The 46,427-nt window shown below is 58.0% G+C and carries 38 protein-coding genes and 5 pseudogenes; 16 read left to right on the forward strand and 27 right to left on the reverse strand.

What is annotated here, in order from left to right:
- Window positions 1-319: 319 nt before the first annotated feature.
- From BLT09_RS26465 to BLT09_RS26505, 8 genes are all read right to left on the reverse strand, one after another.
- Complete coding sequence (locus tag BLT09_RS26465; RefSeq protein ID WP_091598638.1) at window positions 320-2,824, reverse strand: GcvT family protein; 2,505 nt, start codon at window positions 2,822-2,824, stop codon at window positions 320-322.
- Between the two features lie 563 nt (window positions 2,825-3,387).
- Window positions 3,388-5,148, reverse strand: coding sequence for a CocE/NonD family hydrolase (locus tag BLT09_RS26470; protein WP_091598641.1), 1,761 nt, complete (start codon window positions 5,146-5,148; stop codon window positions 3,388-3,390).
- Window positions 5,149-5,446: 298 nt separating this feature from the next.
- Window positions 5,447-6,448, reverse strand: coding sequence for an ABC transporter ATP-binding protein (locus tag BLT09_RS26475; RefSeq protein ID WP_091598644.1), 1,002 nt, complete (start codon window positions 6,446-6,448; stop codon window positions 5,447-5,449).
- Window positions 6,441-7,448 (reverse strand): ABC transporter ATP-binding protein, encoded by a 1,008-nt coding sequence (locus tag BLT09_RS26480; protein ID WP_091598648.1) that lies wholly within the window; start codon window positions 7,446-7,448, stop codon window positions 6,441-6,443. Before BLT09_RS26480 ends, BLT09_RS26475 begins: the two co-directional genes overlap by 8 nt.
- Window positions 7,445-8,377, reverse strand: a complete 933-nt coding sequence (locus tag BLT09_RS26485) for an ABC transporter permease (RefSeq protein ID WP_091598652.1) — start codon at window positions 8,375-8,377, stop codon at window positions 7,445-7,447. Before BLT09_RS26485 ends, BLT09_RS26480 begins: the two co-directional genes overlap by 4 nt.
- A complete protein-coding gene (locus tag BLT09_RS26490) occupies window positions 8,374-9,348 on the reverse strand; it encodes an ABC transporter permease (protein ID WP_091598655.1) in 975 nt (324 codons plus the stop codon). Before BLT09_RS26490 ends, BLT09_RS26485 begins: the two co-directional genes overlap by 4 nt.
- A gap of 27 nt (window positions 9,349-9,375) precedes the next feature.
- On the reverse strand, window positions 9,376-11,037 hold the full coding sequence (locus tag BLT09_RS26495) for an ABC transporter substrate-binding protein (protein WP_091598658.1): 1,662 nt from the start codon (window positions 11,035-11,037) through the stop codon (window positions 9,376-9,378).
- Window positions 11,038-11,877: 840 nt separating this feature from the next.
- Entirely contained in the window at window positions 11,878-13,041 is a 1,164-nt protein-coding gene (locus BLT09_RS26505; protein ID WP_091598661.1) for a M20 aminoacylase family protein, read from the reverse strand.
- 263 nt (window positions 13,042-13,304) lie between these two features.
- Between BLT09_RS26505 and BLT09_RS35925 the strand changes: the two genes are divergently transcribed.
- The 3 genes from BLT09_RS35925 to BLT09_RS26520 all read left to right on the forward strand — a co-directional run bounded on the left by BLT09_RS35925 (window position 13,305) and on the right by BLT09_RS26520 (window position 16,002).
- Window positions 13,305-13,622: a M20/M25/M40 family metallo-hydrolase gene (locus BLT09_RS35925; protein WP_091598664.1), complete on the forward strand. Its 318-nt coding sequence runs from the start codon at window positions 13,305-13,307 to the stop codon at window positions 13,620-13,622.
- Window positions 13,623-14,483: 861 nt separating this feature from the next.
- On the forward strand, window positions 14,484-15,287 hold the full coding sequence (gene ehuB, locus BLT09_RS26515) for an ectoine/hydroxyectoine ABC transporter substrate-binding protein EhuB (protein ID WP_236473031.1): 804 nt from the start codon (window positions 14,484-14,486) through the stop codon (window positions 15,285-15,287).
- A 364-nt stretch (window positions 15,288-15,651) separates the two neighbouring features.
- Window positions 15,652-16,002, forward strand: coding sequence for a hypothetical protein (locus tag BLT09_RS26520; protein ID WP_091598670.1), 351 nt, complete (start codon window positions 15,652-15,654; stop codon window positions 16,000-16,002).
- 108 nt (window positions 16,003-16,110) lie between these two features.
- Here the strand turns inward: BLT09_RS26520 and BLT09_RS35930 are convergent, their stop codons facing one another.
- From BLT09_RS35930 to BLT09_RS26550, 7 genes and pseudogenes are all read right to left on the reverse strand, one after another.
- A complete protein-coding gene (locus BLT09_RS35930) occupies window positions 16,111-16,944 on the reverse strand; it encodes a N,N-dimethylformamidase beta subunit family domain-containing protein (RefSeq protein ID WP_353830006.1) in 834 nt (277 codons plus the stop codon).
- A complete protein-coding gene (locus BLT09_RS26525) occupies window positions 16,865-17,563 on the reverse strand; it encodes a N,N-dimethylformamidase beta subunit family domain-containing protein (RefSeq protein ID WP_342028474.1) in 699 nt (232 codons plus the stop codon). The genes BLT09_RS35930 and BLT09_RS26525 overlap by 80 nt, the downstream gene beginning before the upstream one ends.
- 1,026 nt (window positions 17,564-18,589) lie before the next feature.
- Window positions 18,590-18,973: a glycine cleavage T C-terminal barrel domain-containing protein gene (locus BLT09_RS26535; RefSeq protein WP_091598679.1), complete on the reverse strand. Its 384-nt coding sequence runs from the start codon at window positions 18,971-18,973 to the stop codon at window positions 18,590-18,592.
- Window positions 18,945-19,503 (reverse strand): annotated as a pseudogene (locus BLT09_RS36020) (ABC transporter permease); the annotation flags it as partial. The gene BLT09_RS26535 and the pseudogene BLT09_RS36020, both read right to left, overlap by 29 nt.
- On the reverse strand, window positions 19,458-19,766 hold the full coding sequence (locus tag BLT09_RS35940; RefSeq protein WP_366929442.1) for an ABC transporter permease subunit: 309 nt from the start codon (window positions 19,764-19,766) through the stop codon (window positions 19,458-19,460). The pseudogene BLT09_RS36020 and the gene BLT09_RS35940, both read right to left, overlap by 46 nt.
- 11 nt (window positions 19,767-19,777) lie before the next feature.
- Window positions 19,778-20,101 carry an ABC transporter permease subunit gene (locus tag BLT09_RS35945; protein WP_268931341.1) on the reverse strand — a complete coding sequence of 108 codons (324 nt, stop codon included), beginning with the start codon at window positions 20,099-20,101 and terminating at the stop codon, window positions 19,778-19,780.
- 373 nt (window positions 20,102-20,474) lie between these two features.
- Window positions 20,475-22,139: an ABC transporter substrate-binding protein gene (locus BLT09_RS26550; RefSeq protein WP_091598682.1), complete on the reverse strand. Its 1,665-nt coding sequence runs from the start codon at window positions 22,137-22,139 to the stop codon at window positions 20,475-20,477.
- A 306-nt stretch (window positions 22,140-22,445) separates the two neighbouring features.
- On the opposite strand from BLT09_RS26550, the pseudogene BLT09_RS35200 reads away from it, so the two are divergent.
- Window positions 22,446-23,249: pseudogene (locus BLT09_RS35200) on the forward strand (transposase); the annotation flags it as partial.
- A 99-nt stretch (window positions 23,250-23,348) separates the two neighbouring features.
- Window positions 23,349-23,533, forward strand: a pseudogene (locus BLT09_RS35205) (IS21 family transposase); the annotation flags it as partial.
- A 292-nt stretch (window positions 23,534-23,825) separates the two neighbouring features.
- Here the strand turns inward: BLT09_RS35205 and ehuB (BLT09_RS26555) are convergent.
- Complete coding sequence (ehuB, locus tag BLT09_RS26555; protein ID WP_329608753.1) at window positions 23,826-24,728, reverse strand: ectoine/hydroxyectoine ABC transporter substrate-binding protein EhuB; 903 nt, start codon at window positions 24,726-24,728, stop codon at window positions 23,826-23,828.
- 216 nt (window positions 24,729-24,944) lie between these two features.
- Between ehuB (BLT09_RS26555) and BLT09_RS35950 the strand changes: the two genes are divergently transcribed.
- From BLT09_RS35950 to BLT09_RS26605, 11 genes are all read left to right on the forward strand, one after another.
- Complete coding sequence (locus BLT09_RS35950) at window positions 24,945-25,208, forward strand: hypothetical protein (protein WP_425284492.1); 264 nt, start codon at window positions 24,945-24,947, stop codon at window positions 25,206-25,208.
- Between the two features lie 399 nt (window positions 25,209-25,607).
- The gene (locus BLT09_RS26565; RefSeq protein ID WP_413468384.1) at window positions 25,608-25,925 is read left to right on the forward strand and encodes an ATP-binding protein; all 318 of its coding nucleotides are present in this window, start codon (window positions 25,608-25,610) and stop codon (window positions 25,923-25,925) included.
- 42 nt (window positions 25,926-25,967) lie between these two features.
- Entirely contained in the window at window positions 25,968-26,522 is a 555-nt protein-coding gene (locus BLT09_RS35575; protein WP_268931336.1) for a DUF3363 domain-containing protein, read from the forward strand.
- Window positions 26,523-26,613: 91 nt separating this feature from the next.
- Window positions 26,614-26,874, forward strand: coding sequence for a DUF3363 domain-containing protein (locus tag BLT09_RS35580; RefSeq protein ID WP_280141224.1), 261 nt, complete (start codon window positions 26,614-26,616; stop codon window positions 26,872-26,874).
- A 527-nt stretch (window positions 26,875-27,401) separates the two neighbouring features.
- Window positions 27,402-28,571: an amidohydrolase gene (locus BLT09_RS26575; RefSeq protein WP_091598685.1), complete on the forward strand. Its 1,170-nt coding sequence runs from the start codon at window positions 27,402-27,404 to the stop codon at window positions 28,569-28,571.
- Window positions 28,572-28,754: 183 nt separating this feature from the next.
- Complete coding sequence (locus BLT09_RS26580; RefSeq protein ID WP_091598688.1) at window positions 28,755-29,216, forward strand: nuclear transport factor 2 family protein; 462 nt, start codon at window positions 28,755-28,757, stop codon at window positions 29,214-29,216.
- 458 nt (window positions 29,217-29,674) lie between these two features.
- Entirely contained in the window at window positions 29,675-30,607 is a 933-nt protein-coding gene (locus BLT09_RS26585) for a thiamine pyrophosphate-dependent dehydrogenase E1 component subunit alpha (protein ID WP_244529141.1), read from the forward strand.
- 124 nt (window positions 30,608-30,731) lie between these two features.
- Window positions 30,732-31,613, forward strand: coding sequence for an alpha-ketoacid dehydrogenase subunit beta (locus BLT09_RS26590; RefSeq protein WP_244529132.1), 882 nt, complete (start codon window positions 30,732-30,734; stop codon window positions 31,611-31,613).
- Between the two features lie 35 nt (window positions 31,614-31,648).
- Entirely contained in the window at window positions 31,649-31,885 is a 237-nt protein-coding gene (locus BLT09_RS26595; RefSeq protein ID WP_091598694.1) for a biotin/lipoyl-containing protein, read from the forward strand.
- A complete protein-coding gene (locus BLT09_RS26600; RefSeq protein WP_091598696.1) occupies window positions 31,885-32,580 on the forward strand; it encodes a 2-oxo acid dehydrogenase subunit E2 in 696 nt (231 codons plus the stop codon). The genes BLT09_RS26595 and BLT09_RS26600 overlap by 1 nt, the downstream gene beginning before the upstream one ends.
- 113 nt (window positions 32,581-32,693) lie before the next feature.
- Entirely contained in the window at window positions 32,694-33,539 is an 846-nt protein-coding gene (locus tag BLT09_RS26605; protein ID WP_091598730.1) for an aldo/keto reductase, read from the forward strand.
- A 373-nt stretch (window positions 33,540-33,912) separates the two neighbouring features.
- Here BLT09_RS26605 and ehuA read toward each other — a convergent pair whose 3' ends face one another.
- The 11 genes and pseudogenes from ehuA to BLT09_RS26660 all read right to left on the reverse strand — a co-directional run.
- Window positions 33,913-34,689, reverse strand: coding sequence for an ectoine/hydroxyectoine ABC transporter ATP-binding protein EhuA (ehuA, locus tag BLT09_RS26610; RefSeq protein ID WP_280141226.1), 777 nt, complete (start codon window positions 34,687-34,689; stop codon window positions 33,913-33,915).
- A 107-nt stretch (window positions 34,690-34,796) separates the two neighbouring features.
- Window positions 34,797-35,465, reverse strand: a complete 669-nt coding sequence (gene ehuD, locus BLT09_RS26615; RefSeq protein WP_091598702.1) for an ectoine/hydroxyectoine ABC transporter permease subunit EhuD — start codon at window positions 35,463-35,465, stop codon at window positions 34,797-34,799.
- Window positions 35,462-36,133, reverse strand: coding sequence for an ectoine/hydroxyectoine ABC transporter permease subunit EhuC (ehuC, locus tag BLT09_RS26620; protein WP_091598705.1), 672 nt, complete (start codon window positions 36,131-36,133; stop codon window positions 35,462-35,464). The genes ehuD and ehuC overlap by 4 nt, the downstream gene beginning before the upstream one ends.
- Before the next feature lie 79 nt (window positions 36,134-36,212).
- Window positions 36,213-37,097 (reverse strand): transporter substrate-binding domain-containing protein, encoded by an 885-nt coding sequence (locus tag BLT09_RS26625; RefSeq protein WP_236473027.1) that lies wholly within the window; start codon window positions 37,095-37,097, stop codon window positions 36,213-36,215.
- 964 nt (window positions 37,098-38,061) lie between these two features.
- The gene (locus BLT09_RS26630; RefSeq protein WP_091598711.1) at window positions 38,062-38,853 is read right to left on the reverse strand and encodes an SDR family oxidoreductase; all 792 of its coding nucleotides are present in this window, start codon (window positions 38,851-38,853) and stop codon (window positions 38,062-38,064) included.
- A 65-nt stretch (window positions 38,854-38,918) separates the two neighbouring features.
- On the reverse strand, window positions 38,919-39,107 hold the full coding sequence (locus BLT09_RS26635) for a hypothetical protein (protein WP_091598714.1): 189 nt from the start codon (window positions 39,105-39,107) through the stop codon (window positions 38,919-38,921).
- A gap of 28 nt (window positions 39,108-39,135) precedes the next feature.
- Window positions 39,136-40,821, reverse strand: coding sequence for a GMC family oxidoreductase (locus BLT09_RS26640; RefSeq protein ID WP_091598717.1), 1,686 nt, complete (start codon window positions 40,819-40,821; stop codon window positions 39,136-39,138).
- A 423-nt stretch (window positions 40,822-41,244) separates the two neighbouring features.
- Window positions 41,245-42,786, reverse strand: coding sequence for an aldehyde dehydrogenase family protein (locus tag BLT09_RS26645; protein WP_091598720.1), 1,542 nt, complete (start codon window positions 42,784-42,786; stop codon window positions 41,245-41,247).
- Between the two features lie 173 nt (window positions 42,787-42,959).
- On the reverse strand, window positions 42,960-44,258 hold the full coding sequence (gene ectB / locus BLT09_RS26650; protein WP_091598723.1) for a diaminobutyrate--2-oxoglutarate transaminase: 1,299 nt from the start codon (window positions 44,256-44,258) through the stop codon (window positions 42,960-42,962).
- Window positions 44,259-44,706: 448 nt separating this feature from the next.
- Window positions 44,707-45,592, reverse strand: a pseudogene (gene purU / locus BLT09_RS26655) (formyltetrahydrofolate deformylase).
- 38 nt (window positions 45,593-45,630) lie between these two features.
- A pseudogene (locus tag BLT09_RS26660) lies at window positions 45,631-46,427 on the reverse strand (electron transfer flavoprotein subunit alpha/FixB family protein); the annotation flags it as partial.

The raw sequence follows: 46,427 nt of genomic DNA on the forward strand, positions 1-46,427 counted from the left end.
CTAGGAGCACGGTGAGGAGTTTATCGTCCCTTGGGGTAGGGCTTCGCGCCCTTGAAACCGGGCAGGAGGAGTGGTGGATATAGATGCATCTCCCTGCCAACCTGCCACTGAACCGTCTGACAAGATTCTGCTTGCAGCGCTCCAGAACAGTAAGATCGCGTTCCGTGCGCTCAATCAGCTCGACAAGTTCCGATTCCTGCTGCGCCCTGCTGTGCCGGCTCACAGGAAGGTGAAAGAACGGGACGCATGATCGCGAAAGGACCATAGACTGATCAGATGACATTTCAGATCAGTCCGCACGTCTGTTGGAGATGTCCAGCTACGAAAGGCAAGCCTTGAGGAGCTCAGGCGCAACCAGCTCCTCCACGCCGCGCCACTCGCCCTTCACGCGGCTGCGTCCGGCGTCATAGAATGGCCGCAGAGAAGCTATGGCGGAATAGCGCTCCCCAGCGATCTCGAGTTCGAATGACCCTCCGGACAGCCAATCAGCCGTCACCCCGGCTTCTGAGGTGAGATATCCCATGCCGATGCCACAGCCGACAGTGTGACCAAATCCAGCCGAGCGCAAGTATCCGACAAGGCTGCCGTTACGCCAGACAGGCTCGGTCCCGAACATCAACGATTTGGCATCTGGGGCAGCGAGCTGGACCAGCCGCCGGCGCAAAGGTTTGCCGCGCTGGGCTTCCAGTGCAGCGCGTCCGATGAAATCCTCGCGCTTATCCCAGGCAACCGTGAACCCCAGTCCCGATTCCAACGGGGTGTCCCCATCACCAACATCTGCACCCCAGTCACGGTAGCCCGCTTCCAGGCGCAGCGTGTTTAGAGCGACATATCCGGCGTGGCTCAGGCCGAGATCGGCGCCGGCGGCCACCAAGGCGTCGTAGACCCCTAGTGTTTGTTCGGTCGGGATGTGAAGTTCCCAGCCCAACTCGCCGACAAAGGTCATCCGGAATGCGAGCGCGAGGCAATACCCGACCTCGATCTCACGAGCCGTTGCGAAGGGAAATGCCTCGTTAGAAAAATCCGCCGGACTGACGCGTTCCAGTAACTCACGCGATCGTGGACCCATCACGGAGAGGGTCGTATATCCGGATGAGACGTCGGCAACCGAGACGTGGCCGGCTCCCTTGGCATGCAAGCGCAGCCAGGCGAGATCACGGGTGCGTTGGACGGCCGCTGTCACGACAAGAAATTCCTCGTCACTGATGCGTGCGATAGTGACGTCGGACTCCATACCGCCTCGCTCGTTCAGCCACGGCGTATAGACAACACGGCCGACCGCTACGTTCACGTCATTCGTGGACAAGCACTGTAGCAGCGCAAGGGCATCCGAACCCTGCACCAGAAGGTGCGCGAAGGAGGTTTGGTCGAACAGAGTGACGCCGGAGCGGGTGGCTGTATGCTCCGCGCCACTTCGCTCGAACCACTCGTCCCGGCCATACGTTGCATGGCTTTCATTCGGCGATCCAGGCGCACCAAACCATTGAACGCGTTCCCAACCAGCACTTTCACCGAAATTAGCGCCGACGGCGGACAGGCGGTCGTGCAGGGGGGACACGCGGACCTTGCGTGCCGTCCTCGGCGACTTATGCGGCAAATGAAGCGACCAGAGGTTGCCGACCGCCTCCACCGTGCGGTCGTACAGATACCGCCTGTTCCGCTGGAAGGGCATTGACCGCCGGACGTCCATTTCCCAGCAGTCTCCCGCTGCCAAGCCTGTCGACATCCACTCTGCCATCACCTTGCCCGCACCACCCGAGGACTCGATGCCGCAGGAATTGAATCCAGAGGCGACATACAGACCTTGAATTTCAGGCGATGGCCCGAGGTGGAACCGGTTATCAGGCGTGAAGCTCTCAGGGCCGTTGAAATTCAGTTGGAGGCCGACATTTGCCAGGATGGGCATGCGCCCGATGGCCGCAGAGAGATACGGTTCGATGTGATCGAAATCTTCGGGCAACGAATCGAAACTGAAATCGTGGGGTATGCCGTTCATGCCCCAAGGTTTGCCATTGGCCTCGAAGAAACCCACGAGCAGTTTCCCGGCGTCGGCCTTTGCATAGACGCGCGCGTCCATATCGCGGATCGTCGGCAGGTCGTGGGGCAGGTCGGGAATCGCCTCGGTGACAACATAGAAATGCTCGGCAGCCTGCAACGGCACCGACCAGTTGAGTTCAGCAGCTACATTCCGCGTCCACAGGCCGGTGCTGATGACCGCCTGTTCAGCACGGACCGTTCCCTGACTGGTTTCCACGCCGACGAAGCGGCCCTTCTCGACGAGGATGCGCGTGACCGGGGTTCGCTCAAGGATCGTTGCTCCACCCTGGCGCGCCCCAACTGCGAAGGCACGGGCCGTATCGATAGCGTTGGTCATCCCGTCGGAAGCGATCCATGCAGCCCCAAGGACATCACTGACATCGAGCAATGGGACTCGGCGCTGGGCTTCCGCAGCGCTTATCATCTCCACGTCCAGGCCAAACGAGCGGCCCATCGAAGACCCGCGCTTGAGCTCTTCAAGCCGGTCCTGGGTCGCGGCGACGGTGATGGAGCCGGTTTGCCGAAAGCCAGTGGCTTGACCTGTCAGATTTTCGAGGTCCCTGAACAGATCCGCAGAGTATTGAGCGAGCTTGGCCATGGTTTCATTGGCGCGGAGTTGTGTGACGAGGCCTGCAGCATGCCAGGTGGTGCCGCATGTCAGTTGGTCGCGCTCCAGAAGCAGAACGTCGCGGTGGCCGAGACGTGTCAGGTGATAGGCTATCGAGAGGCCGATAATGCCGCCTCCGATGACGACGTATTCGACATGCGATGGTAGTTTGCTGGCCATTTGAAACCTCGTTCTAGCCTGGTCGCGGAAGCGCGGAACAAGGCGCGTGTAGCAAGGGACACTACCGTTGGATGTGCTTCTATTTCGTGCGATCTCAGGCTTGGGTAGCAGGATTTCTGCGTCCTCCGCCTTCTAATGCAGCGTTACTTCCGTAAAACGCATAGTGGCCGTCGTCTTAAACACTCACTGAGCCTAGGCAATGCATTCATCGCCGGCGAAATAGGCTCTGTAAGGCCCGAAATTCTGCTTCGGCTGTGGCTCCACTGTAATGTTGGAGAAGATAGCCACAGCCGAGATCACCGTAGATGAGGTAGGACATCGCATTGACGCGCAATCTTGCCTCGCAGACGTCCTCACTCGCCTGCCTCGTCAATCTGGCCAACCGCCGCCTCGACGAGCTCATGCCCTACCCGGGGCGCCACACGACGCGAGGAAAGCAGCGCGCCGCCTGCCGTTTCCGATCGCATGGCCGGGCTGACATCACCCGCCCCCCGATCGCAAGCGCCATTGCCGCAGGAACACTGGCGAAGCGATCAAAGCGGCAGGGGACCGACGACCGGAATTTATTGAATCGGCAGTCCGCCAGGGACAAACTCGTCGTCCTTGCGATAGGGCTGACCTCGAAGAGCGTCGTATGCCGGAGCGGGAGCTTGAGCCACCGCCCCCGGAATGACGGGTAGAAGTATTCTGGAACTATACTGAGCTGAGTGATAGACTCTGTTGATAGACGCTGCTCCGGCAGGAATGGTGCCGAGGACGCTATGCGGAATGGGATTGGTCGCGCCGATAGTTAGTTCGAGACTATGCCCTTGCCTGACGACGTGAGCGATGGGCGAAATGAACGACATTCGGAGCTCGTAAATTTCGCCCGGGACAAGTTTCTCAGGTTTCCGAAACGAATGCACCACCTCGTCAACATAGGTTCGCTCGTTGTCGATCGCGCGGAGGGAAGCCCGCAACAAACCTGATTGAACGAAGAGCACTCCGTCCGGAGCGACATCTTTCAAGGTAAGTTCGACGTCGGCGTCGTCGCCGTTATCGATGCTGAGATACAGCACGACTTCCGGATTTCCAAGCAACACCATATCCGAGGTAACTGGCGCTGTTCGGTAGTTAAGGACGCCGCGGGAATAAGGTCGAACCTGGAATTGCTGATTGTCTCCGTAAAGCTCTGTCCCCGTTGGGTATAGATAGGCGCGGGATCCCTCATTGGAGTTGGCGCCCGGCTTCTCGGGAGAGATCTGTGCGTCCGCCGTTAGGTAGAAGGTGCGGCGCTCGACTTTCGGGTCTGGCCACGTGTTGTGATGCGTCACCCAGCCCTCCACCGATTTCTTCGGATCTCCCTCGGGCTGCTGAACTTCCCAATAGACAGTGATGGGCGGCTCGCTATCTATTCCGTTCTTAACACCTTTCACCCAGCGATCGAGGAACTTCATTCGCTCCTTGTCTACAAGGCTATAGCCACGGGGCCCAGGTCCATTGATCCCATGATCACCGTTCATCAGAACAAGCTTTTTGTTCTTCACATTCTGCATGAAATGGGTAAACATTCGCACGTTAGCCATAGCGGCGCCACCGTAGGCCTCTTGCCAAGCTCCAATGATCATGCTGGGAACAGTGACTCTATCGATGAGTTCCTTGCTGACCAAAGTCTCAGAATCCCAAAATTCGTCCTTCAGTGGGTGGTTCCTCCACGCATCAAAAAAGGAGGTCTTGATGACTTGCCTGTCGCTCCCACGAATGTTGGCGCACTCGGTATCTCCCTGGTTGATGCGCCACTCCGCACCGCGCGGGCCGGTCACAAACTCACTATCAATCGCCCATGCTCCCTCTAATAGCGGGAGCATACCGCCAGGGTAACCTAAAAACTCATACCCGTCGCCAAAACCGCTCGCCACGATTGCCCGCAAATGTGGAGGCCGCTCGGCTGCGACCCAGAACTGCGGCTGCCCCGCCGATGAATTGCCGACCATTCCGATATTGCCATCGCTCCAGGGCTGCCTGGCGATCCATTCGACGACTTCGGCGCCATAAGGTCCGCCTTTAATCATTCGCTGTTCATGCCAAAAGTCGATGACACCTTCTGAGCATCCGGTTCCTGGAAGATTGGCGCCCACGAAAGCGTAGCCGGCATCAAGGAATTCCTTCGCGATTTCGAAAGGGGTCGAGTTCGCTATATATGGATCATAGAGAAAAACGGTCGGATACCGGCCCGATTTCTTCGGACAATATGAGATGTAAGCGATGCGCGTTTCATCCTTCATCGTCACGTAGGCGATATTGCGAAACACATCCGCCTCAGTGAAATCTTCTGCACTTTTCATGCTGAACTCCGTGTCACGAAAAAGTCTTTCGACTTTTGGACCGAGGCGGCGGGCATGCGCTGATGTGGCCAGCCCCCTCACAAATTAGAATGTTGAGATACGCTCGATGTAGTACTGCCGCTGCGCCACGAGAGTGGCTAACCCGGTGGCATGTTGATTTCAGCTTCCCTTTGTCAAAAGAGGTTACGGCGTAACGCTTTCGATGTTTGTCTTCGATCCATGTGCCTTCCGGCCGATACACCAACTTCGTCATCTTCCGGATAGTTTGCGACAGGCGCCCCAGCCTCGAACGCGCCTTCTACTTCGCCAGCCAGCAGGCGGACATGTGCTGCGGTCCAACTTCGATGGGTGGTGGTTCCTCTTGCCGGCAGCGGTCGAAGGCCAGAGGGCAACGCGGATGGAACCGACAGCCGTTCGGCACGCGCGCGGCGCTTGGAACCTCACCTTGCAGGGCCGGCAACTCGGCGCGACCTGCATTGGCGCCAATCTGCGGGGTAGCGTTACGCAAGGCGACGGTATACGGATGACGGGGGTTGAATGTGATCTCGTCGGCGCTACCGATCTCGACCAATTTGCCAAGATATAAGACCGCAATTCTGTCGGCGATCAACCAGGCAAGCGGCAAGTCATGGGTGATGAACAATAGCGCCACATTGTGCTTGTCGCGCAGGTCAACCAAGACCTGAAGAATCTGTGCGCGTATCGAGACATCGAGCATCGAGACAGGTTCGTCGGCGACGATGAGCTCCGGCTTCACGGCAAGTGCTCCGGCAATCACCACCCGCTGGCGTTGCCCTCCAGACAGCTCATGTGGGAACCGGGAGAAGAAATCATCCGGGGGATTGAGCCCGGCGGACGCAAGCGCTTCGCTCACACGGTCGGTGAGCTGTGTCCGGTTGTCGACCAGCCGTAGTGACCGCAGCGGCTCCGCCACGATATCGAACACGGTATGTCGCGGATTGAGCGCCTGATAGGCGTCCTGAAAGATCATTTGCACGCGATGCCTGTAAGGGCGCAAAGCCGACAAGTCTTGAACGAACGTCATGTCGCGGCCTTCGAACAACAGCTTGCCGCCTGTTGGCTGAGCAAGCTTGGTAATGAGGCGGCCCACCGTCGTCTTGCCGCTTCCCGATTCCCCGACCAGGGCGACGATCTCGCCCCGTCCGACGTTGAGGTCGATCCTGTCTACCGCGCGCACGGCGCCGGCAGGTCGGCCCAGGACACGGTCGAACAGCCCGCCCTGGATAGGAAAATGGACCTGCAGGCTCTCAAGACGCAGGATATCGGCGGCGTCAAGCATGAGCTGCGACCTTGTCGTGTTGCGAGGAACGGTGAAGGTGACAGGCGACGCGCCCCTGCCCGAACTTATCGAGGCTGGGGAGCTCGGTCGCGCAAATCCCCATAGCCGAGGGGCAACGCGGATGAAAGGCGCAGCCCGACGGTCGGTTCACCAAATTGGGGGGATCACCCGGTATCGGCCGGATGATCTTTTTGCCGCTCGCGGGGTTCGGGATCGATTCGATCAGCAGGCGGGTGTAGGGATGTTTCGGTTGGGCGAAGATCTCGGCGACAGTGCCATCCTCGACGATTCGGCCGGAATACATGATCATGACGCGATCACAACATTCAGCCACCACAGAAAGATCGTGGGTGATCAAAATGAGGGCAATGTTAAGTCGCGATCGCAACTCACCCAACAATTTAAGGATCTGAGCCTGTGTGATAACGTCCAGCGCCGTCGTGGGCTCATCGCCGATGATGAGTGAGGGACGACACGCGAGCGCCATGGCGATCATAACCCTTTGTCGCATTCCGCCTGACAATTCGTGAGGATAAGCGGCGCCGCGATCCGCCGGAATGCCGACGAGTTCGAGCAGCTCCTTTGCCCGCGCGTTCGCCTCGCCACGCGACATGCCGAGCTTCAGCATGCACGGCTCGGCGATCTGCTTGACGATGCGGTGAACAGGATTAAGCGCATTCATTGCGCCCTGGAAGACGACGGACGTTTCGCTCCAGCGATGTGGCCGCATCGCCGCATCATGGTCGATCGGCAGTCGGTTGCCCCGATAACGCACCTCGCCGCTGCTGATCCGCGCGTTGGGTGATAGCAGACCCGCGATTGCCATGGCGGTCGTGGTCTTGCCGCTGCCCGATTCTCCGACGAGGCCAACGGCCTCTCCGGCTCGGAGCTCGAAGCTTATTCTGTCGATCGCACGCGATGAAACGCCCTTGAGCCCGTAGTCGACAGAAAGCCCGTCGACTTCCAGAAGCGACCCCTTGTGTTGGGAGGAGTCTATCATGGGATCACGCGCCGCCGTGGATTGAACGTGTCGTCGAGAGCATTGCCAATCAGGACGAAGCTGAGCGAAACCGTGAGGACGCACACTCCGGGGGCGCCGAGATACCACCAGGCTCCAGCGCTGGCCGCACCGGCGCGCTGGGCCAGCGAAAGCAAAGTACCCCATGAAGGCTGCAACGGATCGCCAAGACCGAGGAACGAGAGCGACGTCTCGACATAGATTGCGCCGGCGACGACCAGAGCCCCGTTCGCTGCGATTTGCGGCACGAGATTAGGCAGGATGTGCCGCACCATGATGCTGAAATTGCTGCTGCCTGCAACGCGCGCGCGGTCAACAAATGTTCGCTCCTTAAGCGACAGTGTCTGGCTGCGAACAACACGGGCGACGAACGCCCAGCTTGTCATGCCGATAACGACAAGGATCACGAAAAGAGAAGGACGGAAGCCGAGGATTTCTCTGCCCCGCCCCATCACCTCGAGAACTACGGGTGTGATGACCAGCGCAAGCACGAAGGAGGGCATGACAAAAAAGAAGTCCGTCAAGCGCATCAGCCAGACGTCAACCCAGCGACCAAAGTAGCCCGCGGTCATTCCGACCGTGGTGCCGACGACGAGGCTGATCACGGTCGCCAGTAGCGCTATCGTAAGTGAGATCCGGGCACCATGGACGACCAGATTGAGGACGTCCCGTCCCACTTCATCGGTCCCCAGCAGATGCTGGCCTGAAGGTGGCGCGAGGAAATCGCCGGTTGCATTGATCGCAGTCTGAAGCGGTCCCACCAGGATATTGGGCATCGCTGCCGTAACAAGAAAGAATACCAGACACAACAGGCCAAGCTGAGCTCCGCCGTAGCCAAGAAACTGACCTAGAAAGGTTTTGATAGCACGCGCCCTCGTACGCCCAGAATACCGAATTGTACTTTTGCTCATTGTCGGACCCTCGGATCAAGCAGGCCGTAGGCTAGATCGGCTATGAGGTTTGCCATAACAATCGAGACGCCGAGCAACAGGAATATGCCTTGAAGGACCGGGTAGTCCCGTGCGTTGAGCGCCTCCACGGTCAGACCGCCGATGCCCGGCCAGGCGAACACAGCTTCGACGGTGATGGCACCCGCCACCACGTAGCCAAGATTGAGGGTGATCAAGGTTACGACCGGCAGCATTGCGTTGCGAAAAGCATGACGCATCAGCATCTGACCGCCGGTCAGTCCCTTGGCCCGTGCGGTCACCATGTAGTCCTCGGTGACGACGTCGCTCATCGCAGCACGAGCGACCACGACGTATTGGCCGATTAGTCCAAGGGCCACGGCGGTGACCGGGAGCGCGAGATGCCGCAGATAATCAAGCGCCAAGTCAAGGGAACCGACGTTAGCGCCTGGTGAATATGCCCCGTAGCCCGGAAGCCAGCCCAATGCCGTACTGAAGATCACCACCAGGAGCATGCCGAGCCAGAAAGATGGGGTAGAATAGAGCGCCAGAGAGACCCCCGTGGCGGCATGGTCGACGGCTCCTCCTCTACGCCAACCAGCATATACGCCAAGCATAACCCCGCATAGGATGGCGATAAATTGGGCTAGACCGACCAGGACAATGGTGGCCGGCAAGCGTTCTAAAATCAGGTCAGCGACATGCCTACCCCTGAACTTGAAGCTGTAGCCAAGATCGCCCTGGAGAGTCGCCGACAAGTAGTCGAGCGCCTGGTCAGGGAACAGCGGCCGGTCGAGGCCCCAGTTCTGACGCTGCGCCTCGATCTGCTCGTCGGTCACGCTGGTGCGCGCCCCGCCGAGCAGAAGCGATGCAGGGTCGCCGGGAATGACTCTGAACAAGCCAAAGTTCAGGATTGCAACCATCACAAGCGTGATGACCGCCCTGAGGAGAATCCGCCCGATCCGCCGGCTCATTTGGCCTCGCTTTCCATCAAGACCATCTCAAACCGACTTCAGGCGATCGAATGGGTAGTAGCTCCACCCCGAAATCTCTGTGCCCCAGCCCTCGAAACAATCCTTGCGATGGGCATCGAGCATGAGCGGGTAACTTAGGATTATGTAAGGGGCTTCAGCGTAAATCAGGCGCACCGCCCGGTCGACCAGCTCTTGGCTCTTCTTGAGGTCGACGGTGATCTCGACCTCAGACAGAAGTTGATCGAACTTCTCGTTGCTCCAGTATGACGTGTTGCTGGAATCGGCACTTTTGCCCAAAACGAGCAGGTCGTGAGCCGAGGGAGACCGCCAACCTGCGGCAACGAGCAGGTCCCAACCCCCACCGCCCTTCGCCGGCGCCTTTGTACGTGCACTAAGGGCGCCGGAGTCGAGCTGTGTTACGGATACAGGGATTCCAATTTGTCCCAACCAGCCAGCGATAAGCTGCACTACCGCGATCGGTATCTCGAGGGTGCCCGAAGACGTTCCAGTAATTAACTCGAGCTGGAGCTTGTTTCCTTCCTTGTCTTCCCGGATGCCGTCACCGTCGACATCCCGATAACCGGCGGAATCGAGGCGGCGGGCCGCCTCCTCTAGATCAAAGTGGCGCCTGATGTTACTCAGGTCCGAGTAGTAATCGGCCGCGGCCGGCATCACCAACCCCGCGCCAGCGTCGGCGTGACCTTGGTAGGCCCGCTCGACGATAGCCTTCTGATCGATCGCGTAGCTGATCGCATCACGAAACGCCGGATCTTGAAGGGCCTCGGTACTGCCTGCACCGTCCCCCGAGGCGGTGTTGAAGGCCAAATAGTCTCGCTGCTCAATGCGGTTTTGACCGACCTCGATGGCAGAATCCTTCGACAGATCCGCCCACTGGGAAGCTGTGAGGCTGATGCCATAGTCGAGATTGCCGCTCTTCAGACCTTGCGCGATGGGATCGGCCGTATTGAAGAAATTGAAGACCATCCCGGCCGTCTTTGGCTGTCCGGTGCGGAAGTGCGGGTTCGGCGAGAGGCGGACAAACTGGCCCTGCTGAAAGTCCTGGATGATAAGCGGCCCGGTTCCCACCAACGGCGGGTCGTTTCGGAAGGTGCTGCGCGCATCGGCGTAGGAGACATCCTTCCAGATGTGCTCGGGAACCATCATTACACCGTTGTCGATTGGCCAACGCGTGGGGGACTTGGTCACGATTTGCAACGTATCGTCGTCGAGCGCCGTGATGGACTCGACGTTTTGCATGCCCTCAGTGCTGTTCCAGCCGGCGTTCAGTTCGTTGGGCGTGCCGATGGACTTGCGCACATAATTATAGGTGAACGCGGCATCCTTGGCCGTGGCGGGCTGGCCATCCGACCACTTCATTCCAGGCCAGATTTTGAAAGTCCACGTGACGTTATCGTCAGCGACCGACCACTCCTTGGCAAATCCCCTCCGATCAGCATGGCGCTGAGCGTCCACACAGACCAGAAAGTCATAGGTGTAAACTAGCGGCCACCAATTGCTGTAGGAGGCGAACGGATTCAACGTATCGGGGGAGACGTTTGCGCCCATGCGCACGATGTGACCATCGCACGACAACGCGGCGAACGCCCTTGAGCTCAGAACGCAAGGCACGGCCGATCCCAAAAGCATCGCTTTCACGACTGCACGTCGCCTGAATGGCCAGTCATCCATTTTTGTTCCCCACCCTTTTCTTGTCACCGCCCCGCTCTCGCGGGGCGGTTCGCCGTGAGTGTACCTATGTGCCTGGGCGGTTTGCGCGAATTATCTCGCATTATGGCAGCAAATCTGCGTTTTTGTCCGCTTGTACGCACGAAAGCAACGTTGCTGGTGGCGAGTGGAAGATCCCTCGCTCATAGGGTGTCGCAACGCAAAAGCCAAGCTGGGCGGCCAAGGATGTTCTTGTAGTAGCAGACCAGCTTAATGTTGGTCTCGGCGGCTTCGGATCCGGATAGCCGGAAATACATACGACGCCTGTTCTCGCCAAATTACTCGACCACCGCCTCCGCCAGGATCGCTAACCTTTTTTGTGCTCTGGCTTGCAAGCGGGCGAACGGCAGTTCATGGCTTGTCTCGCAATCGCATCGGCAATTTCCGTGCAGCCGTATCCCACGTCGACTCGGTAAAGGGCGCCGTATCCATCAAGGCTTTTGCGAGGCTCGGTGTCCCGGATATATACGCCGTCCGCACTTGCCACGATCCGGTTTGGGGTCCCACCCCGGCTTGGCCAAGTACATCGCTACATGGAGTTCCGACTCTTCTCTTGAATGCGCGGTACCCGGATTGCTCAGTCCTATTTGTTTCTCTCTCGAATGCCTCGGGACCGGCGGTGCGACGGTCAGCTGTTGATTGCAAAATTTAACGGCAAAGCTGCGCTGGCTCCCCAACTGTTCGATTGTATGCGTTCGCATGACGGAGTATTGTCATGTATGGCGATGGCGCGCCCGATAAGCTAGGTGACCCTACGGACTTATCTGGTGCGCGCGCGGGCAGCGCTTAAATACTATGCTGGCGCTAACGGGCCAAGCCGCCTTCCACCAAGTTGACCCAGTAGCCGATCCCGTAAGGGATTGCATTGTCGTCGAAGTCATAGGTTGGATTGTGCAGGCCCGAAGTAGGTCCGTTGCCGAGGAACAAGAACGCGCCCGGTCGCGCCTGCAGCATGTAGGCGAAGTCCTCGGAAACCATCACCGGCTTGATCTGATCGTTGACGGCCTCTCGCCCAACAAGGCTCCGTGCGGCAGCGGCTGCCAGCTCGGTTGCCTCCGTCTGGTTGAATGTGAGCGGTTCAAGGCGCCTATGTCGGTATTCCACCTTGGCCCCGAAAGCAGCAGCAACATTCTTCGCGCAGACCTCGATCTGTTTTTCTGCAAAATCGCGCAATGCGGGTGATAGGCTCCTCACCGTGCCTCCTAGCGTGACGCTGTCGGGGATGATGTGATAGGATTCACTTCCGTTGAATTTGGGTACGGACACTACTAACGCTTCGGTCGGATCGCAGTTTCGTGACACCAAGGTCTGGAGCGCAATGATGATCTGTGCTCCGACGACCACCGGATCAATCGTAAAATGAGGCGTTGCAGCGTGTCCGCCCCGGCCTGTGACGATGATGTCGAACTCGTCGAGGGCCGCCATAATTGATCCGTCACGAATACCGAACTTGCCAACGTCAATACCCGGCATGTTGTGCATGCCGAAGACTTGGGCGATATTGAACCTATCCATCAATCCTTCTTGAACCATTCGTCCTGCGCCCTGCCCGTCTTCCTCGGCGGGCTGGAAAATGAGCGCCACCGAACCCTTGAAATTCCGGGTGGCGGAGAGATGCTTAGCGGCACCCAGCAGCATGGCGGTATGGCCGTCATGGCCGCATGCGTGCATTTTTCCTTCGACCTGCGACGTCCAGGGCTTACCGGTGGCCTCGACGATCGGCAGGGCATCCATATCGGCCCGTAGTCCGATGGTGGGGCCCTCTCCGCCGACGCCTTGGATCACCGCGACAACACCGGTCTCGGCTATGCCCGTCTCGATATGATTAATCCCAAAGGAAGCGAGCTTCTCGGCGACGAACTTCGCGGTGTTGTGCACGTTATATCCGAGTTCCGGATTCTGGTGGAGGTGACGGCGCCAAGCGATAGCCTCATCATGAATATCGCGGAAATCATCGACCCTGCGCATTCTTGTCTCCTGCACCAAAAAAGAGCAGACCCTCGCCTTGGGCCTGCCAGCTTGACCAGATCTGCGCAGCCAGGGCTCCGGCATCCTAGACTCGCGGATCCGCGTCGCGTGTTCTATCACTGAGAAGCTTCCAAGGTTGAACCTCTACAGTCAAATGCAGTGTGTGTATTGACCCCATCTCGCTTCGAGATGAGCCCCCCAGATCTGCGCGTTGCGATGGATGACAGACCTCGGCATGATCAGAGGTCGGCAGGCGCACCTCGATGCGCCCAAGGCCAGGTCGCCATGAACGGTTAGTGGTGCGTTCGTTGCTCCCTGTTTTAGAGGATCCAGTTCCTCCGAGTGCGGAGGGCACGAAAATCGCCGCAGTTGCGGTAAGGCATGTGCGGAAGTCGCAGGAATGCGCAGGCCCTTTGGGGTTCCGTATGGCACGGATGCAAGCCAGCTTTCGTTGGCAAAAATTCCCTTCGTTATTCTTGGGTGGGAGTACCGATCAGGCACATACCGCCAACGAGTACGTGGAAATAGATCAGTTGGCCAAAGCGGTCGAAATCTACCAAAAGATTATGCTTAGTTACTAGGGACTATCCGGCACAATCATCAAGCATAGCCGCGAGGCCGGCGATGACGTCGGGCTCACGGGACTACGTTTGCGTAAGATCGATTGTCGACGCCGTACCGAGCCAACCACACATGATGTCGTGGATGCCAGATGATCATGACTGCTGTGGTACCCGAAGCGGCAAGAGTCTTGCGCATTGAGACGGATCTGTCAGCTGCGGGGGTGCTGCGGTCGGCGTAGGTAGTCTCATGATGGATGCTAATTCTCGAAGCTCTCTGCAATACCGACCTTGCACCACGTGCCGCACTGGCCGATCCGCGGTTCGGATCAGCAACAGTTATGGCGAAACTTGAGTACCTCGCCATAGGGCCTCCGTCTCAGTTGCCAGCGACGACAGAAAGCGAGGACGGGCTGTGCACATGGGCCATCATAGTCAGGAGGTTTGTACACTCCGGCGAACGCTGGGAAGTGTACAGCGAACGACTTCATTCACGCAAGATCGCAGCTTATGAGCACCCAATCTCGTCGCAGACCTCCGGCGTTCAACCGCGTCCTGGAGCATAACGAAATCGCCGATTTTCTGCGCGCGGTACTGAAATTTCGCGTAATCGTGGTCTTGCAAGGCTGCTAGTTTTACTAGGCGGGAAAAGCCGTCCGACATTTGAAAAGTGCTCCAGATTTCGCGACGTAACCGCCGGAGACGGGAAACCGCCGCGTTCTGGTCCATGTAAAAGCACTGGCTCGACGTCGCTCTAGACGTCATCCGGCGGGACCAGCGGCCAACGGGAATGGAAGGAACTCTCAAATGAACACGTGGCAATGCTTAGGGGCCAGGAGCCGTGTTTTCAGGCGTGTAATTCTGAAGGTGGCTGCTTTGGGTATGGCGGCCCTGGCAACCGTAACGTTCACCGGGTCGGCCCCGGCTCAATCGCTGCTCGACAAGATCAAGAACGGAGAAACAATCCGGCTTGGCTTCTCCAACGAGCCTCCATTCGCCAATCCGGGCGCAAACAACGAGCCGCTCGGCTGGGTCAATGCAATGACGCTGGATATCCTAAAGAAGCTTGGCACCACCAAGGTCGAGCCGGTCGTGGCCGAATGGGGCTCGCTCATCCCCGGAATGCATGCCGGTCGCTTCGACATCATCACCGGCGGCATGTTCATACTGCCCGATCGCTGCCGCAACGTGCTTTTCACCGAGCCGCTCGCTGTCGCCACCGCAGCCCTGATCGTGCCGAAGGGCAATCCGCAGAACCTGCACTCCTATAAGGATCTGCGCGACAAGGGCCTGAGCGTCGCGACCGGCGCAGGCTGGGACGACGTCGAGAATGCGCGCAAAGCCGGGATCACCGATGAAAAAATTTTGCAGGTCGCCGGATCAGCAGAGGTCCTGCAGGCGGTGAAGGCTGGTCGAGCAGCTGCGGGTGTAGGCGACTACTTCACCATGAAGGAGTTCGCTGGCAAGGACGCCAGCGTGGAAGTGACCGATCCGCTTCCCGATAGTCCCAAAGGATATCCGGCCCTTGCCTTCCTGCCCAACCAGCAGGCGACTGTCGACGCCTTCAACACGGCATTGAAAGACTATATCGGGTCCAAAGAAATGATGGAGTCAGTCGGCAAATACGGCTACACCAAAATCAACCTCCCGGACGGCACCACGGCAGCCGAGCTCTGCAAGGGCTGAAACCCAGGCGAGATGCGCCATACGCTAAGTGTCTCCCCGACCTTGGTCGGGGAGACACTTAGAGGGGGCCGAAGCTTACAGTTATTTCATTCCTGGGCTCGCCTTGCCCCCCCGGGGTCTTCGCTAGAGAAGACGCCTGCTCAGTGGGCACGATAGTCACGCAACTCGTGCTTTGGTCAGCCATTGCGATTTCGTCCCGGTGCCACTGAAGAATGCGTTCGCGCCGGCGCTTTACGGACGCGATGCTCAGTGTTCACATTTCTCCGAGGGATTTGACTTGAAAAGACCCAAGGCAGCTTTGGATAACGGAAAGACGTTCCAATGTCCAAAATTGTGTCGCTGACCTCAGCTCAGACATTGTTGCATGGTGCGCAAGATTCACGCGCAGCCCGAACTATGTTTTCACGAGCAAAGAACGTCAGCGTTCGTGTTGGCGACTGCGCGAATTGGCTGCAACGAGGTCATCACCAGCTTCAGCAAGGCCGGCGTCGTCGGCGCCGTGATGGCCGCCGCGAACTTCGATCTAATTGGTGACAGGGCAAGCGACACTAAGTATTGGCAAACTCAACCGACGGCCGAGGAAGAGACCTATATCTGCCCTATGCTTGCAAGAGCCAAGGCATCATGGATGCCTCCGCCATGTGGGCACACTGCAATGTTGATGGCGAAACGCGATAGCTTGCTGAGACCGGAATTTTGCCGACAGCGGTTGTGATATTCCAAACGGCAAAAAGGACTCAGCACAGGCTCACGATACTCTTCGCTTCGGCATTAGCATTGCCGGCCAACCGCTTGTCGACAATGCTAAGGCCGGGAGCGGTAATCAGCCAGGTTGAGTGCTGCAGCGGAGCAAGATATTGCGGGTAATCTGCTCGACTACGGGGTCTGCCGGCAATACCGGAGGCTCGAGGCTGCGCGTTGCGGTCCAGTCAATCGACTTTACGAGTCCAAACACCCAGTCCGCTGTCGGAGCATTGAACAGTATGCCTTTGCCGGGCTCTTCGTGGACGACCATCGTAACGAATCCACCCAGGCTCCCAAGCGTTTCGCGCGGGCCCGAGGTTTGCCTGTGCGCCGCTGGCCAGCCGTCAAAGTCCCATTCACCCCAACGCCGACAATCAGCGAAAGCGAGCAACCGAGTTCCTGGTAGTGCTCCATCGGCGAATGTGAGTTTTGGACGCGGGCCGTCAGGCTCGACTTCGAGACCGTCCGCCTCATGTCCAAGGAGCTTTATTTCTGCACCAAAGGTGTCTCCGTCCCCGACCCCAGCACCATTGAAAACCCAATGCTCGGGATCGCATACGGTAAAGCCACACTCAGGGCGCGATGGCCCGCCGAAGAGCTCCCAGTACCAAAACATTCCGCCGGTCAGTACCTCCTGCGGCGCTCCAGGTCGACGCGTGTAATTGTATACGCCGGTCGTGGGTGTCGTTGACTCTGGCCGCAGATGCCAGGTGAATCCCGTAACCAAAGGGTTGGGTGCTGCAGCGTGCAGCGGATCAAGTGATTCCCCGCCGTCGCCATGCTCGCTGTCAGCGTGGTCGCCGGAAGCCTTATAGCACTCGATTGCAGTACTGTCAGAAGTCTCTCGGACCAGATAAGCAGGCAAGATTGCCACCGAGGAAGATCGTGGCGCCACCGGAATCCCGGAAAGCACGGACGGCGTCAAGCTGTTTTCCAGTCCAGTACTCGTCGTGGCCAATCGTGACCAGCGCAGAGTAATCAGAAAGGTTCGCATGCCCGTTGGAGATGTCGAGGCCTGAGCAAAAGTCGACGGATATTGCTTCGCGTTCCAACCAATCGATGAAGGCAAATGTCTGCCCCGATTTCGGCGGGTACGGCCTCAGAATGTTTCCGTTCGGGTAACATAGCCCGAGACCTGGCCGATGGATCGATGCTTTTGAATTCCTCAGCTCTTCCCAGTATTGGCCGTCATCCGACCGCCCATGGTACAAGCTTCGGTTGTGCCAAATGTGGTAGGCGAGCCAGGTTGCGACGTTGACTTGACAGAGGATCCGGGCGCCTGGGCGGTCGTTGCCACGCCGGACGATGAACAGCGCATCCTCGCCTGCACGATCGGTGGCGCGCTCCCGTGGCTTTTCCTCTGCGCAGAACTGAGCCACGTAAACGCCGCTAGGCCACTCATTGGGAACGCTGTCGAGCAGATTCACCTTCGGCCAGCGGCATCCTTCGGAGTCGGCGTCACCAGGGCCTAGGAGACGCCCCCCCGCCGACTGCGGCAGCCGGTGTGGTTCGACAGGGCCAAAGCGTCGGATGAAGGAGAGCTTGGGATGAAGATGAGCATCCTCGCACCCCGGTCACGCGGTAGATGTCGACGTAACAGCGTTCTGAAGATCGCGTTGCCACATGTACCGCGAGTTCGTCTCCAGACGCAACGGTGACGGCCGTCATATAGCCCGCAAAGTACGGTACTGCTTCTCGGCCGGTGGCCGGGAAAGCGACATAGCGGTACCCCGACGTTAGTGAAGGATGAACGCCGGGCAGGAACTCCTCAGTCTGTGGCGGGACCCTCCGCCGCAGAATGACCGGTGGTTCTGGCAACCGAGTCATCGGTCGAGTCAAACTCATTACAAGCTCGTCGGGATTCGAACCGTATCAGGAACACGGGCCGCCTAGTCTTCCTACAATGTAGCAGCGCTAGAACGACTGTTTCGACGAATTCGCGCGTTCGACGCAGTAAACGGGCTTATAGCGGCTCGTTTCTGCATAACGGCAGCGACCATTGGCAACGCGGCATTTGCCTGCCAAGGCCGCCAAATTGGACTGGCACACTGAACGACCCCAAGCGAGGCGTACGCGGCAAAGCGTCAGGCGACTGTTGTCAGTCAGATCACTGCTCGGCAGATGGAACGCTGATCGAGCTTTGCCTGATCAAAGATTCCTCCGCAATTATTAAGAGAGATCGGGTCGCCACGCCCAGCACAGCTTCACAAGGCGGTCCGATTTGCGAGCGAGGCCGATCGCATAGCCGGAAAACTCTGCTGCGTAGTGCTCGTGGCGTGGCGGAAACGCGGTGGTCGGGGCCCAGATGGCGAGGTCTCCACGCCACAGGCACATTGAGCGCAGCACTCGCCATATTGAGCCCGCAGATCGTTGCGGCCGCCGTGCAGCCTCGGCCCCGGCAAACCGGATCCAGGCCAAGTCACGAAACTCTGCGAGCGCAAGGTCAGCGGCACTTCGCCTGCAAAAGGCCATCAACCTGGTCTCACCGCATTCGCGCGTGAGACGATTTCCTGTTTCCCCCAGCACACTTTTCTCGCCGCTCAGCACAATGTACAAACTTATCGCCCAAGCCTTTCTCCATTTGGATCGAAAAACGCCCGGAGCGACGCGCCGGCTTCGTAGAGTCTGCCACCAATTTCGATTTCCGATCGACTGCTGTCAATCAGCTCCTTCGTGACTGGTGCGCGGTGGCTCACATAACCCATTCCCACTGACTGGCCCAGGGTAAAGCTCTTTGCTCCAGACGAAATGTACCCACAATCTCGCCGTTGCGTCGAATGGGTTCTTCGTGGAAAAGAACAGGGTTTGGATCGCGAGCTTGAATGACACCAGCCGTTTTTCCTAGCGGACCTGAATTTTTCTGGGAAAGTAACGCCCTTTTCCCGATAAAACCTCCATCCTTGTTCCAATCGACCCGAGGAACGAGAGCGACGCCTCGACATAGATTGCGCCGGCGACGACCAGGGCACCGTTCGCTGCGATTTTCGGCACGAGATTAGGCAGGATGTGCCGCACCATGATGCTGAAATTGCTGCTGCCAACAACGCGCGCACGATCGAGGAATGTTCGCTCCTTAAGCGACAGTGTCTGACTGCGAACGATACGGGCCACGAACGCCCAGCTTGTCATGCCGATGACGACAAGGATCACGAAAAGAGAAGGACGGAAGCCGAGGATTTCTCTGCCGCGCCCCATCACCTCGAGAACCACCGGTGTGATGACCAGCGCCAGCACGAAGGACGGCATGACGAAAAAGAAATCCGTCAAGGCATCAGCCAGACGTCAACCCTGCCACCGTAGTATCCAGCAGTCATTCCGACCGTGGTGCCGACGACGAGGCTGATTACGGTCGCCAGCAGCGCGATCGTGAGCGAGGTCCGGGCACCATTGACGACTAAAGTACGTCCCGCCCGACTTCGTCCGTCCCTAGCAGATGCTCGCCTGATGGGGGCGCGAGGAAATCGCCGGCCGCTGCCGGACCCTCGGATCAAGCAGGCCGTAGGCTAGATCGGCTACGAGGTTGGCGACGACAATCGAGGCGCCGAGCAACAGGAATACTCCTTGAAGGACTGGATAGTCCCGAGCATTGAGTGCCTCCACCGTCAGGCCACCGCTGCCCGGCCAGGCGAAGATGGCTTCGACGGTGATGGCACTTGCCACCACGTAGCCAAGATTAAGGGCAATCAGGGTAATGACCGGTAGCATTGCATTGCGAAATGCATGACGCATCAGCATCTAACCATTGGTCAGCCCTTTGGCCCGTGCGGTACCATATAGTCCTCGGTGACGATGTCGCTCATCGCAGCACGAGCGACCACGACGTATTGGCCGATTAGTCCAAGAGCCCCCGCGGTGACCGGAAGCGCGAGATGCCGCAAGTAGTCGAGCAACCAATCAAGCGAACCCGTAATTGCGCCAGGCGAAAGTGCACCATAACCCGGAAGCCAGCCCAATGCCGTACTGAAGATCACCACCAGGATCATGCCGAGCCAGAAAGCCGTCGGAATAGAGCGCCAGAGATGCTCCAGTGGCGATATGGTCGACGGGTCCTCTTCTGCGCCAACCCGCATGTAGGCCAAGCATAACCCCGCATAGGATGGCGATGAATTGGGCTAGACCGACCAGGGCAAGTGGCTGGCAAGCGTTCCACTATTAGGTCGGCGACATGCCGGCCCCTGAACTTGAAGCTGTAACCAAAATCGCCGCGGAGCGTTGCCGACAAGTACTCGAGCACCTGATTCGGGAACAGCGGCCGGTCGAGGCCCCAGTTCTCGCGCTGCGCCCCGATCTGCTCAGCGGTCACGCTGACGCGTGCCCCGCCGAGCAAAAGCGATGCAGGGGTCGCCAGGAATGACCCGGAACAGGACGAAGTTCAGGATCAGCCTTGAGGAGAATCCGCCCGATCCGCCGGCTCATCTGCTCTTGCTTTCTATCGGAACCATTTTAGGCCGGCTTTAGGCGATCGAATGGATAATAGCCCTGCGATGTCCCTATATCCTCGGGCCATCCCTGGAAGCAGTCCTTGCGACGGGCGTCGAGCAGCAACGGGTAGGCTAGGATGATGTAGGGGGCTTCGGAGTATATGAGCCGAACCGCCGAGTCGACCAGCTCCTGGCTCTTCTTAAGGTCGACGGTGATCTCGACGTCAGACACAAGTTGATCGAACTTCTCGTTGCTCCAGTATGACGTGTTGCTGGAATCGCCACTTTTGCCCACAACGAGCAGGTCGGAAGCGCTGGGACCGCGCCAACTCCCCGCAACGAGCAGGTCCCAGCCTCCGCCGCCCCTCGCCGGTGCCACCGTACGGGCAGAGAGCGCCCCGGAGTCGAGCTGGGTGACTGTTACGGGAATGCCGATTTGTCCCAACCAGCCAGTGATAAGCTGCACGACCGCGATCGGCATTTCGAGGGTACCCGAACCGGTTCCGGTAATCAGCTCGAGCTGGAAGCTGTTCCCCGCCTTGTCCTCCCGGACGCCGTCACCGTTCGTGTCCCGATAGCCGGCGGAATCGAGTCGGCGGGCTGCCTCCTCTAGATCAAAGTGGCGCCTGCTATCGCCCATATCCGAGTAGTAATCCGCCGCCACCGGCATTGCCAACCCTATGCCAGGGTCGGCGTGACCGCGGTAGGCCCGCTCGACGATGGCCTTTTGGTCGATCGCGTAGCCGATCGCATCGCGAAACGCCGGATCCTGCAGAGCCTTGGTGCTGCCTGCACCGTCCCCCGAGGCGGTGTTGAAGGCCAAATAGTCCCGCTGCTCGACGCGCGCTTCACCGACCACGATGTCAGGATTGTCCGAGAGGTCGGCCCATTGGGCAGCCGTCAGGCTGATACCATAGTCGAGAGCGCCGCTCTTCAGGCCCTGGGCGATGGGGTCGGCCGTATTGAAGAAATGAAAGACCATCCCGGCCGTCTTCGGCTGTCCGGTCCGGAAGTGCGGGTTCGGCACCAAGCGGGCAAACTGACCTTGCTGAAACTCCGAAACGATCATGGGTCCCGTGCCCACCAGCGGCGGGTCGTTGCGGAAGGCGCCCCGCGCATCGGCGTAGCTAATGTCCTTCCAGATGTGCTCGGGAACAATCATCGTGTAGTTGTCAAAGGCCAAGCGTGTTGGGACCTTGGTCACGATTTGCAAGGTCTCGTCATCCAGGGCCGTTATCGATTGGATCTGATCGAGGCCGCTGATGTTATTGAAGCCCGCGTTCAGTTCGTCCGGCTTACCTATAGAGTTGCGCAGGTAGTTGTAGGTGAACGCGGCGTCTCTGGCCGTGGCCGGCTTGCCGTCCGACCACTTCATGCCGGGCCAAATCTTGAAGGTCCAAGTGAGGTTGTCGTCGGCAACAGACCACGATTTGGCAAAACCCTTTCGATCGTCATGTCGCTGGGCGTCCACGCCAACCAGCCAGTCATAGGTAAACGCCAGCGGCCAAAAGTTGCTCCAGGACGCAAACGGATTCAACGTATCGGGGGCAACGATTGCGCCCATGCGCACGATGTGATCATCGCACGATGATCCGGCGAACGCCGTTGAGTTCAGAACCCAAGGCGCCGCTGATCCTACAAGCATTGCTTTCACGACTACACGTCGACTGAATGGCCACTCATTCATTTTTTGTTCCCTTCGCGTTTTTCGTTATCACCGCACACCCGCTCGAGCGGTATGCCGTCCGCCGGCTTGTGAGTGTACTTAGCTCGATCTGGGTGGTTTGCGCGAATTTTCTTCTTTTAGCGCAGCAAAGCGGCGTTTTTTCGCTCTTTATGCAGAATCCGAACACCTCATCGGTGCCGTAGCCTTTGAGTAGAGACCGGGCATCGGTCTTCTTTGGAGTGATACCTTTTCTGCTGAACTGCCCCCATTTCGATCGGACACCCGACATAAGCAGAAAGGCTCAACCACAAGCTTGATGACAGGCTTATGTCCGAGGACTATGAGCGCATCGAGGTGATCACCGGCGTCCCGCGCCGTCGGCATTGGTCTGGTCACGGAAGCAAAGCTGCGGATCATCGAGGAGAGTTTTGAGCCGGGCGAGACGGTGTCGTCCGTTGCCCGGCATGGTGTGGAGCCAATCTTCTCTACCGCTGGCGCCGTCTGTGAGCGAGAGAGGCGCGGCAGCAGTGAGTTCGGTTGAACCGTCGTCGGCAGTTCAGAGTTTGGCGTCTCGAGGAGCGGTGCGCGAGCTGGAACCCCCTGCTCGGCCGCAAGACCAGGGAGAACGAGATCCTCCGGGAAGCGCTCGCCAAATCCCAGGCAAAAAACCGACCTTGCGGCCGCTCTCGCTTCCGAAGGGAGGCTTGCGGTGAAGCGGATCGCCGAGGTGCTCGGGGTGTCACGCTCCAACTTCCTTGTCAGGCGCAGCGGAAGACCAGGCCGCGTGGCGCCTATCGCAAGGCCGACGACGAGGGCTTTGCTGCCGCTCATCCACCGCTTCGTCGACGAGCGGCCTACCATGGCTTACCGGCGCATCCCCGTACTGGTGAACCGGGCACTGACGCAACAAGGACTGCCCATCGTCAACCGCAAGCGGGGGCATCGGATCATGCGGCAGTCGGCCTTGCTTCTGGAGCCTCACACCGGCCGCCGCGAAGGTCGCATTTCACGATGGCAAGGTGATGTCATGCGCTCAAACGCTGGTGCTCCGATGGCCTGGAGTTCGCCTGCTGGAACGGCGAGATCATCCGCATGGCCTTCATCATCGATGCGTTCGACCGGGAGATCATCTATGTGAACGGGCCTTTGATTACGGGTGATCGACAATGCGGTTGGCAGTGCGGTCACGGGGTCATGCCGTAAAGTTTACGCCGCTGGCATTTCGTCTTTATGGAGGGCAACGGCCGTCGCGAGGCGGCCCTTGTTTTCGGGCTGAGCCGCGAGACGGTTTTGAGATGCGCCGGTTCTCGCTGGCCCCGGGTTGTACGCGCACGAAGCCGGTCATAAAGCCGCAGCTTGGTGCGCTGCTGATAGTGATCCATGCGATCACGGAAGCGTACCGAACTGGCCCGGTGTAGCGCTTAGACTTGTAGGTGTAGAGGGAGCGATCGACCTGCAAGGCCTCTTACGCCTTGCGAACTGATCCCTTCCATGGCTCCCACAGCACCTCCCGCACAAATTGGCAGGCACCTCACTGGAAAAACACATTCAATGCGGCACTGAGCGGCATCAGCTTCCAGGACCAGAAGGGGCGAAAGGCGCAGAGTTCAACCATCTCGCCCGATGTCGAGCTGACCGCAAGAATCTTCGCCGAACGATCGCTGGGCGCTCTCCCCGGCTAGGGCGCCGGGGAGGCGCAGCCTTGCTTCAGCCCTTGCAGAGTTCGGCGGCAGTGAGGCCGCTGTCGGGCAGGGTAGTCTTTGTGTAGCCATACTTGCCAACCGACTCCATCATTTCGTTGGAGCCGATATAGTCTTTCAACACTGCGTTGAAGGCGTCCACTGCCGCCTGCTGGTCGAGTGGGAAAGCAAGGGCGGCGTAGCCGGGGATTCCCGGCACAACAATCTGCGGCGGTGTGTAAGGATCGGGTACCTCGAGGCTGTCATCCTTTTCGGCGGCCAACTGCATTGTATAATAGCCGCCGGAACCGACATCCGCGCGGCCGGTCTTCACCGCCTGCAGCACTTCCGCCAAGCCAGCTACTTGCACGATCTTGTCTTCGGCGATACCGACTTTTTGCGCGACAGCGACCGAAGCCCATCCGGCGCCGGTGACGAAGATCAAGCCCTTGTCGCGTACGTCTTCGAAAGAGTGCACTTCCTTCGGATTGCCCTTCTGCACGAGTAGCGCACCCGGGTCCTTATCGATCGGGTTAGTAAACAGCACGTTACGGCAGCGGTCCGGCAGGATGGACATGCCGCCCGTGATTATGTCGAAGCGACCCGCCTGCAAGCCGGGAATGAGCGAGCCCCATTCGGCTACGACCGGCTCGACCTTAGTGGTGCCTAGTTTCTTGAGGATGTCCAGAGTCATAGCATTAACATAGCCGAGCGGTTCGTTGTTTTTGCCGGGATATGCCCAGGGTATTTCGTTGGAGAAGCCGATCCGGATCGTTTCTCCATTCTTGATTTTGTCGAGCAACGACTCTGCGGCGGATGCCCCGACCGTGAAGCTGACCGCCATCGCCGCTAAACCGAATGCGACCATTCCCTTCAGAGTTGCACGCTTCGACGGATTGCTTTTGCTCGCGCCGTGGTTCCAATCATGCATCTTGTAATTCTCCCATTTTATTTATTGGTTTTCGGCTTCGCCCCACCAACATCGGGGACCTGTCGGATGACTGCCTCGAAAACGTAGCAGCATGCAAACGTGCCTTTTGAGCGAATGAGCTGCCGCTAATGCAGTGAATCGGCGTTTCTGTCGTCACATTCGCCGCCGAAAGACGGCATCGAGTACGATGACCTCATGCAGCTGACCCGACGTCTCATGGCGCAGATGCAAGAAGACTTCGGCACCAAGATCGACTGGGTCGCGGCTGATCATTTCAACACCGGGCATCCGCACAGCCACGTCATTGTCCGTGGCAAGGACGACCGCGACGAGAATGTCGTCACGCACGCGAATATATCTCGTCTGGGATCCGTGGGCGGGCCGCCGAGCTGGTCAGCCTCGACTCGGTCCACGCACCGACCACGAGATCGAGCATCGCCTGTGCCGGGAAATGGAAGCAGGAACGCTTCACCAGCATAGATCGGCAGCTGCTGCGCGATGATCACGGGATTGTTTCGACTGACGGCCGCCAGGCGTTTCGCCAGACGCTGCATCAGGGCCGCTGCGCAAGCTCGAGCGCATGGGTCTGTCTGGCCGCGGAGATCCGCGCGGGTCGCCGCTGACGCCTCGACGACGACCTCGAAGCCACGCTGCGTCGTATCGGCGAACGCGGCGACATCATCAAGACCATGCACCGCGAACTGACCGGCAAGGGGCTCGCCCGCGCGGCGCTAAACTGGGGAGAATTCAAACGGCACTTCCGGGGAGTATTGAGCCGGCATCGACACGGGCTCGCCGGCTCGATCGTGGATCACCAGTCGGCCCGGCGGCGGCTACCTGATCTTCCAGCTCGTCCATGCCCGCTACGAGAAGGGCGCCATGATCATCACCTCCAACCGCGGCTTCGCCGAATGGGGCGAGGTCTTCCGAGACCCCGCCGTAGCAACCGCACTTCTCGATCGCCTGCTCCACCATGCGGTTGTCGTCCAGATCGAGGGATCGAGCTATCGGCTCCGGCAACACGCCGAACTGATACCGGAGCACCTGCGATCAAAAGCCGCCATCACTCCGCCAACCCTCAACCCACCATCGCGCGCGGCCGGCCGCCGAAAAATGGACACCCCGCCGCGACGCCCTGACCGGCCAAACTGGGGAATTTTACTTCGGCACTTCTGGAGAAAATTCAAGCGGCAATGAAAAGCCTGTCCAGTCTCTCGTCGGCCGCCTTGTCGCGCTGGATTGGTCGACGAAATCAATGACCGGCATTATCTGATCGTCGACGGCGTCGACGGTAAAAGCCATGGGATCGACATCGGCAGAGGCAAGCCGATAGAACCGATGCCCGACGGCTGCTTCGTGCGTGTCGCGCCAAGGAACACCGAGCCGAGGCAGGTTGATCGCACCGTCGCCGACATCGCCGCTGCCCATGGGGGGCGCTGCAACGTCGATATCCACCTGAAGCATGATCCATCCGTCACCGAGAGCTTTGCGCAAACGCATGTTCGGCGGCTGGAGGCGATCCGCCGCGCGACCGGCGGCGTCGAGCGAGAGCCGGACGGCACCTGGCTCGTCGCGCCGGACCATCTCGAGCGCGTCACCGATTATGGGCGCCAGCGGGCCAGGGCCGTGCCTGTCGTTATCGACAAGCTCTCATCAATGCCGCTGGAGCTCCAAGTCAGCTTCGACGGCGCCACCTGGCTCGACCGGGACCTGGTTGCCGAGAGACCGGAGGCGTTGCGCGACTCTGGGTTCGGGCGTGAGGTCCAGGAGGCGCAAGCCCGTCGGCGGCAGTGACTGATCGCGCAGGGTCTCGCGAATGAAGAGCAGGATCGGATCGTCTATCGCGCCAACATGCTTTCGATCCTGCGCCAGCGAGAGCTGAACCGTGTTGTTGGCCGACTGTCAGGGGAAGTTGCTGCCCTATGCTGAATTGCGATCCGGAGAACGAGTAGCGGGTACGCTCCGCCGCTCCGTCGAGCTTGCCAGCGGAAAATATACCGTCATTGAAAAGTCGCGCGAGTTCACGCTGGTGTGCCATGGCGGCCTGTGCTTAAGCGGCAGGTTGTGGTGTCCGGAATTCATGCGGGAAGAGGGATTCATGGACCATTGGGCTGCGAAGGAGCGGCCCGAGCGTTTCGTAGCATGACCTCACAGATTCATTGATATGCCTCAGCAACCATCTTGGACCGGCAATAGCGCGTTTGGCGGGGGACGGCCGAGAAAGTTACTTATGCCGCTTGAGCTTCAGCCACAGCATCTTGGATGGGCGCAGCGCGATGAAGGCGCGCTCCATCGAGGCAAGTGGCCCAGCTTGGACCGAATGCATCTCGATCATGGTGTGACCCTGACGGGTTGTTGGGCGGCATACACCCACTTGGATTGCTCAGGCCGACCCTTTGTTCGTCGCCGGCTGGCCGATCGCTCGTCAATGCTCCATTGGTGTGGCGCGTCGTCAACCTGTTTACGCGGGGAGTGGCCGTATGGGACACTTAGCTGTCCAGATTTGCTGCAGGATATGTGCGCGCCCTCCGCCAAAATCGCTGGCTTGCTGCGTTTTCGCGTGCGATTCGCCAATCGGCAGACCAAGTCCCTGTTATAGTTGTGAAGGAACGTCGGGGGCCGCCGAGTCTGACGAAGCGTCCATCCTAACGCAGCCGAAAAAGAGGAAATTCTATGCCTGTCCTGAATCGTGTCGCCGATCTGTTGCCGGATATCGTCGCTTGGCGTCGCGAGATTCACGCGCATCCCGAACTGGGATTTGAGGAGCATCGCACGTCGGCCTTCGTCGCCGATCGCCTGCGCGAATTTGGCTGCGACGAGGTCGTGACCGGCGTCGGCAAGACAGGCGTAGTCGGCGTAATTAGGGGTAAGCGCGGCGGAAGCCATGGAAAACTCAAAGTCATCGGATTGCGCGCTGACATGGATGCGCTGCCGATCGAGGAGGAAACCGATCTGCCCTACGCTTCTAGGAACAAAGGCATCATGCACGCCTGCGGCCACGATGGGCACACTGCGATGCTGTTGGGCGCGGCACGCTACCTGACTGAAACCCGGAATTTTGCCGGCACGGCGGTGATGATTTTCCAGCCGGCGGAAGAACTCAGCACAGGGGCGGTCGCGATGCTTGAGGATGGCCTGATGGAGCGCTTCGAAATCGAGCAGGTCTATGGCATGCACACTAGCCCGGGTTTGCCGATTGGTGCCTTCGGTATCCGGCAAGGTCCAGTAATGGCAGCAACAGACGGTATCGAGATCAAGATTGAAGGCCGCGGCGGCCATCCGGGAATGCCGCATAAATGCATCGACTCAATCTTGGTCGCCGCGCAGCTTATCACGGCCTTACAACAAATCTTGGCTCAGAACGTTGATCCGCTAGAGTCCGCGGGCATTTCTTTTCATTATGTTCATTCGGGCACTCCACAGAGATTCGTTACGCAAAGAGCAGAGGTGCTAGGGAGCATGCGCGCTCTGACGCCGGAAGTGCGTGATCTTGTCAAGAGGCGTATAAGCGAGGTCGTCGCTGGAGTTGCCCAGATGACCGGAGCCACGATTGATCTCACTTTCGGGAAAGGCGAGCTTGTTACTTTCAATCACCCCAAACAAACCGAGCTTGCAACTAGGGTGGCGAACGACGTGGCTGGTGAAGGCAACGTTATTGAGACACCACCCGTTATGGGTGGCGAAGATTTCTGCCACCTGTCGAATGCACGACCAGGTGCCTTCGTTTGGTGCGGCAATGGCGATAGCGCCCAACTCCATCACCCGGCCTATAATTTTAACGACGAGGCAATTCCGTACGGGACATCCTTCTGGATCAAGCTTGTCGAGAACGCGCTGGCTTGAGTTGACGGCCGAGTCGTAGCCGAAACGTTCCGGACGATACGCGTTGTGATCTGCTGGACAGTCATGCGCGGGTATGTCCCTCAGTAATTTTTCCGCCTGGTTACTGAATGGGAAAGACGAAAAGGTCAGTCTCAGCTGTTCAAATGGTAGTGGCCGCAAATCGTGACGAAAAGGATGTAACGAATGACGGAAATAGAAAATAAGGCGCTCGCGTTACGATACTTCGACGGAGAGTGGGAACTTGTTGACAAGGAATGCCGCTGCTTCCTTTCTGGCGATATGCCGTGCTCTGGATGGATGAAAGAGTACGAGAAGAAGGCGCTTGGATCAATCCTAAAGACGGTAGGACCGGTGACGACGACCATCGGCGATATGGTCGCGGAGGGCGACCGTGTCTGGGTAGAGTGGGAGATCAGCGCGAGGCTGACCAACGGAAACACTTATAACAACTGTTACGTCTACATGTTCAGATTCCGAGATAAAAAGATTGTCGAGTTCAAGTCTTTCGTCGACACACTTCATATGTACCGCACGATGGATGCACCGGAGGTGCGCGGAGAGGCCGGCAAACGACAGAGTCCCCTTACGAGCGTGACCGCGCGCATCGTAGCAGATGCCCCTGATCAGATTGATGGCAAGGAATAGGAAAATCGGCGGGCCTGTTCAACCACCCCTAGCAGGGCGGGCATAGCCACGGCTAACGGCGTCTAGGTGCGCAAATCTCAAGAAATCGCAGATTTAATGCACTTTTGCCAGAGGATTAGCGCACGATTGGGGTCCGAAGGCGAATACTCTGGTTTCGGCGCCTACTCAGCGGATTGCTGTCGTTTAAAGCGAGAATTCGAAGGGTCCAGCGTTGGTCTTCGCAGCGAGAGCATAAGTATGAAAAAAAATCTTCGAGCAAATGTGCAAGCTCAGTCTGCCGGGGTGACTATCGATCATCGTGCACGCATTCTGTCGACACTCACGGCAAATTCAATATTGGTGAAATGTTTATCTGTTTTTTGAAGAAGAGGAGAGCTTGAGCCATGCAGTTGAGCGGTGATCAGAAACTGGAAGCTTATCGGCGGATGCTCCGTATCCGCCGGTTCGAAGAGGAGGGTATGCGCCAATTCAAAGCTGGCAAGATTCCTGGTCCGTTCCACGTGAGCATGGGTCAGGAAGCAGCCATAGTCGGGTCCTGCTTGGCTCTTCGGGCCGACGACGCCATGACGGGAACACATCGTTCGCATGGTCATCCGATCGGAAAGGGTGCGCATTTGGACGCTCTCATGGCCGAGGTGATGGGTAAGGAGGGCGGCATTTGCAAGGGGCGCGGCGGTTCTATGCACCTGGCAGACAGATCGGTCGGGATCATAAGCGAATCGGCCATCGTGGGAGGGGGCATTCCTCTCGCCACGGGTTGCGCGTTCAGCGCAAGGGTGAGGGGCATCGACCAGGTTACTCTTTGCTTCTTTGGCGACGGAGCAGTGAACCAGGGCACATTCCATGAGAGCCTGAATATGGCGTCACTCTGGAAGCTTCCTGTCATCTATCTTTGTGAGAACAACGGCTATGCAATCACCACCTCGGTGGCGCGAAGCCACGGTCAGCCCGACATTGCACTGCGGGCAGCGGGCTACGGTATGCCAGGGGTGACGGTTGATGGGCAGGACGTAGGCGCCGTCTATGAAGCTACAGCGCGGGCTGTTACACGCGCTCGCGCGGGCGAGGGACCCACTCTCATCGTTGCCAACACGTACCGGTTCGACGAGCACAGTTTCGGGCTGGTCATCCCGGGGGAGCCTTATCGATCCATCGAAGAAGTCGACACCTACAAGCGCGATCGCGATCCCATCGAACTGTATCGGACTGTGCTCCTCGAAGAAGGCATAAACGAAGGGAGTCTTGCAGAAATTGAGGAAGAAGTGACCGAAGCGGTGAAACAGGCTGTCAAATTTGCTTTGGCTAGTCCTTTGCCTCGGCCGGAGACGTTGCCCGACTACCTGTTTAACTCGCCTGTTGCGGCAGCTGCAGCTAATCCCGAGAGGAATTGATCTACATGCTCAGCGATGCGCAGATACTAGCTACTACCCCCGCCCCCTACGTTCAGATGACCTACCTTGAAGCGCTTGTGCAGGCGCAGATGGAGGAAATGGACGCGATGAGCGGGTCGTTCTAATGGGAGAGGACATCTCGGTTTATGGGGGTGACAAGCTTGTTGAACGGTTCGGCAAGCATCGGATTTGGGACATGCCTATTTCGGAAGGCAGTTTCACCGGCGTAGGAATCGGAGCTGCTATCAACGGATTGCGACCGATAGTGGATCTCGAATTCGCCAGCTTTGCCTATCTCGCCTCAGATCAGATAATCAATCAGGCTTCGAAATTGCAGTATATGACTGGCGGCCAGATCGACATTCCTATCGTGATTCGTTGCTGTATGTTCTCCACGGGGTCGATGGCGGCGCAGCATGCCGACCGGCCCTATCCATTTTTCATGAATGTGCCAGGTCTTAAGATCATTAGCCCGACCAGCCCCGCTGATATTAAAGGGCTTATGAAATCGGCGATTCGCGATGGCGATCCTGTGCTCGTCTTCGAAGAGAAAAGGCTGTGGCCGCTCAAGGGAAATGTGCCCACAGATCCGGACCTTTTAGTCCCGATTGGCAAAGCGGATGTGAAACGCGTGGGAAGCGATGTTACCCTTATCGCTATCGCAGGCGCCATTCGGCCGGCGCTGGACGCAGTCGAAGCGCTCGCCACGGAAGGTATTTCGGTCGAAGTGATTGACCCACGGACGTTGAAGCCGCTCGACCATGAGACGTTCAAAACTTCCGTTGCCAAGACCGGAAGGCTTGTAATCGTTGAGAACGCTCACCGCGTCTGTAACGTGGGAAGTGAAATCGCTGCGGAGATGGCGGAAGAAGCTTTCGATCTTTTGAAGCGACCGATTCTACGTCTGAGCGCTCCGGACATTCACGTACCCTTCAGTCCGGCCCTCGAGAAGAACTTCTACCCGACGAAGGATAGCATCATCGCCGCCGTACGGCGGCTGCTCTGAGATCCTCGAATACTCTGAATAGATCGGAAGCAAAGATGACAACGGACATTATCCTACCGTCCAGTGGAATGGGTATTGAGGAAGCTACAATCGTTCGCTGGTTGAAGAAGGTCGGCGACGCGGTCAGTGAAGGCGAAATTGTCGTTGAAGTCGAGACTGCCAAGGCCACGGTAGAAATCGAAGCGCCCGCGAGCGGCATTTTGATGACAATCGTTGCACCGGAAGGTGCAACGGTAGAGATCAACGCGGTCATTGGAACGATTGACGCTTGATGTCCGGCTCTTTCACCGAAGTCTCCCTAACGCCATTGCGGAAGGCCATAGCCGCTCGAATGACGAAGGCCACTCAGACGATTCCTCACTTCCGCCTTGTGGCTAACCTAGAAGTTGATGCCCTTTTGCGTTGGCGGGCAGCACTCAACGAAATTGATCCGACCAAAAAAATTTCTCTCAATGATTGTCTCATCAAGGCGGTTGCGATTTCGTTGGTCGACAATCCCTCCCTAAACTGCCAGATGACGGACACGGCGATCCGCCGGTTTCACTGCGCTGACATTTCGGTAGTAGTCGCTGTTGAGGGTGGCCTTTCCACTCCAGTGGTCCGCGGTGCCGAAGCCAAGTCAGTGATAGAAATATCCGCAGAAGTAAAGGATTTCGCAGAGCGAGCAGTCCGCAATGCGCTCAAGCTTAGTGAAATATCCGGCGGTTCATTCAGCATATCGAATCTTGGCGGCTATGGGGTCGAGCAGTTCGACGCCATCATAAACGCACCACAATGTGCCATTCTGGCTATAGGAAGCGCTTCCCCTCGAGTCGTGGCAGATCAACTCGGCGATACCAGAGTGGCGACCGTCCTGACGTGCACACTGTCAGTTGATCACCGCGCGGTCGATGGAGCCGAAGCGAGCAAGTTCTTGCGGAGCTTGCGCGAAGTGGTTTCAGATCCAGAAAGATTGGCGCCGGCTTGAGCGGCCAAATTCGGTTAGGGCGCGCTTCAATAGCTTGAGGTGGCGCGAAGCTGCGGCGCAGCTCTGTCGGTAGCAGGGAAACACCGCTGGCGTCGGATAAGATGGAGGGTCCTATGCTAAACGCGATGGTGAACGGCACGGCGATCCCCGTGGTCGGGCTTGGGACTTGGACGCTTATGGGTGAAGCATGTTCGGAGTTGGTGGCGGACGCACTCTTGCTCGGTTACCGTCATATCGATACCGCAGCGTACTACAAGAACGAACGCGCGGTCGGCGAAGGATTGCGATTTTCTGGGATACCCCGTGACGAGATCTTCGTCACGACCAAAGTTCATTATCCTGATATCGCCCCCGGTGACTTAGAGCGATCGGCAGAAGAGAGCCTGAAACGCCTCGGCATGGACACGGTCGACTTGCTGCTCATCCATTGGCCAAATCCGGCCATTCCGCTGACGGGCTCCATCAAGGCTCTGAACGCGGTTCGCAATTCGGGGATGGCACGGCATATCGGCGTGTCGAACTTCCCCAGCGGCCTGCTTGCGGAGGCAGTGCATCTCTCGGACGCCCCACTTTTGGCCAATCAAGTCGAGTATCATCCCTATCTTGACCAGACTAAGCTCCATGTCGCCTGCCGCGCGGCCGGCATGGCGATGGTCGCCTATTGTCCACTTGGTCGAGGCGGAGCCTTGTTCGAGGAGGAGGTGATAGGGGCCGCCTCGAAGCGGCATGGCAAAAGCCCAGCGCAGATCGTATTGCGATGGCATGTTCAGCAGGAAGGTGTGGTCGCCATTCCGCGTGCCGAGCGTAAGGAATGGCTGGCGGAAAACATAGACTTGTTCGACTTCGAGCTTTCCGCTTACGAGATGACGGCTATCTCGCGACTGGGTTCGCGTAATCATCGTATCGAAGATTTCGGTTCGTTGAAATGCGACTCACTGCAGTGGGACCAGCCTGGATAGTAGCCAAGACATCCCGACCCGGATTTATGTCGCGGTGCTGAAAACGTCACGAAGTGAGTTCCGGCCATACACTGCCGGATGAGAGCGAACCAACTGACCTAAGTAAGTTACTTCGGCGAGACCTGACCCATAGGGTGAACAGCGTGGCACCTGAACGGAACGACAAATGGCAATGGACGGGCGGGAGCCGCCATATTGCGGAATCTGGCTAGAATCATACAGTCGACTCTTTCCAAGGGTGCTGCAACTGTGCCGCCGTCAGCCGCACGACACCACGATAATGCCCGGCCAGCAGAAAACACTGGTGCCAGCATAGTTCGCTTTCGCTGATCTCCGTGTTCCCTGACCAGCCCGCCGACTATGGTGTACGCGGCTATCTCGCCTCCAGCACGGCACTGAGGAACTGACGCGTCCGCTCGTTCTGCGGGTTGCCCAAGAGCTGATCGGGCGGGCCCTGCTCGACGATCTTGCCGCCGTAGAAAAAACAGACGCGGTCGGAAAACTCCTTGGCGAAGCCCATCTGGTGCGTGACCATGAGCATGGTGAGGTCATGCTCGGCGCCGAGCTTGCGGATGACGTTGAGCACCTCTCCGATCAGCTCTGGGTCGAGCGCCGAAGTCACCTCGTCGAACAGCATCACCTTGGGCCGCATGGCAAGCGCACGAGCGATCGCCACGCGCTGCTTCTGTCCGCCGGAAAGTTGGATCGGAAAGTGATTCCTCTTGTCGCTGAGCCCCACCATGTCGAGCAGTTCGGCGGCGCGCTCCTCCGCCTGCTTCTTCGGCAGCCCGAGCACGGAAACCGGAGCCTCCATGCAGTTTTGCAGCGCCGTCATGTGGGGAAAGAGATTGAAGTGCTGGAACACCATGCCGATCTTGCTGCGGACACGCCGGAGATGCCGGTCACTCGCAGGGACCAAATGGCCATTCTTCTGCATGTGGGTGAGCGGCTCTCCATCGACCCAAATCACTCCTCCTTGGATTTGTTCCAGCGTCATGAGCATGCGCAGGACTGTGGTCTTGCCAGAGCCCGAAGGACCGATTATGCAAACCTTCTCGTTACGGGCGATGTCGAGATTGAGCTCGTCGAGCACGGTTAGCGCGCCATAGCGCTTTGTAACGTTTTCGAAGCGGACCATGGGTTCGTTCATGACTTTCTCGTTGCACGCGGTCTCGGGATTGTCCAGCACGGTCAGCGACCCATAACTTTTTGCGGCGTTTTCGAAGCGGATTCTGGGTTCGTTCATGACAATACCTCCTATTGCAGCCGATAGCGGCGGTTGAGCCAGATGCTCACCGACTGCACGATCGCAGAAGCGGCCAGACTGAACACGAGAAAGAAGAAGCCGACCATGACAATGGCCTCGGTGTAGCGGTAGTTATTGGCGCCGAAAATCTTCGCCTGCTGCAACATCTCCAGGATGGCGATGGCCGCCAAGATCGGCGTTTCCTTGAACATTCCGACAAAGTAGTTGCCCAGGGCAGGCACAATGGGAGGGATCGCCTGCGGCAGAATGATGGTGCGCCAGGTTCGGATTCGCGACAGATTGAGCGCCGTGCAGGCCTCCCACTGGCCTTCTTCAACCGCCAGGATGCCGGCGCGATACACCTCTGAGCAATAAGCGGCGTAGTGGATGCCGAGCATGCTGATGCCGGCGGTCCAGGCGGGGATGAGGATGCCGAATTGCGGTCCGACGAAATAGACGAAGAACACCTGCAGCAGCAGAGGCGTGGAGCGGATGAACTCCACAACCTCTGTCATGGCTGTAGACACGTAGCGGTTCGGCGACTGGCGGATCAGCGCGATGATTAGGCCTAGCACCAGAGCGATTGCGAAGCTCAGTACCGTGGCCTGAACCGTGACGATCGCGCCGCGATAGAGATACGGCAACGCTTCCCAGACGTAGGACCAGTCCCATTTGCTCATACCAGGGCCTCCCGCACGAAGCCACTTGAGAGACGGCGCTCCAACCACCGCACGAGGGGAGTGATCAGCGCACGCGCGATGAAGTAGTAGCCAAACAGCGCCACCGCGAAGAACAGCAGGTAGTTGCCGGTGGCGTCGGCTGCCAGCTTGGAGGCGGTGGTGAACTCGGTAATGGTGATGAAGAAGACGAGCGAGGTCGACTTAAGCAGCTCGATCAGCAGGTTGCCCGAGGGCGGTAGCATACTCCGGATCGCCTGTGGCACTACGATGCGGCGCATCATGGTGAGGCGCGGGAAGTTGAGCGCAGTACTCGCTTCATATTGGCCGCGGTCGACAGCCTGGATTGCGGCACGCACCACCTCGGCGAGGTAGGCAGAGTAGTTCATGCCAATGCCGAAGATGGCGACTGCCCACGGCGAAAGAGCAACGCCAAAGAAAGGCAGCACAAAGAACAACAAGTAAACTTGCACCAGCAGCGAAGTTCCGCGAAAGAATTCGAGATAGGCAACGGCTAACCATCGCAGCGGCCAAAGGGAGGAGACCCGAATTAAACCGGCAATAAGCCCGAGCACCACTGCAACCAGAGAAGCCCCGATGGTTACGACAACGGTGATCAGGAGACCGTGGGCGAGCGCTAAAACGCTGAAGTTAAGAGAGAATTCGTCCATGTTTCTATCCAGTTTTTACGCTCCCCGGCCGAGGCCGGGGAGACGCACCAGGATTTGAGAGGAACGGTTATGCTAAGCCTTACGATTTGCAGAGATCGGCAGTCTTGCTCCCGTCCGGCAAAAGCGACTTATCGTATCCGTACTTGCTGACCAATGACATCATCTCATCAGAGCCGATATAATCCTTCATCACCTCGTTGATTGCGTCGACTGTGTCCTGCTCGCCTTGAGGGAATGCGAACGCAGGATAGCCGGGTTTATAGTTTGGTTTGAAAGGGTCGGCGAGCTCGAGTGAATCATCGTTGCGGATCGCGCCTTTGATTCCCAGATATTCACCACCCCCGGCATCGGCGCGACCAGACTTGACTGCCTGGGCTATTTCTACATAACCGGCGACCTGCATGATCTTATCGTCTGGGATGCCGGTGTCTTGCGCTCTTTTCACGTCGGCATATCCGGCACCAGTAACAAAGATCAGCCCCTTGTCACGAATATCTGGCAAGGAATGCACCCCTTTGGGGTTGCCTTTGGGTACCACAAGACCGCCGTAGACCGTCCCGAACGGATTAGTGAATAGCACGTTGCGGCAGCGCTGAGGCAAAACGAACATCGCACTGGTGATCACATCGATCCGGCCTCCCTGCATGGCGGGGATAAGCGATCCCCACTCCATGTCCACTGGTTCGAACTTTGTCGCCCCCAGTTTCTTCAGGAGCTCCATCACCAAAACGTTGCCGATGCCCAGCATCTCGTTGTTCTCTCCCTTGAACGACCATGCGGTGTCAGTGGAGAAGCCGATGCGGACCGGCCCGCCGTTCTTGATTCTGTCGAGCAGCGCCCCCGCCCAGGCGGAGCCAGCCAACGAGGCCATCGCCACCGCAGTAATGCCGAGAGCGGCCATTCCCCTCAGAACTGCACGTCTCAGGGGATCAGTTGGGCCTGTGGGGTGTTGATCCTTGATCATAGATTCCTCCTTGTTTTTCGCGCTACCCCACTAAACAGGTGAGGACAGCGGTCTTCCCATCGTCATGCCGGTTATGATAACGCTTAGAGCACTCCATTTCGCGCGAATCTGGCCCGTAGGCGCAGGAAACCGGCGATTCAGGCGCCATTCACGCCTTCTGTGCCATCTCCGTTGGATTGGGAGGCTGCCGATCGTGATCTCCCACTAGGCATCCTTGGCCGGCACTCTGGTGGCGCATCTCAAAGCCGTGTTCGGCAGCAGTGGATCGTGCTTTTAGGTGGGGTACGCGATGTGCATGACCTTTTACACTTCGTTCTGCAGCCGGCGCTCGCGCACGGGTGTCAGGCGGCGCCATCTTCTCGTTGCCTCGATCACGGCATCACGGCGTCGGCAACGCATCGTGATGTTCGCCGGACGGGGTGTGATTATCATATGAATAAGGCGAGCTTTCTTCCTTGCCCAAAAGGGCTTCTCCCCGACAGGCTCGCCCTTATCCCCGCCGCGGGGTGAAGCGGGAGTCCGGGTCCTTGAGCGTTGCAGAGGCGGGTCCCGAAAAGCCTCATATCCGTTGGCACTCGTGCCGCGCGCCAGGATCGCCCCCCGTCTTTGAATCTGCGGGTTTGCGCAGCAGCTTCTGCACCCCGCCCACGACACTCAGATTGCGATCTGCAAGCGTGGCCGGCTGCAGATCAGAACCCGACTGGGATAAGGCGGGATGGGTGAACGGGCGATTGCTCGGAATACTGGCCGGCTTGCGTAGAATGCGCCGGCGTGAAGCCGATCAGGACGAGAGTATCGTCGATCTACAGTAGGTCGCAGAATTCTGCGTCACCACCCTCTCCCCGAACACGGCTTAAGGATTAAGAGATCGGCTCGCGCTTTTGGACTCCACCGTTTTGAGACCGGCGACGCCCGCAATCGATAGGCTACCAAACGTGCGCTTCCGCGAAAGCAGCTAACCAGATTACGCAACCAGGCGGCTACTGCCCCCGTCCATCGTTATTGTTGTTCCGTTCAGATATCTCGCGCCGTCCCCCACAATGAATGCGATTAGTTCCGCAAGCTCATTGGCTGTTCCGATCCGTCCCAAGGGATTGGCCGCAGCAATCCTTCCAGTGGCGGACTGTCGATCGAGTCCCTCGTCAACCATAATTTCCTCAATTCTCCTGCGCATCCTGCCGGTGTCAAAGTATCCTGGCGCTACAACATTTACGCGAACGCCACTTCCTGCAAGAGTATCAGCAAGGTGCTTGGCGACTACTGCTATCCCGGCTCGCATGACATTCGACGCAACCCTGTGGTCGGTCGCTTCGTGGATACCGGCCGACGTCACATAGACGATATCCCCCCCACGCTCCGACGCTTTCATCACTTTGGCTGCGGCTCGCGACAGCCGCACTGCACTCAGTAGCAACATCTCGTATGACTCATCCCAATCGTCGTCACTTAAAGTGTCGATAGTTCCGTATGGCGCGTGGCCAGAATTCACGACGAGGCAATCAACGCCTCCCAACAGATTGAGTGTACGATCGAACAAAGTGTCAACATCTGATCGTCGCGATAGATCTGCAACGATACCATGAGCAACTTCGCATCTCGATTTGTCCCTCAGTTCGGCAACAGCTTTATCCAAGTCCGGCTGATTTCGCCCGCAAATGACCACCTGCGCTCCATCTTGCCCAAGTCTATTTGCAATTGCGAACCCTAGACCTTTGCTGGCAGCAGTGACGAGAACCCTTCGGGTACTTCTATGCATTTGATGCCCTCTCAAATTGGCAGCTGTATTCGTGTAAACGTGCGATCAATTAACATGCTCAACGGTCACGATAACAGCGGGACCTCAAGCTGAGCCAACCCGAATATGAGCTTTTCCAGGATCGTGCGCGTCGCGGCCGCCGCAAGCAATTTGGACCTTTCGATATAGATCATGGCTGCCGAGATGCGGGTGAGATCCCTGGTTTTTGCGTTACATGTCGCGGGAACAAGCAACGCGATCCGGCCGGAGATCATATCGAATTCTACCTGACAACCTACACCTTCATTGCTGCTCCCGCTCGTGCAGTATGGCGTCGCTCATCTTCTCGGCAACCATAATCGTAGGGATGTTCGTATTTGCTCGCGGGCAGAATGGCATCACGGACGCATCGGCGATTCTTAAACCTGATAGTCCATGAACGCGGCCTGACGGATCCGTTACGCTGGTGGGATCCTGAGCAGATCCCATTCTGCACGTTGAAGTTGGATGAAAGTTCCCAAAAACATTCTGTCGAACAAAGCGGTCTAGAAGCTCGTCGTTGGTTAGGAGGTCTGAGATGCTGCGGCCATCTGTGATTGCGAATCTGATAAGGCTTCGACGAAGCGACGAGGAACTATCCATAAGCCCGGCGAGAAGGGATGTGAGACCGTAGTTCAAACGGTTGTACTTACCTATGCGCTTTGCTCGTCCGGTCCAGGTGGAAGGAAATGGGTCCAGCGCAATATTCACCAAAGCCTTGTGATTGATCAGTCGTGCAACGAATCTAAACGCGCTTTTCAGCCGCTGCGCGTCGCGTTCGTCGCTCAACATGTCAAAATTAACTTCTGGCTCAGCGAGATGAGAGGGACTTACGAGCGAAACAGTTCCTGTCGAGTAGACGCGATTAACCCAGAAATTGAGCGTCCCTAGACGTTGGCCAACGGGATGCCAGGCAGACTTTGCCAGAACCGAGACGGCCATATCGGTAAGGGGGCAACCGTCGTGACCGGATGAATATCGAGCATGCATCTGGATATATCCTGTCGCGGTCGGCAACATCCTATCCTTCGGTTTCAAGTACGCCGATATGGCGACCCCGGCGTGCTCCTGCAGATTTTTTCCGACCCCTTCAACGTCTGCGATGACTTGAATACCGAGTTTTGATAGAGCCTTACCTGGGCCAATCCCGGATCGCATCAATATCGCCGGTGAATGAATAGCGCCAGCACATAAGATCACCGTTTGAGCTCTATAGGATAGTTGGCCAGTTTTACTATCAGTATCCACACCCGTTACCTGGCGACACGAAAAGGTTAACTTTACGACCGTGGTCTCAGGCAATATTATTAGGTTAGGCCGAGCGCGGACACTCTCTGGCAAATAGGCCATCGCAGCTGATACGCGGCGACGGGCGAGATTTGTGAGTGGAACAACTGAGTGGCCATCGCGGAACTCACCGTTGAAGTCTGGCCGGTAGGGTATATTCTCGTCTTCAAAAGCAGTCGACACCGCGTTGACGAACCCTGACCACTCTCCCTTATCGGCACGGCTAATCGGCAGCGGCCCGCTATTGCCGTGGAAGCGATCGCGAAAGTCCAGATCGCATTCAAGCCGGCGGAAATATGGCAGGACGCCTTCCCAATCCCAACCCGTTGCCCCGGTGGACGCCCACTCATCATAATCGGCAGGGCCGCCCCGGTTAGCGACCTGAGCGTTGATACTGGAGCCTCCTCCAATGACACGAGCTTGCTCATAGTGGACACGTCGGTTGCTAGTTCGCGCAACCGCTGCGGTCAGCGACGGCCATTGGTACCGTTGGTTATAGTAAGCTCGCGTAGGGTTGCCATCGAGGATATCATCAGGGATAGCGTGCGGGGGAAAGTCAGGACCAGCCTCTATGAGCAGGACGCGACTGCCATTGGCCGACAACCTGTTGGCCATGACGCATCCGGATGAGCCGCCACCCACAATTATATAGTCGAAAAGCAACGACCCCTCCCATCTTGCGAGAGAAAAATAAGCACAATTCCACAGTGAGACCTGCAAAGAGAGCCGTTATTAGCAGGGAAGCTGCAATCTTCTGTGGTGTCCGCAGAATGTGCTCTTCGGCTGTAGTCCTACGTAGAGATGCCAATTTCCCCCGCCAGCACTGAAGGAGTCTTATAACCATCGAACCCAGCCTCAACCGAGACGCGGGCGAGTTTTACCCGCACACGACCTCAGTTTTTTCGGGAGCGATTGCACGAACTCGCACTGCTGCCGATAGTGTGCGTGCTAGCGCATTGCGCGTGGCCACGACGCATTCATCGCGAAGGCGCCACGCGAGCAAAGCACGGAGAAGCATGCCGCAATTATCTCGACTTCTTGCAGTTCTAGCTCGGTGGAATAATCAATCGATGGCCTATCTCACCGCTACGGCTGAACAAGATCGCTTAACGCAATTGCCTGAGAAGGTCCCTGATCGCGCGTGACGGTGCGGCTCTGGGCCCTGCTGCCTTCACCGGATGATGGCGGCGAGATTCGGATGCCGATATTTCTCGTCTGGACGTAGCCATCAAGTGCTTCCTGCCCCTTTTCCCGGCCGTAGCCAGACTGCTTCACTCCCCCGAACGGTGTTTCTACGCCGCCGACGTACCACCCATTCACGTACACTTGGCCGGCCCAAAGGCGATCGGCGCACCACAGAGCACGGTCAATATCCCGCGTGAACACGCCAGCTGCCAACCCTTGATCGGTATCGTTGGCTAGTTCGATCCCCGTAGCTGGGTCATCGAAAACAGTTACCGCGAGAACGGGACCGAATACTTCTTTCTGGAAGAGATTACTGTCTCGCGTGACATCTGCAAAAACAGTAGCGGCCATGAAATAGCCGCTCCGCTCCGAAAGTGCGGCTCCACCGGTTACCGCCCGTGCCCCCTCCAAAAGGGCAATCTCACACGCTTCCGTGACCCCCTTGCGCTGCTTCTTGGAGATCATGGGTGTGAGGTCACAATTTTCTCGCCCCGGACCAACGGTTAATCCTTCGACGCAAACCTTCACTTTCTCCAATAATTCGTCTGCGATCGATCGTTGGACGAGCAGTCTTGTTAAGTTGTTGCAATTCTGGCCGGCGTTCAAATAGGTTCCGATACGCACCGCGTCTACCACGGCATCGAGATCCGCGTCGGAATACACGACTGCAGCTGACTTGCCGCCCAGTTCCATGATACAGGGAACGATGCGTTCCGAGGCGGCCTTGAGCACCGTTCGCCCAGTTGCCGTGGATCCCGTGAAGACGATGTGACGAACATCGGGATGCTCGATCAGCGCTTGGCCAGCGGTCTGGCCGTAACCGGTGATCACATTTACGGCTCCGGCAGGCAACCCCGCGGTTTCACAGGCGCGCGCAAACTCGACCCCAGACAGGGGTGCCAATTCCGGAGACTTCACCACGACTGAGTTGCCAGTGGCAATGGCGCAAGCAAGCGAACGAGCCATTAGTTCAAGAGGGCCATTCCAGGGCACGATCTGGGCCGACACACCGAAGGGGCTCCTGACGGTGTAGTCGACAAACTCGGCGCCGCGAGGGATCGATCGACCTTCAAGCTTATCGGCCAGGCCGGCATAGTAGCGAAGGTAGCGTATAGCTGTGCGAACCTCACCCCGGGCAAGATCCAACGCCTTGCCCGTCTCGATGCAGTTAATGGTCGCGATCTCCTCGCTCCGCGCCTCGAGCGCGTCTGCCACACGAAATAGCATTTGTCCCCGGTCGTAGGGATGCATGTCTATCAGAACGCGGTCGCGAAAAACGCGGTTGGCGGCAGCAACGGCGAGATGAACTTCTTCAGGTCCCGCCTCCGCAACGACCGCAATGGTCTCCCCATTAGAGGGGTCATCAACCTCAATCCGTCCGCCGGACGAAGAATCTCTCCACTCTCCGTCTATATAATTCTTGACTACTTCTGCGCCAGCCATCGAAAAATCCTCCACACTTACCTATCATCCACGCAGAAGTACTGACGTGCGGCACAGTCCGTATGGTTTGGCGATGCCAAAGCGGAAACGCATTCGGACTGCCTGAGCATCGAACTGACCTGCGAAGACAAATGCAGACCGATCGGTGCTGCTTTTGTCGTACGCCTCTTCTGTCAGCTACTTGCCGCCGTGCTGTCCTGCACCGTTCGTACGCAGTCGCGGATGATTGACAAGCCCCGACGCAGATCAGCCTCGGCTATAGTGAGGGCCGGCATGAACTTTAGTACTTCACCATATGAACCAGCGGTTTCTAAGACCAAACGTCGAGCGAAGGCCTCCTTCGAAACGCGCGCAGGCAATGAGTGATCCTTTGGTGAAACGAGCCCATACATCAGGCCGCGGCCTCGTACGCTCAGCCCGAGTCCTTGGTGATCGGCGGCAATAGATGCAAGCTCGGTAGCTAGGATCTCAGATTTCCGCGCAATCTCATCCTCAAACTTTGAATCGGACCAGTAAGTTTCAAGTGCCGCGCGAGCAGTGACGAAAGCCAAATTGTTGCCCCGGAATGTCCCGGTATGGGCGGCGGGCTTCCAAACGTCCAGGTCGGGCTTGATTAGAACAAGAGCCATCGGCGTCCCGTATGCCGACAACGACTTGGACAAGGTAACGATGTCTGGCACGATGCCAGATGGTTCGAAGCTGAAAAACTTCCCCGTGCGTCCGACACCAGCCTGGATGTCATCCAGGATCAATACAATCCCATGCCGCGAAGTTAGCTCACGCAACCGCCGCAACCATTCAACACTGGCAGGATTGATACCTCCTTCGCCTTGAACTGCCTCGAGGATCACCGCGGCAGGGGTATCAAAACCGCTTGACGGATCGGCGAGAAGCTTCTCAAGATAGTCGATCGTGTCGAATGATTCCCCGAGATAACCCTCGTATGGCAACGACGTCACGTGGGCCAGCGGAAAGCCCGCGGCTGCCCTCATATCTTTATTGCCGGTGGCCGCCAACGATCCGGCGCTGACCCCGTGATACGACCCCGTAAACGACACAATATTTGACCGGCCCGTTACCTGACGAGCCAGCTTCAGCGCCGCCTCCACGGCATTGGCACCTGTAGGACCCGTGAACTGCAGCTTGTATGTCAGGCCACGCGGCTTCAGGATATAGCGCTCGAAAGCTTCAATAAATCCCTTCTTGGCTGTTGTAGCGAGATCAAGGCTGTGCACGATGCCATCGCGCTCAATATAGTCTAGCAACGCCTGCTTAAAGGCTGGGTTGTTATGGCCGTAGTTGAGCGCACCCGCTCCACCGAAGAAATCTAAGTATTCCTGACCGTCTGCCGCTGTGAGTGTCGTGCCAACACCCCGATCGAATAGGACCGGAAATGAGCGGACGTAGCTACGCACTTCAGACTCCAAGCGGTCGAAGAGTGCGAGGCTAACATCTTTGGCAATCTGGTTCATAAAGGCGGACTCCTTCGAGTTGGGCAGCCTGTAAGGCTAGTGGCCGGTTCAAATGTGAAGAGGACGGCCAGTGCCGTTTCTTGTAACATACCGGGTCCCGCAGCCCGGGTTGAGCGAAATATCGACCGGTAACCGCAGGAAATCAGCGTTCTATAGCCGGTTGCGCAGATTTCGAACAATTTGGCTCGTTGTGCCGGGTTGGCCAGCTACCAAACGGGCGGATGGCTCGCTAAGGATCTCCGTGAGGAAGCCGAGCGCGACGCCTCCGATGATGCCGAAGCGATCAGCTTGCGATTGGGCAAAGACCCAAACGAGGTTCGAACGCGCATGCCTGATCACGACAGAGCAGGTTTGACGCCGGTCTCCTCGTTCAATCGATGACGCCGCGTTTGTCATGGCAATTGGTGATTAATTCCGCGATCTCCTTTCCGTCAATCCGGATGCCATCTCAGCCCATCCTTTCGGAACGGTGAGAACCGGGGCTTGCCGGGAAAACGACGGTTCGGTTCCCATTGATGAAGGTGCGATAGTGGATATGCGCGTGGATAGCGCGGGCCAATACTTGGCTTTCCACATCGCGGCCGATGGAAACGTAATTCTCAGTGCTCTGCGCATGTGTGATACGGGCAACGTCTTGCTCGATGATCGGACCCTCATCGAGATCAGCGGTAACGTCATGCGCCGTAGCGCCAATCAGCTTCACGCCGCGCTCGAAAGCCTGTTTGTAGGGGTTGGCGCCCTTGAAGGACGGCAGGAATGAATGATGAATGTTGATGATCCGGCCGGACATCTTCTGGCAGAGCGCATCGGAGAGTATTTGCATGTATCGCGCGAGCACGACGAGTTCCGTCCGGGTCCCCTCAACGACGTGCATCAGCTGGGCTTCGGCCTGCGGCTTGTTTTCCTTCGTGACCTTGATGTGGTGGAAAGGAATATCATGATTCACGACCACCTTTCTGATAAGTCAGGTGGTTGGAGACAACGCCGACGATATCGATCGGCAGGGCTCCGATCTGCCATCGGTAGAGGAGATCGTTCAGACAGTGTCCGAAGTTCGAAACCATCAATAAAACCTTCATGCGATGCGTGCCGTCATGCAAATTCCATGACATGCAGAACTCGTCCGCAATGGGGTGGAAGCCCTCTTCAATTGCCTTCCGTTCGGCTCCCTCCTCGCTGATAAAGGAGACGCGCATGAAGAACTTACCTGTATCAAGGTCATCGAACTGCGAGCTGTCGACAATGTTGCAGCCTTGAGCTGAGAGGAGGCTCGAGATCGCAGCAAAGATTCCCCGTGCGGCCGGGCACGAGACCGTCAAAACGTATTGCTTCATGGATCGTTACCATCGTGCCGGTGATTAGATTTGGCAGATCAAAGCGCCTTTTGCAGTTCCGGCAGAATGACGAAGAGATCACCGACGAGACCGTAGTCGGCGACCTGGAAGATCGGCGCTTCCTCGTCCTTGTTGATGGCGACGATGACCTTCGAATCCTTCATGCCGGCAAGATGCTGGATGGCACCGGAGATGCCGACGGCGATGTAGAGATCGGGGTGCGACCACCTTGCCGGTCTGGCCGACCTGCCAGTCGTTCGGCGCGTAGCCGGCGTCGACGGCGGCACGGGAGGCGCCGACGGCGGCGCCGAGCTTGTCGGCGATCGGCAGGATGACTTCCTGGAATTTCTCCGAGGAGCCCAGCGCGCGGCCGCCCGAGATGATGATCCTGGCCGAAGTCAGCTCCGGACGATCGGTCTCGGAAAGCTTGTTTTCGACAAAGCTCGACAGGCCGGGATTGGCCGCCGCCGGAACCGTCTCGACCGGGGCGGAACCGCCCTCGGGTGCAGCCTGGAAGGAGGCGGTGCGCACGGTGATGACCTTCTTGGCGTCGCTCGACTGCACCGTCTGGATGGCGTTGCCGGCATAGATCGGCCGCTTGAAGGTGTCGGGCGAGACAATCTCGATGATCTCCGACACCTGCGCGACATCGAGCAGGGCTGCCACGCGCGGCGCGACATTCTTGCCCGAGGAGGTCGCCGGCGCGACGATCGTGTCATACGCATCGGCCATGCCGACGACGAGCGCCGCCAGCGGTTCGGCGAGACGCTCGGTGAGCTCGTCGGCTTCGGCAAGCAGCACCTTGCTCACGCCCTTGAGCTTGGCGGCGGCGTCC

Source organism: Mesorhizobium muleiense, from assembly GCF_900099905.1.
Classification (GTDB): Bacteria; Pseudomonadota; Alphaproteobacteria; order Rhizobiales; family Rhizobiaceae; genus Mesorhizobium; species Mesorhizobium muleiense.

Bases quoted from the DNA above. Each gene is read 5' to 3' on its own strand.
- BLT09_RS26465 (WP_091598638.1), bottom strand. From the start codon at position 2,824: ATGGCCAGCAAACTACCATCGCATGTCGAATACGTCGTCATCGGAGGC.
- BLT09_RS26470 (WP_091598641.1), bottom strand. From the start codon at position 5,148: ATGAAAAGTGCAGAAGATTTCACTGAGGCGGATGTGTTTCGCAATATC.
- BLT09_RS26475 (WP_091598644.1), bottom strand. From the start codon at position 6,448: ATGCTTGACGCCGCCGATATCCTGCGTCTTGAGAGCCTGCAGGTCCAT.
- BLT09_RS26480 (WP_091598648.1), bottom strand. From the start codon at position 7,448: ATGATAGACTCCTCCCAACACAAGGGGTCGCTTCTGGAAGTCGACGGG.
- BLT09_RS26485 (WP_091598652.1), bottom strand. From the start codon at position 8,377: ATGAGCAAAAGTACAATTCGGTATTCTGGGCGTACGAGGGCGCGTGCT.
- BLT09_RS26490 (WP_091598655.1), bottom strand. From the start codon at position 9,348: ATGAGCCGGCGGATCGGGCGGATTCTCCTCAGGGCGGTCATCACGCTT.
- BLT09_RS26495 (WP_091598658.1), bottom strand. From the start codon at position 11,037: ATGGATGACTGGCCATTCAGGCGACGTGCAGTCGTGAAAGCGATGCTT.
- BLT09_RS26505 (WP_091598661.1), bottom strand. From the start codon at position 13,041: ATGCGCAGGGTCGATGATTTCCGCGATATTCATGATGAGGCTATCGCT.
- BLT09_RS35925 (WP_091598664.1), top strand. From the start codon at position 13,305: ATGCGCCCAAGGCCAGGTCGCCATGAACGGTTAGTGGTGCGTTCGTTG.
- ehuB (WP_236473031.1), top strand. From the start codon at position 14,484: ATGGCGGCCCTGGCAACCGTAACGTTCACCGGGTCGGCCCCGGCTCAA.
- BLT09_RS26520 (WP_091598670.1), top strand. From the start codon at position 15,652: ATGGTGCGCAAGATTCACGCGCAGCCCGAACTATGTTTTCACGAGCAA.
- BLT09_RS26535 (WP_091598679.1), bottom strand. From the start codon at position 18,973: ATGTCGAGGCGTCGCTCTCGTTCCTCGGGTCGATTGGAACAAGGATGG.
- BLT09_RS35940 (WP_366929442.1), bottom strand. From the start codon at position 19,766: ATGCTGATGCGTCATGCATTTCGCAATGCAATGCTACCGGTCATTACC.
- BLT09_RS35945 (WP_268931341.1), bottom strand. From the start codon at position 20,101: ATGCGGGTTGGCGCAGAAGAGGACCCGTCGACCATATCGCCACTGGAG.
- BLT09_RS26550 (WP_091598682.1), bottom strand. From the start codon at position 22,139: ATGAATGAGTGGCCATTCAGTCGACGTGTAGTCGTGAAAGCAATGCTT.
- ehuB (WP_329608753.1), bottom strand. From the start codon at position 24,728: ATGCATGATTGGAACCACGGCGCGAGCAAAAGCAATCCGTCGAAGCGT.
- BLT09_RS35950 (WP_425284492.1), top strand. From the start codon at position 24,945: ATGGCGCAGATGCAAGAAGACTTCGGCACCAAGATCGACTGGGTCGCG.
- BLT09_RS26565 (WP_413468384.1), top strand. From the start codon at position 25,608: ATGATCATCACCTCCAACCGCGGCTTCGCCGAATGGGGCGAGGTCTTC.
- BLT09_RS26575 (WP_091598685.1), top strand. From the start codon at position 27,402: ATGCCTGTCCTGAATCGTGTCGCCGATCTGTTGCCGGATATCGTCGCT.
- BLT09_RS26580 (WP_091598688.1), top strand. From the start codon at position 28,755: ATGACGGAAATAGAAAATAAGGCGCTCGCGTTACGATACTTCGACGGA.
- BLT09_RS26585 (WP_244529141.1), top strand. From the start codon at position 29,675: ATGCGCCAATTCAAAGCTGGCAAGATTCCTGGTCCGTTCCACGTGAGC.
- BLT09_RS26590 (WP_244529132.1), top strand. From the start codon at position 30,732: ATGGGAGAGGACATCTCGGTTTATGGGGGTGACAAGCTTGTTGAACGG.
- BLT09_RS26595 (WP_091598694.1), top strand. From the start codon at position 31,649: ATGACAACGGACATTATCCTACCGTCCAGTGGAATGGGTATTGAGGAA.
- BLT09_RS26600 (WP_091598696.1), top strand. From the start codon at position 31,885: ATGTCCGGCTCTTTCACCGAAGTCTCCCTAACGCCATTGCGGAAGGCC.
- BLT09_RS26605 (WP_091598730.1), top strand. From the start codon at position 32,694: ATGCTAAACGCGATGGTGAACGGCACGGCGATCCCCGTGGTCGGGCTT.
- ehuA (WP_280141226.1), bottom strand. From the start codon at position 34,689: ATGAACGAACCCATGGTCCGCTTCGAAAACGTTACAAAGCGCTATGGC.
- ehuD (WP_091598702.1), bottom strand. From the start codon at position 35,465: ATGAGCAAATGGGACTGGTCCTACGTCTGGGAAGCGTTGCCGTATCTC.
- ehuC (WP_091598705.1), bottom strand. From the start codon at position 36,133: ATGGACGAATTCTCTCTTAACTTCAGCGTTTTAGCGCTCGCCCACGGT.
- BLT09_RS26625 (WP_236473027.1), bottom strand. From the start codon at position 37,097: ATGATCAAGGATCAACACCCCACAGGCCCAACTGATCCCCTGAGACGT.
- BLT09_RS26630 (WP_091598711.1), bottom strand. From the start codon at position 38,853: ATGCATAGAAGTACCCGAAGGGTTCTCGTCACTGCTGCCAGCAAAGGT.
- BLT09_RS26635 (WP_091598714.1), bottom strand. From the start codon at position 39,107: ATGATCTCCGGCCGGATCGCGTTGCTTGTTCCCGCGACATGTAACGCA.
- BLT09_RS26645 (WP_091598720.1), bottom strand. From the start codon at position 42,786: ATGGCTGGCGCAGAAGTAGTCAAGAATTATATAGACGGAGAGTGGAGA.
- ectB (WP_091598723.1), bottom strand. From the start codon at position 44,258: ATGAACCAGATTGCCAAAGATGTTAGCCTCGCACTCTTCGACCGCTTG.